Raw genomic sequence first — 54931 nt, forward strand, 5'->3', positions numbered from 1 at the left:
CGAGGCCGCCGCGCGGGGCCGACGTACGGGGCCGCCGCGCGGAGCCGCCGCGCGGAGCCGTCGCGCGGAGCCGTCGCGCGGGGCCGCGAGCTTCGCGGACCGGTGGCGGCCGACCGCTGAGCGGATGCCCCGGCACGGAGTCCTCGACGGCCGGAAAAGGGCCCGCGCGCGACGACCGGGCGCCCGGCCCGCGGGGCGTCGACGGCCGGCGCGAGCGCGTCGAACGGGTCCTGCTACCGGGCACCGACGCCGGCGCTCAGGCCGACCGCGGCTGGGCGGCGGGAATCCTCGACGTGAGGAACAGCGCCAGGGCGCAGGCGAACGCGAGGATCGCGAGCGCGGCACGCAGACCGTCCAACCGGGCGGCGGCGTTGGCGTCCAGCGCGGCTCGGGCCGTCTCCGGGCTCGTACCCGCCTCGTCGAGCGCGGACCGGAGCTGGTCGTCCGACAGGAACGTCACACCGTTCTGGATCTCCACGGCCGCCCGGTCCGTGACCGAGGGCGGGATCGCCGGGTTCTGTTCGAGGTTGGCCAGGAACGACGACGCGAGAGCGGCGATCAGGATCGATCCGGCCAGTGCCGTACCGATCGAGGAACCGAGGTTGGTGACGGCGTTCTGGATGCCGCCGACCTCCGCGCTCTGCTCGTCCGGCACCGCCGAGACGGTGACGGAGCCGAGCTGGGAGGCGAGCGCGCCCGTGCCGAGCCCGATCAGCAGGAACGGCACGGTCACGACCTCCGCTCCGGCGTTCGCGTCCAGCGCCGCCATCAGGACCACCGCGCCGGCCAGCAGCGCGAGGATCCCGAGCCGTACCACGCGCCGCGGCGAGACGTCCGGGAACAGCCGGGGGATCAGCGTGGCGGCCGCCAGCAGGGTCAGGGAGAGCGGCAGCAGGCGCGCGCCGGTCTCCAGGGCGGACAGGCCCAGCGCGACCGAGAGGAAGAGCGGTACGACGAAGAACACGCCCATCAGGACGAGGTACTGGAAGAAGAACATGACCAGGCCGCCGGTGAGCTGCCGGTTGCGCAGCAGGGCCGGGTCGACGAGCGGATCGCGCCCGCGGGCCACGAGGCGGGACTCGCGGTGCAGGAAGAGCCGGATCAGCAGGACGCCCGCGAGCATCAGCCAGACGACCGGGGAGATCCCGAGCCAGACGGGCGCGTCGGGCTTCGGCCGGAACCACCCCCACTCGTCCGAGCGCAGCACGCCGTAGACGAAGGCGCCCAGGCCGAGGGCGCACAGGACGGAGCCCACCAGGTCGAGGCGCGGGCGCAGCGGGCTCACCACGTCCACGACGGGGCGGGCGAGCAGGAGGATGCCGAGCACCACCACGACCTCGCCCGCGAACACCCAGCGCCAGGAGAGGTACGTCGTGGCGAATCCGCCGATGAGCGGCCCCAGGGCGATCGCCACGGCGCCCGCCGCCGCGACGAGTCCGTAGGCGGCGGGCCGGCGTTCGACGGAGAAGTTGCCCGCCACCAGCGCGACGATCGCGGGGAGGATGAGGGAGGCACCCACGCCCTCCAGGAACGCCCAGCCGAGCAGCAGCACGGGCAGGTTGGGCGCGAGGGACGTGAGGAGCGAGCCGCATCCGTAGACGCAGCAGCCGATCATGAACGCCCGCTTGCGGCCGATCAGCTCCCCGATCTTGCCGCCGGGAATCATGAGCATGGCCATCACGAGGGTGTACGCCGTGATGGCGCCCTGGATGCCCGTCACCGTCGTGCCGACGTCCTCGGCCACGGCCGCGATCGACACGTTCATGACCGAGCTGTCGAGGGCCATCAGGAACTGGCCGGCCGCCAGTGTCCACAGGACGAGCCCTGCCTTGGCCGGACCGTCGGCGGTTCCTGTCCCGGGCGTCATGGGCGATGCATTGCCGCCATCCGGTACGGAACCCTGGCGAACCGCGGAATTCATCCGCTCGGCGCACGAGGGGGCGAGCCGCTCGGCGCACGAGGGGCGCGCGGGCGAGGGGCCCGTCAGCCGCAGCGGCAGGGGTCCCCGGTGGCCCCCTGCTCCGCGCACCCCGTGCCGGGGGTGTCGGCGTCGGCCTTCACCACGTACACCTCCCAGGGCTCCCGGCCGGGGCCGTGGACCCACACCTTGTCCTGGAGGGCGTAGCAGCAGGAGGTGTCGTTCTCCTCGACGGCGGCGAGATCGGCGTCCCTGAGCCGGCCCGTCGCGGCCTCGACCTCGGCGGTGGATCCGACCTCGACGCCGAGGTGGTCCAGACGGGTCTCCGCGCCGGGCTCGCCCTCGATCAGGACGAGCTTGAGCGGCGGCTCGGCGAGGGCGAAGTTGGCGTAGCGGGGGCGCCGCTTGGCCGGGCCGGTGCCGAACAGCTTCGTGTAGAAGGCGATCGACGCGTCCAGGTCGCTGACGCGCAGGGCGAGTTGGACTCGGGACATGGCACGGCTCCCATCTGCTTGCATTGATGCCTGTCACAACAGAGCTTGCATCCGACATCGACGAACGTCAATATAGAAGGATGTCGAATCAAGAGCGCTCGGCGCCGGAGCGGGACGACCGGACAGGCGACTGCCGCCCCGGACTGCTGACGGCACCGCTGGACGAGGCCCACGCCGCCGATCTGGCCAGGACCTTCAAGGCGCTGGGCGACCCCGTACGACTGCGCCTGCTGTCGCTGATCGCCTCGCGGGCGGGCGGCGAGGTCTGCGTGTGCGAACTGACCCCGGCGTTCACCCTCTCCCAGCCGACCATCTCGCACCACCTCAGACTGCTCCGGCAGGCCGGACTGATCGACCGCGAACGCCGCGGCACATGGGTCTACTACCGGGCGCAGCCCCCGGCCCTGGACCGGCTCGCCGCGTTCCTCACCGCCACGCCCCACCCCACGACGACCGTCTGAGCACAGCCGCCCGCCCGAGCGGACGGACGGCACCCGCCCCCACGCCCCGCCGCTCCCCCGCGCCAGGAAGGACCCCGCCATGACCCCACCCGCCGGGCCGCCGTCGGTCCTCTTCGTCTGCGTCCACAACGCCGGGCGCTCCCAGATGGCCGCCGCCTTCCTCACCCACCTCGCGGGCGACCGCGTCCGCGTGCGCTCCGCCGGCTCCGCCCCGGCCGCCACCGTGCACCCGGCCGTCGTCGCGGCCATGCCCGAAGCGGGCATCGACATCTCCGCCGAGACCCCCAAGGTGCTCACGGCGACGGCGGTCCAGGCGTCCGACGTCGTCGTCACGATGGGCTGCGGCGACACCTGTCCGGTCCTCCCCGGCACGCGCCTTCTCGACTGGGAGCTGCCCGACCCCGCGGGCCGGGGCGTCGACGCCGTCCGCCCGATCCGCGACGAGATCGAGCGACGCGTGCGCGGCCTGCTCGCGGAACTCCTCGCACCGGGTGCGCGATGAGCCCGGCCCGCGGATTCCGCGCCGCCGCGTCGCCGCGAGGGCACGCGGGCACGCGGACCAGGTCCTGACGATCTAACGGCCCGGCATCGACGAGGGCGACGCCATCTTCGAGACCGCCGCTCCCGCCGGGGCCGGCTTCGACGCCGCCGAACCGCCCGGACACGGCCACGTCGCCCTCGACGGCTCCGGGCGGGTACGGGGCGAACACGTCGGCCGCCACCACGGCGTCCGGCGCGACGTCGTCCTGATCGAGCGCCGCAGCCCCGCCGCCGCCCCCTGACACCCCGCCCCGCGCCCCGAGCGCGCGACCGGGCACCCTGCCGCGCGGGCGCTCCCGCCGAAGCGCCCGCCCGCGTCGCGCCGCGGGCGGTCCGGACCAGGCTCTCCTCGCGAGCACCCGCAGCGGCGGCGCGCCGGAGCCGCGAGCGAGACAATTCACTACGTAAGCGGCAATTTCCGCGCTTGAGTGAAGGAGAGCGGTCGTGGCCGGCAAGAGCGACCGAGCGGCACAGCCGGCGCACAGGAGGAACATCACGGGCTGGCTGTCGAACGTGTTCGCGCGCGATCCCGCCGGGCTCAACTGGCCGCGAGCGGTCGTGTTCCTGGACGTCGCGATGGTGCCGCTGTTCGTGTTCTGGGCCATCGGCTACGAGCAGTACCTGCTCAGCGCGCTGTTCGGGGTCCTGTTCACCGCGCTGGCCGATCCGGGCGGCGGCTTCGGGCGGCGCGCGTCCGACACCTCGCTCTTCGCGCTGATCGGCGCCGGTACGACCGCCCTGGCCTTCGCTCTCGGGGCGGCCGCCTGGGGCTGGCTCGTGCTCGCCGCGTTCCTGGTCACCCTGGTGGCCGGGCTGGCCGCCGCGTTCGGGACCCGCAGGTTCGTCAACGCCCTGCTGCTCAACATCTGGTTCGTCATCGCCCTCGCGCTGGCGGTCGGCCTCCACACGTCGAGCCGCGTCACCAGCCACACCTGGGCCCAGGTGCTCGCCTGGACCGGCGGGGCCGCGGTGTGGATCCTGGTGACGTTCCTCTGGTGGCTGATCCGCGGGCGCACCGGCTCACCCAAGCTCTTCCCGGAGCTCCCCGGCGACACCTCGCGGAAGAAGCCGACCGTCCCGCTGATCATGTTCGCGCTGATCCGCGCCCTGGCCATCGCCGGCACCGTGGCACTGGCGTACGGACTGGACCTGTCGCACGGCAGCTGGATCTCGATCGCGGCCATGATCGCGATGAAACCGAGCCTGGAACAGGCCGCCCTGGTCAGCGCGCAACGGCTTGTCGGCGCGTTGATCGGCGCCGGTGCGGCCGCGCTGCTGCTGCTGGTGCCCGTCAACGAAACCGGACTCAGACTGTTCGCGGTCGAACGCGGCCTCGAAGTGGTGGCGCTCGTCCTGCTCGTGCACGGGGTGGGAGTCCGCTTCTGGAACTACGCGCTCTACACCGCCGCCATCGCCGCCGGAGCACTCGTCCTGCTGGACCTGCCCCAGCCCTCGGACTACGCGGCCGAGGGCTACCGGGTGCTGTGGACCCTGTGCGGCGTGGGAATCGGCCTCCTCGTCATGCTGCCGGCCGGCCTGCTCGCCCGACGCACCGCCGCGACACCCCGGCAGACCACCTGACAACCGACCGCCCCCGGCACCGCCGCCCCCGCAGTCACGGACACCAGCGCCCCGGACGGACAGCCACCCGAGCCGGGTCCGACGCCCCGCCCCCCTCAGTGCGAATGCCCACCCGCGGCAGGCGCCGCCCCGGCGTTCTTCACCGTCAGCGGCAGCAGCTTCTTCCCCGTGGGTCCGATTTGGATATGAGTGTCGAGTTGAGGACACACCCCGCAGTCGAAGCACGGTGTCCAGCGGCAGTCCTCCACCTCGGTCTCGTCGAGGGCGTCCTGCCAGTCCTCCCAGAGCCAGTCCTTGTCCAGGCCCGAGTCCAGGTGGTCCCAGGGCAGGACCTCCTCGTAGGAGCGCTCGCGGGTGGTGTACCAGTCGACGTCGACGCCGAAGGGGGCCAGCGCCTTGTCGGCGCACTGCATCCAGCGGTCGTAGGAGAAGTGCTCGCGCCAGCCGTCGAAGCGGCCGCCGTCGTCGTAGACCGCGCGGATCACGGCGCCGATGCGGCGGTCGCCGCGGGAGAGCAGGCCCTCGACGATGCCGGGCTTGCCGTCGTGGTAGCGGAAGCCGATGGAGCGGCCGTACTTCTTGTCGCCGCGGATCTTGTCGCGGAGCTTCTCCAGACGGGCGTCCGTCTCCTCGGCCGACAGCTGCGGCGCCCACTGGAACGGCGTGTGGGGCTTGGGCACGAAGCCGCCGATCGACACCGTGCAGCGGATGTCGTTGGACCGGGAGACCTCGCGGCCCTTGGCGATGACCTTCGTGGCCATGTCGGCGATCTGCAGCACGTCGTCGTCGGTCTCGGTCGGCAGGCCGCACATGAAGTACAGCTTCACCTGGCGCCAGCCGTTGCCGTACGCGGTGGAGACGGTGCGGATGAGGTCGTCCTCGGAGACCATCTTGTTGATGACCTTGCGGATGCGCTCCGAGCCGCCCTCGGGGGCGAAGGTCAGGCCCGAACGGCGGCCGTTCCTCGTGAGCTCGTTGGCCAGGTCGATGTTGAAGGCGTCGACGCGGGTGGACGGCAGGGAGAGGCCGATCTTGTCCGCCTCGTAGCGGTCGGCGAGCCCCTTGGCGACGTCGCCGATCTCGCTGTGGTCCGCCGAGGACAGCGACAGCAGGCCGACCTCCTCGAAGCCGGTGGCCTTGAGGCCCTTCTCCACCATGTCGCCGATGCCGGTGATGGAGCGCTCGCGGACCGGGCGGGTGATCATGCCGGCCTGGCAGAAGCGGCAGCCGCGGGTGCAGCCGCGGAAGATCTCCACCGACATCCGCTCGTGGACGGTCTCGGCGAGCGGGACCAGCGGCTGCTTGGGGTAGGGCCACTCGTCCAGGTCCATGACGGTGTGCTTGGACACCCGCCACGGCACACCCGACCTGTTCGGTACGACACGGGCGATCCGGCCGTCGGGGAGGTACTCCACGTCGTAGAACGCCGGGATGTACACCGACCCCGTCCTCGCCAGGCGGAACAGGACCTCCTCGCGGCCGCCGGGCATGCCCTCGGCCTTCCACGCGCGGATGATGCGCGTCATGTCGAGGACGGCCTGCTCGCCGTCGCCGATCACCGCGGCGTCGATGAAGTCGGCGACCGGCTCGGGGTTGAACGCGGCGTGGCCGCCGGCCAGCACGATCGGGTCGTCGAGGCCGCGGTCCCGGGACTCCAGCGGGATGCCGGCCAGGTCCAGCGCGGTGAGCATGTTGGTGTAGCCGAGCTCGGTGGAGAAGGACAGGCCGAAGACGTCGAACGCCTTCACCGGCCGGTGGCTGTCCACCGTGAACTGCGGCACCGCGTGCTCACGCATCAGCGCCTCCAGGTCCGGCCACACGCTGTACGTGCGCTCGGCGAGGACGCCCTCCTGCTCGTTCAGGACCTCGTAGAGGATCATGACGCCCTGGTTGGGCAGCCCGACCTCGTACGCGTCGGGATACATGAGCGCCCAGCGCACGTCACAGGACTCCCACGGCTTGACCGTGGAGTTGAGTTCTCCACCGACGTACTGGATGGGCTTCTGCACATGCGGGAGCAGCGCTTCGAGCTGCGGGAACACGGACTCGGCGGCCGCAGCGGCTTCGGCAGGCATCTCGCGAACCTTCGGGAGCTGGACGGAACTGACAGGGGTGACCATCTAGCCTAACGCGACCGCGGCCACCCCCAGGACGTCCGACGGCTCAGAGGGCGTCCGCACCGCCCTCGGCCCCGGCCCAGAACCCCGGCAGCTCGGCCTCGACGGCCGCGGCACGCCCCTCCTCGCGCCCGTAGAGCAGGCCGTAGGTGAAGGCGCTCTCCCCCGCGGCGTGCGCGACCGCGGAGATCTCCCGCAGGGTCTGGCGGGCCATGACGCTGTCCTGGTGCTCGCCGAGGAGGTTCTGCAGTCCCTTCATCGACTTCACCAGGGCCTTGGCCCGCTTGCCGAGGACGGGCACGGCCGCCTCCGCCGCGTAGCGGGTGCGCTTGGTCTTCTTGCGGGCCTCGTGGATCGCGACGTCCCGGTCGGTGCCGGGCTCCAGCTCCAGGGCCTGGCCCACCAGGGCGGAGACCTTCGCGAAGTCCTTGCGTACGGCCTTGGCGAGCACCCTGTCCGGACGCTTGCCGGCCGCCTCGCGCAGCGGCGGCCCGGTGAGCACCCCGTCGACGGCGTCGAGCAGCGCCAGGTAGCGGCGGGAGTCGAGGACGCCGATCAGCCGGGCGCTCGCCCCGCCGGGCCGGTCGCCGGCCCAGTGCCGCAGCCGGTCGGCGACCGGCCCGGAGAGCAGGGTGTGCGGGACCTCGTCGAGCGCGGCGAAGAGGCGTTCGTCGAGGACCTCGCGGTCGCGGTCCACGCCCAGCTCGCCGGCCAGCCACTTGAGCTCGGCGCCGATCGGGTCGGTGACGGTGCGGTCCAGGACCGTGCCGAAGGACTTGAAGGTGCTGCGCATCCGGCGGGTGGCGACGCGCATGCTGTGGACGGAGTCCTCGGTGTCCCGGCGGACCGCGGGGTCGAGCCCGACGATCGCGTCGCGCTGCTGGCGCACGTACGCCAGCACGTGGTCGCCGGCGGTCTCGGGGGCCGCCGCACGGGCGGCGGGGGGCTTCTTCGGGGCGGTCTCGGCGAGGGCGCGCGCGAGCTTCGACGCCGAGCCCGAGGGCCGTACCCCCGCCTTGCGCAGCCGCTTGTCCACCTTGTCGAGGAAGGCCGGGTCGCCGTCGTCGGCCAGTTCGACCTCGATCTCGGTCCACTGGGCGCTGCCGCTGCCGCCGGTGAGCCGCTGGGCCCGGACGGCGTCCACGCCGATCTCGGCGAGGAGCCGTCCCCCGGCGTCCACGAGGTGGTGGACGTGCCGGTCGGAGCGGAGCCGGACCACCGGGACGAGGTCGGCGTCCCGGACCCGGGAGCGCACGAGCCCGGCGAGATCGCCGGGGAGGGTGTCGGACAGCGGTGCCTGGATCTCGTCGCGTACGCCCGGGGCGACGGGGAACTTCAGATGCCACCCGGCGTCGGTGCCGCCCGTTCTGCGGCGCAGGGTGATCGATGAGGCGGTCAGCCGCTGGTCGGCGGTGTCGTGGTAGGTGGCGTCCAGGTGCGCGACGCCCTTGTCGAGGACGGCCGCGACGCCGGCGACGCCGGTCAGGTCGGGCAGGCCGCTGTCGTCGGATTCATATTTCCGCTCGATTTCGCGCTTGGTGTCCGCCATGACCTGAATCTAATGGGAGTCGGGGCGGGACGACAGGCATTGCCGGCCATGAAGTGCCGGAAAAGGGGAGGTGGCGGCGGGTGGGCCGGGGCGCCGGGCCGGTGCGGGACCGGTCCGGCGGCCCCGCTCACGCCGACATCGGGCGCTGTACGCGGATCGACTGGAGGAGTCCGACGGCCACCCAGACGGCGAACATCGAGGAGCCGCCGTAGGAGACGAAGGGCAGGGGGAGTCCGGTCACCGGCATGATCCCGAGGGTCATCCCGATGTTCTCGAACGCCTGGAAGGCGAACCAGGCCACGATGCCGGCGGCGACGATCGTGCCGTACAGCTCGGTCGTCTCGCGTGCGATGCGGCAGGCCCGCCAGAGGATCACGCCGATCAGGACGATGATGAGGCCGCCGCCGATGAAGCCCAGTTCCTCGCCGGCCACGGTGAAGACGAAGTCGGTCTGCTGCTCCGGCACGAACTGGCCGGTCGTCTGCGAGCCCTTGAACAGACCGGAGCCGGTGAGTCCGCCCGAACCGATGGCGATGCGCGCCTGGTTGGTGTTGTAACCGACGCCCGCCGGGTCGAGTTCGGGGTTGGCGAAGGCGGCGAAGCGGGCGATCTGGTAGTCGTCCAGGATGCCCAGCTGCCAGACGGTGAGGGCGCCGATCGTGCCGGTGCCGATCAGTCCGAAGACCCAGCGGTTGGACGAGCCGGAGGCGAGCAGCACGCCGAGCACGATGACGACCATCACCATGACCGAGCCGAGGTCGGGCATGAGCAGCACGATCAGCATCGGTACGGCGGCCAGGCCCAGCGCCTGGAGCACGGTGCGGTGGTCGGGGTAGGGCTTGTCGCCCGCGTCCACGCGGGCCGCGAGCAGCATCGCCATGCCCAGGATGATCGTGACCTTCACGAACTCCGAGGGCTGGAGCGAGAAGCCGCCGGGGAGCTTGATCCAGGAGTGGGCGCCGTTGATGGTGGAGCCGAGCGGGGTCAGCACCAGCAGGGTCAGCAGGAGCGAGAAGCCGTAGAGGATGGGAACGGCGCCGCGCAGGGTGCGGTGGCCGAGCCACAGGGTGCCGATCATCAGGGTGAGGCCGATGCCGGTGTTCAGGACGTGCCGGATCAGGAAGTAGTACGGGTCGCCCTGGTTGAGCTCGGTGCGGTTGCGGGTCGCGGAGTAGACCAGCAGGGAGCCGAGCATCGACAGGGCGAGGGCCGCGAGCAGCATCGGCCAGTCGAGGCGGCGGGCGAGCGAGTCGCGGGCCAGCAGGCGGGCCAGTCCCGCCCGTTGGGGTCCGTATCCGGAGACCTGGAAGCTGTTGGCGCCGCTCATGTCAGCGTCCTCCGGCTTCCCGGACCGCGGCCGGCGCCGGGGCCGCGTCCCCTGCGGCGTCTGCGCCGGGTGTCGCGGTTCTCGGGCGTCGGGGTCGCCGCGGTGCCGGCGAGCTGCGGCTGGTCGCCGCCGCCCGCGTCCTGCTGGCTGGCCCGCTGCTCCTTCGCCGGGTCCTTGGAGACCTTGGGCGAGGTGATGGTGCCGTCCGTGCGGACCTTCGGCAGGCTCTTCTGGGGGGTGGGCAGCAGGGCGTTCTTCCTGTCGATCGCGCCGCCGTCGGAGACGCCGTACAGCGCGTCGTAGATGTTGCGCACGGCCGGGCCGGAGGCGCCGGAGCCGGTACCGCCCTGGGCGATGGTCATGACGACCGCGTAGTCCTTGGTGTAGGTGGCGAACCAGGAGGTGGTCTGCTTGCCGTAGACCTCGGCGGTACCGGTCTTGGCGTGCATCGCGATCTTGTTCTGGGGCCAGCCGACGTCCGCGAAGCGCCAGGCGGCGGTGCCGCGGGTGGCGACACCGGCGAGGGCGTCGCTCATCTCGGTGAGCGTCTTGCGCCCTATCGGCAGCTTGCTGCGGGGCTTGGGCTTGATCTCGTCGACCGTGCGGCCGTCGGCGCTGACGACGGCCTTGCCGACGGTGGGGTTGTACAGGGTGCCGCCGTTGGAGATGGCGGCGTAGATGCTGGCCATCTGGATGGGGGTGACCAGGGTGTCGCCCTGTCCGATGGAGTAGTTCACGGAGTCGCCGGCGCGCATCCGGTTGCCTTCGAGGCAGTTCTCGTAGGCGATCTGCTGGGCGTACGAGCCGCCCTTCTTGCCGTACTTGCACCAGGCGTTCTTGTTGGCCTTCCAGTAGTCCTGCTTCCACTGGCGGTCCGGGATGCGGCCGGTGACCTCGTTGGGCAGGTCGATGCCGGTCTCGGCGCCGAGGCCGAACTGGTGGGCCGTCTTGTAGAACCAGTCGTTGGTCTTCTTCTTCGGCTTGGTGCCGCCGTCGCGCTTCCACTCCTCGTGGGAGAGCCGGTAGAAGACGGTGTCGCAGGAGACCTCCAGGGCCCGGCCGAGGCTGATGGGGCCGTATCCCTTGGACTCGAAGTTCTTGAAGACCTGGCCGCCGATCGAGTACGAGCTGGAGCACTGGTAGGGGCCGTCGAAGGAGTAGCCGGCGTTGATCGCGGCGGCCGTCGGGATGACCTTGAAGATGGAGCCGGGCGCCGACTGGCCCTGGATCGCGCGGTTGAGCAGCGGGTAGTTGGACTCCTTGCCCGTCAGGCGCTTGTAGTCCTTGGCGGAGATGCCGCCGACCCAGGCGTTGGGGTCGTAGGAGGGGTTGGACGCCATGGCGACGACGCGGCCGGTCTTGGCCTCCATGACGACGACCGCGCCGGAGTCGGCCTTGTAGCGCTCGTTGGTGTTGCGGTCCCACTCCTTGCGGGCTTCCTTCATCGCCTCGTTGAGTTCGTACTCGGCGACGCGCTGCACGCGGGAGTCGATGCTCGTGACGAGGTTGGAGCCGGCCTGGGCCGCGTCGGCCTTGGCCTCGCCGATGACCCTGCCGAGGTTGTCGACCTCGTAGCGGGTGACGCCGGCCTTGCCGCGCAGCTGCTTGTCGTACTGGCGCTCCAGGCCGGAGCGGCCGACCTGGTCGGAGCGCAGGTAGGGCGAGTCGGTGTCCTGGGCCTGCTGGAGTTCCTGGTCGGTGACCGGGGAGAGGTAGCCGAGGACCTGGGCGGTGTTGGACCCGCCGGGGCTGGGGTACCGGCGCAGGGCCTGCGGCTCGGCGGTGATGCCGGGGAAGTCCTCGGCGCGCTCGCGGATCTGCAGGGCCTGCTTGGGCGTGGCCTCGTCGGTGATGGGGATGGGCTGGTACGGCGAGCCGTTCCAGCAGGGCTGGGGGGTCTTGGCGTCGCACAGCCGGACCTTCTCCATGACCTCGGCGGGGGTCATGGAGAGCACTCCGGCGAGCTTGGTCAGGACTCCCTTGCCGTCGTCCGGCATCTTCAGCAGGTCGGTGCGGGAGGCGGAGACCACGAGGCGGGTCTCGTTGTCGGCGAGGGGTACGCCGCGGGCGTCCAGGATGGAGCCGCGCACGGCGGGCTGGACGACCTGCTGGACGTGGTTGCCCGACGCCTCCTTGGCGTACGCCTGTCCCTCGCGGATCTGGAGGTACCACAGGCGTCCGCCGAGGGTGCCGAGGAGGGAGAGGACGAGGATCTGGATGACGACGAGCCGGATCTGGACGCGTGGCGTGCGGCCGGTCTCTGGGATGTTGGTCACTGCGCTGCCTCCCCCTCTCCCTGCGAGTACCAGTACGAGTACGGCTGTGTGCGTTCGAGAGAGGAACGACGGGCCCCCACGGCCCGGTTCCTCCCGGACTCACCCGTGCGGGTGAACTGCCCTGCCCTCACAGCCGCTTGACCCCCTTGATGCGCCCGGCGCGCGCCGTGCGCGAGCGTGCCGCCTTCACCTTCAGTCCGCCCTTGAGCCCGCCCAGGGCGCCGCGCTGGCCGCCGATGCGCAGTCCGGTGCCGCCGGAGAGCCAGCCCGAGGAGATGTCGGTCTTCTTGGACGGGGAGTTGGTCTCGGCGAGCGGGTCGTTGTCCGCGCGCCGGGCCAGCGCCATGACGCCCGGGACGACGAAGGGGGCGAGCAGCAGGTCGTACAGGGCGGCGGTGAACAGCAGGCTGCCCAGGCCGACGTTGCGGGCGGCGGTGTCGCCGACCAGGGCGCCCACCCCGGCGTACAGCAGGGTCGAGCCGATCGCGGCGGCGACCACGACGACCATCGGCCCGGTCGCCGACTTGAGTTTGCCGTTGCCGGGTTTGATGAGCCCGGCGAGGTAGCCGATGACGCAGAGCACGAGGGCGTAGCGGCCGGCGGCGTGGTCGGCGGGCGGGGCGAGGTCGGCGAGCAGGCCCGCGGCGAAGCCGATGAGGGCGCCGCCGACATGGCCGTACACCATGGCGAGGCCCAGCACGGTGAGCAGCAGCAGGTCGGGGACGGCCCCGGGCAGATGGAGCCGGGCCAGCACGCTGACCTGCACCACCAGGGCGACGACGATCAGGGAGGCGGAGAGCAGGATCCGGTTGACGCGCATGGGGCTTCAGCTCCTACTGCTCTTGCTCGTACGGGGTCTGGTCGTCGCCCGCGGCCTGGTCCGGCGGGTCGGCCAGGGGCTGGTTCAGGGGGCTCCGGCCGTCGGTCTGCGGCTGGACGCGACCGTCACCGGGAACCTCCGCGCCCGGTGTGACGGTGACCGTCACGGTCGGCCGGGGGGTCGGCCGGGGCTTGGCGGGCAGCACGGTGTCGCGCGGGTCCTTGCCGGGGGCCTGGACCACGACGCCGACGATGTCGAGCTTGGAGAAGGCGACGTACGGCGTGATGTACAGGGTGCGGGTCAGGCCGCCGCCGGAGGGGTCGACACGGGAGACGACGCCGACGGGAACGCCGGGCACGAAGGGCTTGTCCGCCTGGGAGCCGAAGGTGACGAGGCGGTCGCCCTTCTTCACCTCCGCCTTGCCGTTGAGGAGTTCGACGCGCAGCGGGCGGTCGCCCTGGCCGGAGGCGAACCCGAGTTCGTCGGTGGACTCCATGCGGGTGCCGACGGTGAAGTCGGGGTCGTTGGCGAGGAGGACGGTCGCGGTGTTCGGGCCGACGGTGGTGATCCGGCCGACCAGTCCGTCGCCGTTCAGGACGGTCATGTCGCGCTTGAGGCCGTCGTTGGCCCCGGCGTCGATGGTGATGGTCCAGGAGAAGCCCTGCGCCGCTCCTATCGCGATGACCTGGGCTCCCTTGATGCCGTACTGGCCGGCGCCCGCGACCTTCAGCATCCTGTCCAGCTGCCGTGCGCGGCTGCGGGTGCGGTCGTCGCTGCCGAGCCTGGCCTTGAGAGCGGCGTTCTCCTGCTCGAGCCGGGCGAGCCGGTCGTTGCGCGCGCCGGAGTCGCGGACCGCGGCGACGGCGTTGCCGACCGGGTCCACCGCGCTCGACACACCGTTCTCGATGGGGCCGAAGACCGTGGCGGCGGCCTGCCGGGCACCGTCGACCGGGGAGTCCTCCCCGCCGCGGATGTCCACCGTGATCAGCGCGAACGCGATGGCGATCAGCAGCACCAGGAGCAGCCGGCTCTCTCGTGTGTCCCTCACGTGCGGCGGCCGTGCCCTTCCTCGATAGGAATGCGGGAAACCCCGGGTCGACCCGAGGAGTTCTGTCTGCGGGGTTGGTTCGGGGAGCTCGGGCGGATTCGTCCGCCGCGCTCGCGGGCGGGAAATGAAGGCTCTTCGGGGAGCTTATGCCTCTATATCAACGATCCGCCGTACGAGAGGAGATCGTCCCGTACGGCGGAATCGAAGAGTTACGTCATCTGCGCGGCTGGGCGTCCAGCACCTGCTGCAGCGCCTCGAACTCCTCGACGCACTTGCCGGAGCCGAGCGCCACGCTGTCCAGCGGGTCCTCGGCGATGTGGATCGGCATGCCGGTCTCGCGGCGCAGGCGCTCGTCGAGGCCGCGCAGCAGCGCGCCGCCGCCGGTCAGGACGATTCCCCGGTCCATGATGTCGCCGGACAGCTCCGGCGGGCACTTGTCGAGGGTCGTCTTCACGGCGTCCACAATGGCGTTGACCGGTTCCTCGATGGCCTTGCGCACCTCGGCCGCCGAGATGACGACGGTCTTGGGCAGGCCCGACACGAGGTCGCGGCCGCGGATCTCGGTGTGCTCGTCGGCGTCGAGGTCGTACGCCGAACCGATCGTGATCTTGATCTGCTCGGCCGTGCGCTCACCCAGCAGGAGGGAGTACTCCTTCTTGATGTGCTGGATGATTGCGTTGTCCAGTTCGTCACCCGCGACGCGGATGGACTGGGCGGTCACGATGCCGCCGAGGGAGATGACCGCGACCTCCGTCGTGCCGCCGCCGATGTCCACCACCATGTTGCCCGTGGCCTCGTGGACCGGCAGGCCGGAGCCGATGGCCGCGGCCATGGGCTCCTCGATGATGTGCACCTGGCGGGCGCCGGCCTGGGACGACGCCTCGATGACGGCGCGGCGCTCGACGCCTGTGATGCCGGAGGGCACGCAGACGACGACGCGGGGCCGGGCCAGGTACCGGCGCTTGTGGATCTTCAGGATGAAGTAGCGGAGCATCCGCTCGGTGATCTCGAAGTCGGCGATGACGCCGTCCTTGAGCGGACGCACGGCGACGATGTTGCCGGGGGTCCGTCCGATCATCTTCTTCGCCTCGGCGCCTACCGCGAGGATGCCACCGGTGTTCGTGTTGATCGCGACGACGGACGGCTCGTTGAGTACGATCCCGCGACCCCTGACGTACACCAGCGTGTTGGCGGTCCCGAGGTCGACAGCCATGTCACGGCCGATGAACGACATTGAGTTCCCCATCAGGATTCGTCTGGCCTTCCCGGGAGCTTGTGACGGCTTTTCAGGACGGCGAAGTGGGTGCTGTGACGTGAAGGCTTCCATCGTAGACGCGCCTGCACGAACACTGCGGGAGGGTCTTCGCCATTGTCAGCAGACGGCGAGTCGCCTCGCTTGTGGAGACGGGCCATCGGGGGCACTCGTTCCCTCGATCGCCACGCATATGCCACAGGGCGGCCGGATTTCTCCGGCCGCCCGGATCGGACCGCTCCGGTGGGGCTCAGGCGCGGCCCGGGAAGAAGATCTTCACCTCGCGCTCGGCGGACTCCTCGGAGTCGGAGGCGTGGATCAGGTTCTCCCGGACGATGACACCGAAGTCGCCGCGGATCGAGCCCGGCTCGGCGGCGACCGGGTCGGTGGGACCGGCCAGCCGGCGCACGCCCTCGATGACCCGCTCGCCCTCGACGATCAGGGCGACGACCGGGCCGGAGGCCATGAACGCGACCAGCGGCTCGTAGAAGGGCTTGCCCTGGTGCTCGCCGTAGTGCTGCTCCAGCGTGTCCTGGTCCAGCGTGCGCAGCTCCAGCGCGGTGATCTGCCAGCCGGCCTTGCGCTCGATGCGGCTGATGATCTCGCCGGTCAGGCCGCGGCGGACTGCGTCGGGCTTGAGCAGGACGAGGGTGCGCTGGGTCACGGGAGGGGCTCCTTCTTACTGCCGGTGTGCGGTGGGATGAGGTTACAGGGCGTGTCCAGCCGCTTGTTACGCAGCGTCAGGTGCGGACGGGGCCGCCTGCGCGGCGAACCGCGCCCTCGCCTCGTCGATCTTTCTGCCGTAGTGCACCGAGGCCCACCACAGTCCGGCGAAGACCACGCCGAGGACGAACATCATGGGGACCACGAAGCCGGAGGCGACGAGCGCGAACTGCAGGATCCAGCCCAGCGCGACGCCGCCGGGGCGGGTCACCAGGCCGCACAGCAGCACGCACAGGAACATCGCGATCCCGCAGACGGTCCACACCGTCGACATGGACAGGCCGGGGTCCTTCATCGCGACCAGACCGGCGAACCCGATGACGAAGAACTCGCCGATCAAGGTCGAGGAGCACAGCGTACGCATACTCGGAACTCAGCCCTTCCCCAGCAGCAGCCGGGCTTCGCCGACCGTGATGACGGACCCGGTGACCAGGACACCGCCGCCCGTGAACTCGCCGTCCTCCTCGGCCAGCGTGATCGCGGCCTCCAGAGCGTCCGGCAGCCTCGGCTCGACCTGCACGCGCTCGTCGCCGAACACCTCGACCGCGATCGCGGCGAGTTCGTCGGCGTCCATCGCGCGGTGCGAGGAGTTCTGGGTGACGACGACCTCGGCGAAGATCGGCTCGAACGCCTCCAGCAGCCCGCGCACGTTCTTGTCGCCGCTCGCGCCCACGACGCCGATCAGCCGGCTGAAGTCGAACGCCTCGCCGATCGCGTCGGCGGTGACCCGCGCGCCCGCCGGGTTGTGGGCGGCGTCCAGGACCACGGTCGGGGAGCGGCGTACGACCTCCATGCGGCCCGGTGAGGCGACCGCGGCGAACGCCCTGCGGACGACCTCGATGTCCAGCGGCTCGGCGCGCGCGGCGCCGACGCCGAAGAACGCCTCGACCGCGGCGAGCGCCACGGCGGCGTTGTGCGCCTGGTGCGCACCGTGCAGCGGCAGGTAGACCTCGGGGTACTCGCCGCCGAGCCCGCGCAGGGTGACCAGTTGGCCGCCGACGGCGACCTGGCGGGCGACGACGCCGAACTCCAGGCCCTCGCGGGCCACGGTGGCGTCGACCTCGACGGCCTTCTTCAGCAGCACCTGGGCGGCGTCCACCGGCTGCTGCGCCATGATCACGGTGGCGCCCTGCTTGATGACGCCCGCCTTCTCGACGGCGATCTCGCCGGGGGTGCCGCCGAGCCGGTCGGTGTGGTCGAGGTCTATCGGGGTCACCACGGCGACGTCGCCGTCGATGACGTTGGTGGCGTCCCAGGAGCCGCCCATGCCGACCTCCACGACGGCGACGTCCACGGGGGCGTCGGCGAACGCCGCGTAGGCCATGCCCGTGAGCACCTCGAAGAAGGACAGGCGGTACTCCTGCGCGACGTCGACCATCTCGACGTACGGCTTGATGTCCTGGTACGTCTCGATGAAGCGCTCGGCGGAGACCGGGGCGCCGTCCAGGCTGATCCGCTCGGTGACGGACTGGACGTGCGGCGAGGTGTACCGGCCGGTGCGCAGCTCGAAGGCGCCGAGCAGGGCCTCGATCATGCGGGCGGTCGTCGTCTTGCCGTTGGTGCCGGTGATGTGGATCGAGGGGTACGACCGCTGCGGCTCGCCCAGGACGTCCATCAGGGCGGCGATACGGCGGACGGACGGCTCCAGCTTGGTCTCGCCCCAGCGGGTGGCGAGGTCCGCCTCGACCTCGCGCAGGGCCCGGTCGACCTCGGGGTCCTCCGGTCGCGCGGGCACGTCCGGGCCGGGCCCGGCACCCTGGGTGCGCAGGGTGCGGCTGCCGGCCTCGATGACGGCGAGATCCGGGTCCCGGTCGGTCTCGGCCGCGATGATCTCGTCGAAGGGGTCGTCGCTCTCACTCACGGGGCCAGTCTACGGAGGCGGACCGACGGCGCGCCCGGGGAGTGGGGGGTACGGGACGACGGACGGGCCGCGGGCGTACGCCGAGGCCCCCGGCGCCGGAGGGGCACCGGGGGCCGAGGGCCGTGCGACCGCCTACGCCTGCGGCAGGCGCTCCAGCTGGGCCGCGATCCGGGCGATGTCCTCGTCCGCCTTCGCGAGCCGGCCGCGGATCTTCTCCACGACGTTGTCCGGGGCCTTGGCCAGGAAGGCTTCGTTGCCGAGCTTGGCCGTGGCCTGCGCCTTCTCCTTCTCGGCGGCGGCGAGGTCCTTGGCCAGGCGCTTGCGCTCGGCCGCGACGTCGATGACGCCGGACAGGTCGAGCGCGACCTCCGCGCCCGCCACCGGCAGGGTCGCCGTCGCCGAGAAGTCCTCGCCCTCCGGCGTGAGGCGCAGCAGCTGGCGGATGGCAGGCTCGTGGGCGGCGAGGGCCGTGCCGCCCAGGGTCAGCCTGGCCGGGACGCGCTGGCCCGGCTGCAGGCCCTGGTCGGCGCGGAACCGGCGGACCTCGGTGATCACCGACTGGAGCGACGCGATCTCGCGCTCGGCGCCCCGGTCGCGGAAGCCGCTGTCGGACGGCCACTCGGCGATCACGACCGACTCGCCGCCGGTCAGCGTGGTCCACAGGGTCTCCGTGACGAACGGGACCACCGGGTGCAGCAGCCGCAGCGTGACGTCGAGGACCTCGCCGAGGACGCGCTTGCTGACCTCGGCCGGCTCGCCGCCCGCCTGGAACGTCGTCTTGGACAGCTCGACGTACCAGTCGAAGACCTCGTCCCACGCGAAGTGGAAGAGGGCGTCGGACAGCTTGGCGAACTGGAAGTCCTCGTAGAACGCGTCGACTTCGGCGACGACGGAGTTCAGCCGGGAGAGGATCCAGCGGTCCGTGGAGGACATGGCGGACGGGTCGGGCAGCGGGCCCTCGACCGTCGCGCCGTTCATCAGGGCGAAGCGGGTCGCGTTCCAGATCTTGTTGGCGAAGTTGCGCGAGCCCTGGACCCAGTCCTCGCCGATCGGGACGTCGACGCCCGGGTTGGCGCCGCGCGCGAGGGTGAAGCGGAGCGCGTCGGAGCCGTACTTGTCCATCCAGTCCAGCGGGTTGACCGCGTTGCCGAAGGACTTCGACATCTTCTTGCCGAACTGGTCGCGGACCATGCCGTGCAGGGCGATGGTGTGGAACGGCGGGGTGCCGTCCATCGCGTACAGGCCGAACATCATCATCCGGGCGACCCAGAAGAAGAGGATGTCGTAGCCGGTGACCAGGACGGAGTTCGGGTAGAACTTCGCGAGCGACTCGGTCTGTTCGGGCCAGCCGAGGGTCGAGAAGGGCCACAGGCCCGAGGAGAACCAGGTGTCCAGGACGTCGGTGTCCTGGTGCCAGCCCTCGCCGCTCGGCGCCTCCTCGCCGGGGCCGACGCAGACGACCTCGCCGTCCGGGCCGTACCAGACGGGGATGCGGTGGCCCCACCACAACTGCCGTGAGATGCACCAGTCGTGGAGGTTGTCGACCCAGTCGAAGTAGCGCTTCTCCATCTCCTGGGGGTGGATCGTGACGCGGCCGTCGCGGACCGCGTCGCCGGCGGCCCTGGCGAGCGGGCCGACCTTGACCCACCACTGCATCGACAGGCGCGGCTCGATGGTGGTCTTGCAGCGCGAGCAGTGGCCGACGGAGTGGACGTAGGGCCGCTTCTCGGCGACGATCCGGCCCTCGGCGCGCAGCGCGGCGACGATGGCGGAGCGGGCCTCCAGGCGGTCCAGGCCCTGGAAGGGGCCGTGGGCGGTGATGACCGCGTGCTCGTCCATGACCGTGATGGCCGGCAGGTCGTGCCGGCGGCCGATCTCGAAGTCGTTCGGGTCGTGGGCCGGGGTCACCTTGACGGCGCCGGTGCCGAACTCGGGGTCGACGTGCGTGTCGGCGACGACCGGGATCGAACGGTCGGTCAGCGGCAGCTTGATGAGCCTGCCGACGAGGTGCCGGTAGCGCTCGTCGTCGGGGTGGACGGCGACGGCGGTGTCACCGAGCATCGTCTCGGCGCGGGTCGTGGCGACGACGATCGTCTCGTCCCCCTCGCCGTACTTCATGGAGACGAGCTCGCCGTCGTCGTCCTGGTACTCGACCTCGATGTCGGAGATCGCCGTCAGACAGCGCGGGCACCAGTTGATGATGCGCTCGGCGCGGTAGATCAGCTCGTCGTCGTGGAGCCGCTTGAAGATGGTCTGGACGGCCCGGGACAGGCCCTCGTCCATCGTGAAGCGCTCGCGCGACCAGGCGACACCGTCGCCGAGGCGCCGCATCTGCCCGGAGATCTGCCCGCCGGACTCGCCCTTCCACTGCCAGACCCGCTCGACGAACGCCTCGCGGCCCAGGTCGTGCCGGGACTTGCCCTCCTTGCCGAGCTCGCGCTCGACGACGTTCTGGGTGGCGATGCCGGCGTGGTCCATGCCGGGCTGCCACAGCGTCTCGAAGCCCTGCATGCGCTTGCGGCGGGTCAGGGCGTCGATGAGGGTGTGCTCGAAGGCGTGCCCGAGGTGCAGGCTTCCGGTGACGTTGGGCGGCGGGATGACGACGGTGTACGGCGGCTTGTCGCTCTTCGCGTCCGCCTCGAAGTAACCGCGCTCCACCCAGCGCTCGTACAGCGGCGCCTCTACGTCGGCCGGCGCGTACTGGGTCGGCAGTTCGGTGTCGGGCGCTGGTGGCTGCTGCTGAGCGTTCTCGGTCACCCGCTCAGTTTAGGGGTGTCTCGGGCATGTCCCGAAACGCCTTTGTTCTGTAACGGTGGGCACCCCGATGCCGTGCCCCGGCCCTGCCTGCGCCAGGATGTCAGGAACACATAAGCAGCTGGAGGGGAACCCAGGAATGAGCTACAACCAGCCGGGCCCGTACGGCGGGCAGCCCCAGCAGCCCGGCCCGTACGGCCAGCCGGGCCCGTACGGCCAGCAGCCGCCGGCGCCCCAGCCCGGCTACGGCTACCCCCAGCAGGCTCCGCCGCCCCAGCCCGGCTACGGCTACCCGCAGACACCCCCGCAGGGCGTCCCGCCGCAGCCGAACCCGTACGGCCAGCAGCCGCCCTACGGCCAGCCCCCCTACGGCGTCCCCCAGCCGCCCGCGCCGGGCGGCGGCGGCAAGAAGGCCGGGCTGATCATCGGCGCGGTGGCGGTCGTGACCGCGATCGGCGTCGGCGCGTACTTCCTCCTCGGTGGCGGCGGCGCGGGGTCGGGCGACCTCGCGGACGACGGGGCGCACAAGCTGACGACGCCCGCGACGGTGCTCGGCGACTACAAGCGCATCGGCAAGGACGGCCAGACCGCGGGCGGCGGCGACTCGGCCGCGGAGCTGGAGAAGAGCGGCGTCAAGAACGGCAAGACCGTGGTGGGCGCCTACTCGACCGTCAACCTCACGGACTACGACCCGAGCGACCCGGGCTCCGCGCCCGGCCCGGGTGAGCTGGCGACGGCCAAGAGCCTCACGTACGTGGGCGCCTACGGCGAGATCGCCGACCCGGCGAAGGCCCTGGACGCGTTCTTCGCGAACGTCAGGCAGTCCTCCGAGAAGAACTCCTCGTCCGGCAGCGGCGCCGCCACGAGCAAGCTGGTCGGCGAGCCGGTGGACGCCGAACTCGACGGCGCACTCATGAAGTGCCAGTCCGCCCAGGGGCAGGACGTGCTGACCAAGAAGCAGAAGACCAACTGGTTCTGCGTCTGGGCCGACTACAGCACCCTCGCCATGGTCTCGCCCAACGACGCCACGACCGACGTCTCCCGGCAGACGGCCGTCGACATGGCCACGAAGCTGCGCAAGGAGATCCGCGTCCAGTAGCGCGGGAACGCGGAAGGGGCCCCGGTCGGTTGACCGGGGCCCCTTCCGCTGTGTCCGTGACGCCGTTACGCCGACTTCTGCTCGCCCGGACCGCGGCGCGCGTCCCGGGGGATCAGGGTCGGGTTGACGTTGGAGTGGACGACGTCCGCCGTGATGACGACCCGGGCGACGTCCTTGCGGGAGGGCACCTCGTACATCACCGACATCAGCACCTCCTCCATGATGGCGCGCAGACCGCGGGCGCCGGTCTGGCGGAGGATGGCCTGGTCGGCGATGGCCTCCAGGGCCTCGCGCTCGAAGTCCAGCTCCACCCCGTCGAGTTCGAACAGCCGCTGGTACTGCTTCACCAGCGCGTTGCGCGGCTCGACCAGGATCTGGAGCAGGGCCTCGCGGTCCAGGTTGTGCACGCTGGTGATGACCGGGAGGCGGCCGATGAACTCGGGGATCATGCCGAACTTGACCAGGTCCTCGGGCATGACGTCCTCGAACTGGTCCTTGGACTCCAGCTCCCGCTTGGAGCGGATCGTGGCGCCGAAGCCGATGCCCTTGGCGCCCGCGCGGGACTCGATGATCTTCTCCAGGCCGGAGAAGGCGCCGCCCACGATGAACAGGACGTTCGTCGTGTCGATCTGGATGAACTCCTGGTGCGGGTGCTTGCGTCCGCCCTGCGGCGGCACCGAGGCCGTGGTGCCCTCCAGGATCTTCAGCAGGGCCTGCTGGACGCCCTCACCGGAGACATCGCGGGTGATCGAGGGGTTTTCGCTCTTCCGGGCGACCTTGTCGATCTCGTCGATGTAGATGATCCCGGTCTCGGCCTTCTTGACGTCGTAGTCGGCGGCCTGGATCAGCTTCAGCAGGATGTTCTCGACGTCCTCGCCGACGTAGCCCGCCTCCGTCAGCGCCGTCGCGTCGGCGATGGCGAACGGGACGTTCAGCATGCGGGCCAGGGTCTGGGCGAGGAGGGTCTTGCCGGAGCCCGTCGGGCCGAGCAGCAGGATGTTGGACTTCGCCAACTCGATGGCGTCCTCGCGGCCCTGGCCCCCGCCGTTCTCGCCGGCCTGGACGCGCTTGTAGTGGTTGTAGACGGCGACGGACAGCGCCTTCTTCGCCGGCTCCTGGCCCACCACGTAGCCCTCGAGGAACTCGTAGATCTCGCGCGGCTTGGGCAGTTCCTCCCAGCGGACCTCACTGGTCTCGGCGAGTTCTTCCTCGATGATCTCGTTGCAGAGGTCGATGCACTCGTCGCAGATGTACACACCAGGGCCTGCGATGAGCTTCTTGACCTGCTTCTGGCTCTTGCCGCAGAACGAGCACTTGAGCAGATCGCCGCCGTCACCGATGCGTGCCACGGTGTGCTTCCCCTTCGCCTGGGAGACGCCTGGACATCGAATCCAGCGGCTCCTGGTGCTGCCTTATGTCGACGGTACCTTGCCTGGCCCCCCGTTCGGGCCCCCCTTGGCGCGGTTCACTTTGACGTGCACCGTCTCAAACCGTGCCAAGGGGCAGCAGACAATACCGGGTCCGCGTCAGCGGACGTCGGCGTTGTTCATCTTGCGGGTGGAGATGATCTGGTCGACCAGCCCGTACGACAGCGCGTCCTCGGCCGTGAGGATCTTGTCGCGCTCGATGTCCTCGCGGATCTTCTCGATCGGCGTGGTGGAGTGCTTGGCCAGCATCTCCTCCAGCTGCGAGCGCATCCGGAGGATCTCGTTGGCGGCGATCTCAAGGTCCGAGACCTGGCCGCGGCCGGTCTCGCTGTAGGGCTGGTGGATCAGCACCCGGGCGTTGGGCAGCGCCATGCGCTTGCCGGGGGTGCCGGCGGCCAGCAGGATGGCCGCGGCGGAGGCCGCCTGGCCCATGCAGACCGTCTGGATGTCCGGCTTCACGAACTGCATCGTGTCGTAGATGGCCGTGAGCGCGGTGAAGGAGCCGCCCGGACTGTTGATGTAGACCGAGATGTCCCGGTCGGGGTCCATCGACTCCAGGCACAGCAGCTGCGCCATGACGTCGTTGGCGGAGGCGTCGTCGATCTGGACGCCGAGGAAGATCACGCGCTCCTCGAAGAGCTTCGCGTACGGGTCGTACTCGCGGATGCCCTGCGAGGTGCGCTCCACGAAGCGCGGGATGACGTAGCGGGACTCGGCGGCGGGACCCGTGTACTCGGCGCGCGTGCGGTCGTACAGGCCGCTGCCGGGGAAGTCGTTCACTGTCTGTCTCCTAGGGGCTGTGACGGTCGGCTGGGGGCTGCGCAGGGGGCCTCAGACCGCCCCGGTGCCGCCGCCGCCCGGCATCCCGGCGGCCGTTTCCATCACGTCGTCGATGAGGCCGTACTCCTTGGCCTCGAACGCGTCGAACCAGCGGTCGCGGTCCGAGTCGCGGGTGACCTGCTCGACCGACTGGCCGGTGTGCTGCGAGGTGAGCTCGGCCATGCGCTTCTTGGTGTGCAGCAGCCGCTCCGCGTGGATCTTGATGTCCGACGCGGAGCCGGCGAGGCCGGCGGAGGGCTGGTGGATCAGGATCTCGGCGTTCGGCAGCGCGAAGCGCTTGCCGGGGGTGCCCGCGCTGAGCAGGAACTGACCCATCGAGGCCGCCAGGCCCATGGCGATGGTCACCACGTCGTTCTTGATGTACTGCATGGTGTCGTAGATCGCCATGCCGGCGGTGATCGAGCCGCCGGGGCTGTTGATGTAGAGGTAGATGTCCTTGTCCGGGTCGGCGGCAAGGAGCAGCAGCTGTGCGGTGATCTTGTTCGCGATGTCGTCGTCGACCGGCTGGCCGAGGAAGATGATCCGCTCGCCGAGCAGCCGGTTGTAGACCTGGTCGCCGAGGCCACCACCGATGGAAGGCTCGCCGGCGGCGGAGGGCATCAGATTCGTCACGTATCCACCTGCTCGTCTTACGACGGCGCCGGGCCGTCTCACGTGTCCTGTGGGCAACGGGGACTCCCCTGCCCTCATACTCATGGACCCTAACGCGGTGGCCCGGTGCCGCAATCCCGGTTCCCGGGGTGTTCGCTGTGAGCGCATGGACACACCTGGTGGGGGCCGGGCCGCCGCCCGCGCGCGGGGACGGGAAGGGCCCCGGGGCGTCGTACGTCCCCAGGGCCCTCCCTCAGCGCTGTGCGCCGCCGTGGGCTCAGCCCTCGGCCTTCTCCGCGGCGGCCTCGTCGGCGGTGCCCTCGGCGGCCTCGACGACGTCCGTGGCCTGCTCGGCGTCGTCGTCCTCGTCCAGGTCGACGACCTCGCCGTTGGTGTCCTTGACGGTGGCCTTCTCGACCACGACGGCCAGGGCCTTGCCGCGGGCGACCTCGCCGACCAGGAGCGGAACCTGGCCGCCCTCGACGACCGCCTGGGCGAACTGGTCGGGGGACATGCCGGAGGAGGCGGCGCGACGCATGAGGTGCTCGGTGAGCTCCTCCTGGTTGACGTTCAGCTTCTCCTGCTTGACGAGCTCGTCCAGGACGAACTGCGTCTTGATGCCCTTGACCGCGGCTTCCCTGGTCTCGGCGTCGAACTCCTCCTCGGTCTTGCCCTGGATCTCCAGGTACTTGCCGAGGTCGAGGCCCATCTGGCCGAGCTGGTGGTGCTCCAGGTTGTGCTTGCGGGTGTTGATCTCGTCCTCGAGCAGCTTCTCGGGGACGGGCACCTCCACGAGCTCCAGCAGCTTCTCCAGGACGCGCTCCTGGGCCTGCGTGGCCTGGTCGTACTGCTTCATGTTCGCGAGGCGCTTGCGGCTGTCCGCCCGAAGCTCCTCAAGGGTGTCGAACTCCGAGGCGAGCTGGGCGAACTCGTCGTCCAGAGCCGGGAGTTCACGGGCGGCGACCTGGGACACCTTGACGGTGACCTCGGACTCCTTGCCGGCCGCCGAGCCGCCCTTGAGCTCGGAGGAGAAGGTGGCCTCGCCACCGGCCTCCAGGCCCTTCACGGCGTCGTCGATGCCGTCCAGCAGCTCGCCGGAACCGATGGTGTAGGAGACACCGCTGGCGATGCCGTCCTCCAGGATCTCGCCGTCGACCTTGGCCTCCAGGTCGATGGTGACGACGTCGCCGTCCTCGGCGGCGCGCTCGACCGGGGAGGTGGACGCGAAGCGCTCACGCAGCTGCTCGACCGACTTCTCGACGTCCTCGTCGGTGACCTCGACCGCGTCGACCTCGACCTCGATGCCGGCGTAGTCCGGGATCTCGATGGAGGGGCGGACGTCGACCTCGGCGGTGAAGTTCAGCGTCTCGCCGTCCTTCAGCTCCGTGATGTCGACCTCGGGCTGGCCCAGCACGTCGATCTCGGCCTCGTTGACGGCCTCGGTGTAGAACTTCGGCAGCGCGTCGTTGACGGCCTCCTCCAGCACGGCGCCGCGGCCGAACCGCTGGTCGATGACGCGGGCCGGGATCTTGCCCTTGCGGAAGCCCTTCACCGTGACCTGCTGGTTGATCTTCTTGTACGCCGCGTCGAGGCTGTCCTTGAGCTCCTCGAAGGGCACCTCGACAGTGAACCGAACCCGGGTCGGGTTCAGGGTCTCCACGGCGCTCTTCACGGTTCGGTCTCCTTGTGGCTGACTTCTCGGGTTCTGCCGGAGCCAGAGTGGTCCGGCGGATTCGCCGCCCGGAGCTTCGCGAGTCGTACGGTTCGTACGGAGAGAGACACACGGGCGTGCAGCTTGCATAGTAACGGCAGCGGGCACACGCCCCCAAAGGCGATCACGCGAGGAGATCGCACGAGGTCTCCGCTGGTGTGACCGGGTCGACCGACGTGGTCGGGGTGGCGGGATTTGAACCCACGGCCTTCCGCTCCCAAAGCGGACGCGCTACCAAGCTGCGCCACACCCCGTGCTCGTGCGACACGTAGGGTACATGCCCGCGGTGGGTCGGGACGCCGCATTTACGAGGTGTGCGGACAGGGGTGCCGACCCGCTACGATGCCTGTGTGCCGTGGTCACCTGACCTGCGGCGCACCAGTGTGCGGGCGTAGCTCAATGGTAGAGCCCTAGTCTTCCAAACTAGCTACGCGGGTTCGATTCCCGTCGCCCGCTCCAGATGGCCCGGGGCCAGGTCAGAGAGCCGATTCTCTGCCTGGCCCCGAGTGTTTTCCGGCCGCGGGGCCAGAGCGTGCGCACGTCGACCGATCAGGTGGACCACGCCCATGCCGCCCGAGCCCGGACGGTCCTCGACGCGGTAGCCGCCGGCCTCGGCCGGGTCGGTCTCGCGCGGCGCCGTCGCGTACGTTTCCCCGTTCCGCCCGTTCGACGATCCCGAACGAGGGTATCCGTACGTCTCCGGGCCGCCCGAGGGTCCCTAGAACCGGATCGAGTTGACGGTGTCCGCTATCGAGTTGAGGAACCGCTGGATCTCGTCGGCCATGCCCGTCGAGGCCAGGAAGAAGCCGAACAGCACGGCCACGACGGCAGGACCGGCCTTCAGGGACCCGCCACGGATCAGCACCACCAAGACGATCGCCAACAGCAGCACCACTGACAGCGAAATGGCCACAACAGATCACACCCTCGGTCGGTCCGCACTCCCGGCCCGGGGACGCGACCCCGCGCACCCCGCCAGAACCATCGTGCCACCAACCGGGCCTCCGCATGCGGCGCGTGACGTTTCGTTCGCCCCCGCCGCGCGTGATCCGCGGACGCGCTCGGCGGGCACGGAGCCGTCCCGCCGTACTCGCACAGTATTTCGAGGGACCGCCCCCGCCGCCTCCCCCGCGAATTCCACGGGATGGTTTCCCTCACCACACAACCTGTTCGCAGCTATTTCGAATTCACGGCAGGTTGATCATTCGACGGGCGCCGCCTCCTGGTCATATGCGGCTCTTAGTACGGATGAATCCGGACAAGACGGATGCCCAACCCCCACTGCCAGGTACATGTTCAGCGCCTCCGCACCACGTGCGGCGCAATAACCGGTAATGACCTCGCAGGTTTTACGAAATCACACGGAGAACGCTAGGGTGCATCAGATGTTTCACGCTGCCTCGTCCCCCGCACACGCAGCGCTGTCCGGGACCTCCTCCCCCTGTTTCCTGCGGGAGGTTCTGTGACGGACTCGCTGCGACCGCAAGGCCACGACAGAGCGCCACTCCCCCCGCCACAGCAGTCGGCGGACGGAGTGCCGAGTCCGCGCTCCCCGCAGAACACGAAGACCGCAGGCGACAGACCGGCGCCCACCGGCGCCAAGCAGCGCGACGCGTTCTTCGACAACGCCAAGTACCTGGCGATCGTGCTCGTCGCCGTAGGACACGCCTGGGAGCCCGTCAAGGGCGACAGCCGGCTCCTGGAAGCGATGTACACCGTCGTGTACACCTTCCACATGCCGGCGTTCATCGTCATCTCCGGCTACTTCTCACGCAGTTTCGACGCGAACCCCACCCGGATCAAGCGCCTGATCACCGGCGTCGCCGTGCCGTACGTCATCTTCGAGGCGGCGTACCCGCTGTTCAAGCGGTGGCTGGACAACGACCCCGGGCAGGAGATCAGCCTCCTCGACCCGTGGTACCTGACCTGGTTCCTGGTGGCCCTGTTCATCTGGCGCCTGAGCACCCCCGTCTGGAAGGCGGTGCGCTGGCCGCTGCCCCTCGCGCTCGGCATCGCCATGTTCGGGTCCGTCTCCCCGCAGATCGGTGACGACCTCGACCTCCAGCGCGTGCTGCAGTTCCTGCCGTTCTTCGTGCTGGGGCTGTGTCTGAAGCCCGAGCACTTCCAGATGGTGCAGACGCGCGCGATGCGGATCGCGGCCGTGCCGGTGTTCGCCGTGGCGCTGGCCGTCGGCTGGTGGGCGGTGCCGCGCATGAACACCGCGTGGTTCTACCACCGCGACTCCGCGCAGGAGCTGGGCGCGCCCTGGTGGGCCGGCCCGATCATGACGCTGGCGCTGTTCGGCTGCTCACTGCTGCTGACGGCCTGCTTCTTCGCCCTGGTGCCGCGCCGCCGGACGTGGTTCACGGCGCTCGGCGAAGGCACCCTGTACGGCTACCTGCTGCACGGCTTCGTCGTGAAGGGGGGCGACTACCTGGGCTGGTTCGAGCCGGCCTGGCTGCACAGCGCGGGCGGCAAGATCTTCGTCTCCGTCGTCGCGGTCATCGGTGTCACCCTGCTGTGCACCAAGCCCGTCCGCAGCGTCTTCCGGTTCGCCGTCGAGCCCAGGATGGAGTGGGCGTTCCGGCGGGACGCGGCGGAGCTGGCCCGCCAGCGGGAGAAGCGCGAGGGCAGCACCGCACGGGAGAAGGTCGACGCCTGACCCCTCCCCGGCCCGTCACCCGGAGGCCGGCCCCTGCGGCCGGTCTCCGCCCAGACCGAGAAGCGCGCGCATCGTCGCGTACTTCTCGGTCAGTCGTTTCCGGGTCGGCTCGTCGAGCACCGCGAGGCGGGCCGGGTCCGCGTTGTGCGCCAGGTCCGCCTCCTTCACCAGCAGGGCGCCGGGGGTGGCGCGGACGCGTGCCGCGTACTGCCCGGCCGTCTCGCCCCCGCGCTTGGTGACGGCCAGCACGATGGCCTTGGTACGACGGCTCAACGCCGCCTCGGTGAGCCACTGTTCGGACAGGGCGTCGTCCTCCACGGCGTCGTGCAGCCAGGCCGCGGCGATCTGGTCGGCGTCACCGCCCCGGGCGCGCACGCCCTCGGCGACGGCGCTCAGGTGCTCGGCGTAGGGGCGGCCGGCCTTGTCGGTCTGGCCGGCGTGGGCGGTGCGGGCCAGGGCCTCGACCTCGGCGGGGGAGAGCGGGGTGCGGGATGTCTCGGTCACCCCTCCAGTGTCCCGCCCCGCGGGGTCAGAGGGCGGCCGCGTGGGCGGTCGGGCCCTCGCGGCAGATCAGCAGCAGCGCCCGGTCGTCGTTGACGTCCTTGGCCACCGCCTCGATGAGGTGCCAGGCCGCGCCGTGGAAGCCCGCCGCCACATAGCGGTCCGCCTCTCCGGTGAGCCGGTCGATGCCCTCCACGATGTCCCGCTCGGAGGTCTCGACCAGTCCGTCGGTGAACAGCATCAGGACGTCGCCGGGGCGCAGGGAGCCCTTCACCGGGTCGAACTGGGCGCCGTCGTACACCCCGAGAAGGGGGCCCTCGGCGGCCTTCTCCTCCCAGCGGCCGGTGCCCGCGCTGAGCTGGAGGCCCGGCGGATGGCCCGCCGAGTACAGCTCGTAGTCGCCCGAGTCCAGGTCGAGGACGAGGTGGATGGAGGTGGCGAAGCCCTCGTCCCAGTCCTGGCGCAGGAGATAGCCGTTGGCGGCGGGCAGGAACGCGTGCGGGGGCAGGCTGCCGAGCAGACCGCCGAAGGCGCCGGACAGCAGCAGGGCGCGGGAGCCCGCGTCCATGCCCTTGCCGGAGACGTCGGTCAGGACGGCCTCCAGGGTGCGGCCGCCGTTGGTGCGGGCCGCGACGACGAAGTCGCCGGAGAAGGACTGCCCGCCCGCCGGGCGCAGGGCCATCTCGCGGTGCCAGCCGTGCGGCAGGTGGGGCAGCTCGCTCTGTACGCGGATGCGCTCGCGCAGGTCGAAGAGCATCGTGCCGCCGCGGCGCCAGGGCACGCCGACGCGGCTGCGGAACTGCGCGATGAGCAGACCGAACGAGCCGCACGCCGCCACGACCAGGACCACGCCGGGGGTGACGCGGGACGGGCCCTCCGTGTAGGGGCCGAGCCGGATCGACTCGACGATCAGCGCGGTGGCCGCCGCCGCGTACAGCCCGAGCAGGCTCGCCGGGCGCAGCAGCAGGCCGCCCGCGACGATCGGCAGCACCAGCGCGGCCGGTGAGATCCAGACCGGGTTGGCCATGGTCGCGGCGCAGATCAGCGGCACGGTCAGCAGGAGTCCGGCCAGCGCGACCCAGTCCGAGCCGTCGCCGCGGAAGTAGTCCACGGCGCTTCTGCGCAGGCCGACGCGGGCCCGGTGCCACTGCATTCTCCACCGGGCCGCGAACGTCTCGGCGGCCGTGCGCCGCTCTCGTCCTGCTGCCATTAGTTCGGGACCCTATCCATCGGACCAGCTGCTTGGCACGGGAGGTCCCACTTGTCCCCCGTCCGAGACTCAACTTCACAGTGAACTTCACGAGAAGGCGCCGCGTCGCCGTCAACGCGAAATTCCCTCGCTCGTCCCGCATCGCCCTGGTAGGCATGATTCATGGCGAATCAGGGTGCACACCATGACGGCTTGGAGCTACGGACGCTGCGGCGCGACGAATGGGACATCTGGTACGACACCCTGGTCCGTGCCTTCGGCGGGGTGCCGGAGGCGGCCGAGGAGCGCGAGCTGTGGAATTCTCTCATCTCTTACGACCGTTCGCTCGGTACTTGGGACGGTGACGCGTGCGTGGGCACGACCGGCACGTTCCCCTTCCGGCTCACGGTGCCGGGCGGGGCGTCGGTGCCGGCGGCGGGCGTCACGATGGTGAGCGTGGCGGCGACGCACCGCAGGCGCGGTGTGCTGACGTCGATGATGCGCCGGCAGCTGGACGACGTGCGGGACCGGGGGTGGCCGCTGGCGGTGCTGACCGCCTCCGAGCCGGCGATCTACGGGCGGTTCGGCTACGGCGTCGGCACCTACCAGGTCAGCGCCGAGATCGACACCTCACGGGTCACGCTGTCGGTGCCGCCCGGCACCGATGACGTACGGCTGCGCTACGCCGTGGCTGCCGACGTCCTGGACGTGTGCGAGGCGGTGTACGCGCGCAGGGTGGCCGCCCGGCCGGGGATGGTCGCCCGGCTGCCCGGGTGGGAGCGGGTCGGGGTGCTGGACCCGGAGAGCGAGCGGGAGGGGGCCTCGCCGTTGCAGTGCGTGCTGGCGGAGCGCGGCGGCGAGGTCGTCGGGTGGGCCCGCTTCAGGGTCAAGCCCGAGTGGGACGCAGGGGGGCCGCGGGGCGCGGTGCATCTGCGGGACCTCCAGGCGCTGGACCCGGCCGCCGAAGCCGCCTTGTGGCGGCTGCTGTTCGGGATCGACCTGACGTCGACGGTGCGGGTGTGGTCGCGGCCGGTGGACGAGGCGTGGCAGCACCAGGTGTCGGACCTGCGGCGGTGCGCGGTGCGGGTGAAGGACTCCCTGCATGTGCGGCTGGTGGACGTCGGGGCCGCGCTGGAGGCGCGCACGTACCAGACGCCCGTGGACGTGGTGTTCGAGGTCGAGGACGCCTTCTGCCCCTGGAACAGCGGGCGTTGGCGGCTCAGCGGCGACTCCAAGGGCGCGTCGTGCGCGCGTACCCGCGATCAGGCCGATCTCGCCCTGTCCGTACGGGAGTTGGGTGCGGCCTATCTCGGCGGGGTGAACCTGGTGGCGCTGGGCGCGGCCGGGCGGGTGCGGGAGGCGCGCACGGGGGCGCTGGCGGAGGCGTCGGTGGGCTTCGCGTCCGCGGTGGCGCCCTGGCTGCCGCACGGCTTCTGAGACGGTGCCCGGGGGCGCCGCGGGCGTCGAAACCCCCCGCGCCTCACGGGCGTTGGCAGTTCGGGCACCAGAAGAGGTTGCGGGCGGCGAGGTCCGCGGTGCGGATCGCGCCGCCGCAGACGTGGCAGGGCAGGTTCGCCCGGCGGTAGACGTACACCTCGCCGCCGTGGTCGTCGACGCGGGGCGGGCGGCCCATCGCCTCCGGGGTGTGCTCGGGGCGGACCGTGTCGATGCGGTTGTTGCGGACGCCCTCGCGCATGAGGGCGACGAGGTCCTGCCAGAGGGCGTCCCACTGGGCCGGGGTGATGTCCCGGCCCGCGCGGTAGGGGTCGATGCCGTGCCGGAAGAGGACCTCGGCGCGGTAGACGTTGCCGACGCCTGCGATGACCTTCTGGTCCATCAGCAGGGCGGCGACGGTGGTCCGGCTGCGGGAGACGCGGTGGTACGCCCGGTCCGGGTCGGCGTCCTCGCGCAGCGGGTCCGGGCCCAGGCGGTCGTGTATCGCCTGCTTCTCGGCGCCGGTGATCAGGGCGCAGGCGGCCGGGCCGCGCAGATCGACGTACGCGGTGCGGTGCGCGAGGCGCAGGCGGACGGTGTCCGCGGGCGGCGGCGCGGGGGCGGCGCCGAAGCCGACCTTGCCGAACAGGCCGAGGTGGATGTGGACCCAGTCGGTGGCGTGGAAGCCGCGGAATCCGAGGAAGAGGTGCTTTCCGTGGGCCTCGGTGCGGGTGAGCGCGGCGCGGTCGAGGAGGGCGGCGGCGTCGGAGAACTTGCCCTGGGGGCTGGTGACGCGGGGAGCCGTGCCGAGGAACGCGGCGGCGTAGTCCTGGGCCAGCCGGTGGATGGTGTGCCCCTCAGGCACGGTGGCTCCTTCTTCGTCCTCGGGCTCGGTCCCGGGCATGACCCGGGCGCCGGACGGGCGGCGTCCGCCGGCCGGCGCCTCGGGTGCTCTCGCGGCTCGCCCGGGGGCTACTGCTGCGGGTGGTGGGGCGGGATCGGGGGGAGGTCGCCCGTGGTCTCGTAGGCGGCCAGCATGTCGATCCGGCGGACGTGGCGCTCCTCGCCCGAGAAGGGCGTGCCCAGGAAGATCTCGACGAACTTCGTCGCCTCCTCCGCGGTGTGCATGCGCGCGCCCACCGCGACGACGTTGGCGTCGTTGTGCTGGCGGCCCAGGGCGGCCGTCTCCTCGCTCCAGGCGAGTGCCGCGCGTACGCCCTCGACCTTGTTCGCGGCGATCTGCTCGCCGTTGCCGGAGCCGCCGATCACGATGCCGAGGGTGCCGGCGTCGGCGGCCGTGCGCTCAGCGGCGCGCAGGCAGAAGGGCGGGTAGTCGTCCTGGGCGTCGTAGACGTGGGGACCGCAGTCGACCGGGTCGTGACCGGCCGCCGTGAGCCACTCGACGAGGTGGTTCTTGAGTTCGTAGCCCGCATGGTCCGAGCCGAGATACACGCGCATGCCACGAGTGTGACACGGCCGACCGGGGGCGGCAGCGTCGGGTGCCGATCACCCCGAGAGGAGTCCGGACAAGGGAAGCCCATGGAAATCTCAAGTCATGATCCCGATTCAAGGGTTCCGGAATCATTTCTCCTCGGATTCACCGGCCCGGCTCGTACGTCCCCCCACGCTCCGCCCGTACGAGGACCGCTCCCCACGACTCCCCCACGACTCCCCACCGCCCGCGAGGGTGACAAGGGGAGGAGGAGCGCGGCGGCGGACGGGACCGGCGCGCACGCGCGTGCCTCCCCTTCCGCCGTCGCGGGCGGCGCGATCCGGACGGCCGCGGGGCCGTCCGGGGACGCGGAAGGGGCTCACCGGCCGGTGAGCCCCTTGCCGTCCCGGGCGCGGCGTCAGCGGTTGATGAGCTTCCAGGCGGCGGGCAGCACGCCCATCGCCAGGGCCGCCTTCAGGGCGTCGCCGATCAGGAACGGGGTGAGGCCGGCCGCGATCGCGGCGCCCGCCGACATGCCGGTGGCCAGGGCCAGGTAGGGGACGCCGACGGCGTAGACGACCGCCTCGCCGAGCAGCATCGCGCCCGCCGTGCGCAGCGCGGTGCGGTCGGCGCCGCGCCGTGCGAGGGCGCCGACGACGGTGGCGGCGAGGATCATGCCGAGGACGTAGCCGAAGGAGGGGGCCGCGGCGCCGGAGGTGCCCTGCGCGAACCACGGCACGCCCGCGATGCCCACGAGCGCGTACAGCGCCAGGGAGAGGAAGCCGCGGCCGGCGCCCAGGGCCGTGCCGACGAGCAGCATCGCGAGGGTCTGGCCGGTCACCGCCACCGGGGAGCCGGGCACGGGAACGGCTATCTGGGCCGCGAGGCCGGTGAACGCGGCGCCGCCGGCGACGAGGGCGAGGTCACGCACCCGGGAGGCGGGCAGCAGGTCGGCGAGGACCTGCCCGGTGCGGACGGGGGCGGCGGCAGCGGTGCTCATGGGGACTCCGCGAGGTGAGGGCGGTACGGGACGGTGTGACGCTATCCCAGGGTGTTCGCCTCCCTCGCCGTCAGTGGTCGACAAAGGGCTGAGCGCGCGGTTGGTGGGCTTCGCACAAAGGACGGCCCGGACACCGGGGTGCGGGTGATACCGGTCACTGAGGCAGGGACGTCCGGCTCACAGAGCGGCCTCGGGGGCGACTGTGGGGTTCCACCAATCGTGTTGCCCGCGCGCGACCGGGGCCGGACCGGTGCCGGCGTGGTCCTGCGGTCCTGCTCGCGCACGGGCCGGTGGCGCGCAGCACCCTCGCCCGGCTGGCCGGGCCGTCGCCGGCCCCGGTGGCGGGGTTCTGCGCGCGGGGGCCGTTCCCCGTGCGGGCGCGTCAGGGCTTGCGGCCCAGGCCGCCGTGCTGGCCGATCGGCCGCGGGGCCTCCCCGCCCGGCTCGGGGCGCCAGAGCGGGACGGACACCACGCCGGGCTCCACCATCTCCAGGCCCTCGAAGAACGCCTCGATCATGCCGACCGGGCGCAGGAAGTACGGGACGGCACCGGTCTCGTTGTAGCCGTCCTGGGCGTTCTCGTAGTCCGGGTCGGTGCCCCGCGAGCCGTCGTTGACGCACAGGTAGCTGCCGGAGGGCAGCCCGGCCAGCAGGCCGCGGACCAGTTCGCGGGCGCGGTCGTAGTCGGCGACATGGCCGAGGATGCCGCTGAGGATCAGGGCCGTGGGCCGGGAGAGGTCGAGGGTGCGCGAGGCCGCCTCGAGGATCTTCTCCGGCTCGTACAGGCTCAGGTCCTCGTACGCGGTGACGCCCTCGGGCGTCGAGGTGAGCAGGGCGCGCGCGTGCGCGAGGACCAGCGGGTCGTTGTCGACGTAGACGATCTTCGCCTCGGGTGCGAGGCGCTGGGCCACCTCGTGGGTGTTGTCGACGGTGGGCAGCCCCGTGCCGACGTCGAGGAACTGGCGTACGCCCGCCTCCGTGACCAGGTGGCGGATGCTGCGTCCCAGGAACGCGCGGCTGCTGCGCGCGATCGTGACGATGCCGGGGAAGACGGCGGTGTACGCGTCGCCTGCCTCCTCGTCAACGGGGTAGTTGTCCTTGCCGCCGAGCCAGTAGTTCCAGATCCTGGCCGAGTGGGGTACCGAGGTGTCGATCTCCGTCATGTGCCCATCGTGCTACGGCAGGTCGGGGTCGCACGGCACATTGAGGGAGAGAAGTGCCGCGGATCCGTCCGATCTCACGAGGAGTTCGCTGATCGCCGCGTTGCGCAACCGGGGGAACACGCTGCGGTACCGGCCGGGCGGGATCGACAGCAGTGTGCACAGCACGAGCCGCAGCAGGGTGTTGTGCGCGACGACCAGGACGCGCCCGTCCGGATGCGCGGCGGCGATGCGCCGCAGGGCGGCGGCACCGCGTCCGGCCGCGGCGGCGGGGTCCTCCGCGCCGGGGAAGGGATGGGCGGCCGGGTCGTCGCGGAACGCCCGTGCCGCGGCCGGGTCCTCGGCGGCGAACTCCGCGAGCGTACGGCCCTCCACCACCCCGAAGTCGCACTCGCGCAGGCCGGGTTCGCGCCGCGCGGTGAGCCCGAGGGCCCGGCAGGCGGGTGCGGCGGTGGCGACCGCCCGGGACAGCGGCGAGGTCCACACCGCGTCGACGGGCCGGGCGCGGACCCAGCGGCCGAGGGCCTCGGCCTGGGCGCGCCCGGTGTCGGTGAGGGGCACGTCGCTGATCCCGGCGTAGCGGTTCTCGGCGTGCCAGACGGTCTGCCCGTGGCGGGCCAGCAGCAGGGTCGCGGCAGGGGTGCTCATGACCGTGCAGTATCCCCGTCGAGGCGGGTGTGCGCGTGCGCCGCGACCGGGGGCGGGAGCCAGCCGCGCGCGCAGAGTTCGTCCACGAGCCGGGCGTAGGGCTCGGCGAAGCGGGCGGTGCGGCCGGGGCGCGGCTCGACGCGCGCGCCGATGCGGACCATCCCCTCGGCGGCCTCGGCGAGTCCGGGTGCCGCGCCCGCCCCGTACGCCGCCAACGCGGCCATGCCGAGGGCCGGTTCGGTCTGCTCGGGGATCTGCGCGGGGCGGCCCAGGATGTCGGCGCGCAACTGGTTCCAGTACCGGCTGCGGGCCGCGCCGCCGGTGAAGGCGAGGGTGCCGTCGAGGGGGGCGCCGAGGTGGTGGAGATAGTCCAGGCAGAGCCGTTCGGTGAAGGCGACGCCCTGGAGGAGCGCGGCCCACAGGTCGGCGTCGGACGCGGGTTCGCCGAGCATGAGGGCGGCGGCGTCCGGGGCGCGGAAGGGGAAGCGCTCACCGGGTGAGACGAGGGGGTAGATGACCGCGCCGGCCGGCTCGTGGGCGGCGGCGAGGGCGTCCATGGCCGCCGGGTCGGCGCCCGCGAACGCCGCGGTCAGCACGCCGGCGCCCACGCTGGAGGCGCCGCCGGGCAGCCAGTCGCCGTCCGGGGCGCGGTGGTTGTAGACGACGCCTGCGGGGTCGCGGACCGGGGCCGGGGAGACGCCCTTGAGGACCAGGGTGGTGCCGAGCACCGAGTTCCAGGAGCCGGGGCGCAGCGCCGCGGAGGCGATCTGGGCCGCGCAGCCGTCGGTCATCCCGGCGACGACGGCGGTGCCGGCGGGGATGCCGGTGGCCTCGGCGGCGGTCGCGGACACCGCGCCGAGCCGGGTGCCGGGCCGTACGACGTCGGGGAGTGCCGCCTCGGGCAGTCCGAGCCGGGGCAGCATCCGGGGCCAGGCGTCGCGCCCCAGGTCGTAGCCGGTCTTCAGGGCGTGGCTGGAGTCGGCGGCGGGCACCTCGCCGGTGAGCAGGGCGACGACCAGGTCGGGCTGGTGGGTGACGCGGCCGGGGCCGTAGGTCTCGGTGAGCCAGATCGCCTTCGGCAGCGCCCAGGTGTCCTGGACGGCGAGGCCCGCCATCCGCGCCCGCGCCGCCTGGGCGGTCGCGCGCCCGTCGTCGTACATCAGCGCCGGGGTGGCCGGACGGCCCGCGCCGTCCGTCAGCAGCACGGTCCCGGACGTCCCGCACACCGCGAGGGCGCCGATCCGCGTCCTCGGCCGGCCGGCCAGCGCGGCGCGGGAGGCCGTGCACAGCCCGTCCCACCAGGCGGCCGGGTCCTGCTCGTGCCGGGTGCCGTCGCGCCGCCCGGCCAGGGGCGCCGAGCCGCCGCCGAGGACGGTGCCGTCGCCGGTGACCAGCAGGGCCCGGACGCTCTGGGTGCCCAGGTCGATGCCCAGCCAGGACTCGTGTTCGTCGGCCATCCGGACCTCCCGCACATCTGGATCCGTTAACTTCTCACTCTGCACCGATATTTTCCCGTGTGCGAGGGATTGACGCCCAACATCCGCCGTTCCACTCTCTGTTGACGAGTCGACTCGCCGTGTTGCCCGAGCACACCCGGATGGCCGAACCCCACGTGGAGGTCACGGATGCACACGCACCCGCACGACCGCCGCGGCTTCCTCGCCCTGACCGCCGCTGCCGCGGCCCCGCGCCTCGCGGGCTGGGGCACCGGATGCGGCGGCAGCGAGGGCATCCCCTTCCTGCGGTTCTTCGTCCACAGCCTCGTGGTGTCGCCGGGCGCGGTGGCGGCCGCGCTCGTCTCCGTGGTCCCGCCGCTCCTGCCGGCCCTGACGATCCGGCGCCCTCTGGTGCGGGGCCTGTCCTTCGGGGCGGTGAAGTCGTGATCCGGCTGCGGGGCGTGCGGGTGTTCCGCTCCCCCGGCGGGGCGGTGGGGCTGCCGCTGCACACGGCGGCCGCCCCCGGCACGGGGGTGCTCCTCGGGCCGCGGCCCCGCGATCCCGCCCCGGGCGCTGGCCCCGGGCACGGGCTCGCCGGCACCGTCTCCGTCACCGGGGTGCTCGGCCGGTCGGTGGAGGCCACCGTCCGGCTCGGCGGGCCGCACGTGTCGCCCGCCGTCCCGCGCGGCGAGGCTGCCGGTCTTCGCGGCGACGATCCGGTACGACTGTCCGTCCGGCCTGAGAACCTGCTGCTGTTCGAGGCCGACCGGCCGGAGCGTCCAGGACGAAGGATCGCGCAGTGAACCACGCACAGCAGGGCCCCGCCGCCCGCCGGGCCGCCATGGCCGAGCGCGTCCTCGCCGACGGTACGGCGACGGCCGCCGGCCTCGCCGAGCGGTTCGGCGTCAGCCTCATGACCGTCCACCGCGACCTCGACGAACTCGAACGGCAGGGCATCGTGCGGAAGTTCAGGGGCGGGGTGACCGCCCAGCCGTCCGGGGTGTTCGAGTCGAACGTGCAGTACCGGCTGAAGACGATGCGCGCGGAGAAGGCCGCGGTCGCCGAGCGCGCCCTGAAGCTCGTCGAGCCCGGCATGGCGATCATGCTGGACGACTCGACCTCCACCCTGGAGATGGCCCGCGCGCTGCGCCTGGGCGAGGTGACCCCGCTGACGGTGGTCACCAACTTCCTGGAGGCCATCAACCTCCTGTCCGACCAGCGCGGCATCCACCTCCTGGCCCTCGGCGGGGACTACGACCCGCTGCACTCCTCCTTCCTCGGGGTGTCGTGCGTGGAGGCGGTCGGGCAGGTGCGGGTGGACGTCTGCTTCACGTCGACGTCGGCCGTGCGCGGCGGCTACGCCTACCACCAGGAGCAGCACATCGTGTCGGTGAAGCGGGCCATGCTCGACGCCGCGGCCCGCAACGTCCTGCTGGTCGACCACACCAAGCTGGCCCGGGTCGCCCTGCACCGGGTGGTGCCGCTCTCGCGCTACGACCTGCTCCTCGTGGACGACGGGGCGTCGCCGCAGGCACTGCGGGACCTGGACGAGCACCAGGTCGCCTACGAGGTGTGCCCCCGGGCCCGCGACACCGAAGTGATCCGCCGCACCCCTGCCGGGGCGCCGTCCGCGACGAAGGGCGGCGATGACCGAGCCGGAGCCGTGTGACCGCTGGTCGTGCTCACCGGCCCAGAGGTCCGCCTCGACCACGGCGACCTGGTCCAGGCGGCATCCGACCCCGCCCTCACCCATGTCTTCGACGCAGAGACGGGAGACCCCCTGCGATGACCCACGGCACCCGGGTACGCGTGCTGGCCGCCGGCGACCACTTCGTCCTCCCCTCCCTCATCGCACGGGCCCTGGCCGCCGAGGCCGACTGCGACGTGGGGGAACTGACGCTGGGCTGGCCGCTGGAGCCGTTCGGCGAGGTCGGCGAGGTGACGGAGGCCAGCGACGCCGAGGACGAGCTGATCGGGGCGCTCTGCGGGGCGCGGGTGCTGGTCACGCAGATGGGTCCGGTGACCGAGCGCGTCCTCGCCGCCTGCCCCGGTCTGCGGCTGGTCGTGGTGTGCCGGGGCGGCCCGGTCAACGTCAACCTGGACGCGGCGAAGCGGCACGGCGTAAGGGTCTGCTACGCCCCCGGCCGCAACGCCGCCGCCACAGCCGAGTTCACCGTCGGCATGCTGCTGGCCGCGCTGCGCCGCATCCCCCAGGCCCACGGCCTGCTGGCCTCCCGGGGCAGCTGGGACGGGTCGACGTACTACACCTACGAGCACAGCGGCATGGAGCTGGAGGACCTGCCCGTGGGCCTCGTCGGCTACGGCGCCGTGGGCAGCCGGGTCGCGCGCGTGCTGTGCGCCTTCGGCGCCCGGGTGATGGTCCACGACCCCTACGCCCGGGGCGAGATCCACGGGCTGCGCCTGGACTCCCTGGCCGAACTCCTGCGCCGCTCGCGGGTGGTCACCCTGCATGCCCGGCTCACCGCCGAGACCCGCGGCATGATCGGCGCGCCGGAGCTGGCCCTGCTGCCCCGGGGCGCGGCCGTGGTGAACGTGGCCCGCGGGCCGCTCCTGGACGAGGACGCGCTGTGCGACGCCCTGGAGAGCGGCCGGCTCTCCGCGGCGGCCCTGGACACCTACGCGCGCGAGCCGCTGCCCGCGGACTCGCGGCTGCGCGCCCTCGCCGACCGCGTCGTGCTCACCCCGCACCTGGGCGGGGCCTCCCGCGCGGTGGCCGAGAAGGCGGCCGCGATCGCGGCGGCCGAGGTGGGCCGCTGGCTGCGCGGGGAGCCGCTGGCGCACTGCCTGACGTGACGGGCACTGCCTGACGTGACGGGCACGGCCTGGTGACTGGTACGACCTTGCACGACCTTGCACGACCCCGCACGACCTTGCACGAGGGGACCGGAATCAAGGAGGCCGGCATGTACGTCGGGATCGACGTGGGCACGTCGACGGTGAAGGCCGCCGCCTTCGACGCCGCCGGGGGTGAACTGGCCGTCGCCGCCCGCCCGGTGGGGCTCGCCCTGCGCGGCGGGTCCGTCGAGCAGGACATGGAGGAGGTCTACGGGGCCGTCGTCGCCGTGCTCGGCGAGGTGACCGCGCGGGCCCCCGGCCCGGTGGAGCTCGCCGGGCTCACCGGCCAGGGCGACGGGGTGTGGCTCGTGGACGCGCAGGGCCGCCCGGTGCGCCCGGCCGCCTCCTGGATGGACGGGCGGGCGCACGCGCTGGTCGACCGCTGGCTGGCGGACGGCACCGTCGAGACGGTGTTCCGGCGCACGGGCGGTGCGATGTTCCCGGGCAGCCCGGGGCCCCTGCTGGCCTGGCTTGACGCGCACGAGCCGGCGTCGCTGAACGCCGCGGCGGCGGCCCTGTACTGCAAGGACATGGTCTTCCACCGGCTGACCGGGGCGGGGCCCGTCACGGATGTGTCGGACGCGTCGATGCCGTTCCTCGACCCGCGCACCCGTACGTACGACAACCGGGTCGTGGAGCTGCTGGGCCTGGCCCACCGGCGCCGGCTGCTCGCCCCCGTCGGCGATCCCGTCGCCACCGCGCCCGCGCTCGGCGAGGGGCTGCCCGCCGGGACCCGGGTCACGAACGGGCCGTACGACCTGCCGGCCTGCGCGCTGGGTGCCGGGGTGACCGCGCCCGGGGACGGCCTGCTCATCGTCGGCACCTGCCTGGCCAGTCTGGTCGCCACCACCGCACTCGGCCTGGGCGGAGAGCCGGCCGGGCTGTACATCAGCACCGACCGGCCCGGCCACTGGCTGCGCGCGATGCCCGCGATGGTCGGCACGGCGGCACTGGACTGGGTGCTGTCCACGACGGGCGTACGGCACGAGGAGGTCGACGCGCTGCTCGCCGAGACACCGCCGGGGGCGCACGGGGTGCGGGTGCTGCCGTACTTCGCGCCGTCCGGTGAGCGCGCGCCCTTCGTCGAACCCCGGCTGCGCGCCGAACTGACCGGGGTGTCCCTGGAGTCCACCAAGGCCGACCTGGTGCGCGCCACCTGCGAGGGCATCGGCTTCGCGGCCCGGCACTGCCTGGAGGCGGCGGGGCTGACCGGGACGCTGGCCGTGTGCGGCGGCGGTACCCGCAGCCCGGCCTGGATGCGGCTGCTCGCCGACGTCCTGGGCCGGCCGCTGCGGGTCGTCGAGGGCGAGGTGGGCGCGCGGGGCGCGGTGCTCGCGGCGGCGGGGCGGCACGGCGTGGCGCTGGACACCGAGGCGTGGACGCGGCCGACGGCCGTCGTGGAGCCGGACGCGGGACGGGCCGCGTTCTACGCGCCGGCGTACGCGGACCACCTCGCGCGGCTGGCCGCGGCACGCGACCGGGCCCGTGCCTGACCGGGCCGCGGCGCCCCGGACTCCCCCGAAGGAAAGGGAACCGCATGTCCGTGAGACGTCGTTCGCTGCTGCTCGCCGCCGCCGCGTCCCCGGCCGTCGCCGCCGTGCCCGCCGGGAGCGCGGCCGCCCGGGACCGGCCGCGCGGCCCGGTCGTCATCGGCCACCGCGGCGCGGCCGGCTGGCGTCCCGAGCACACGGCCGCCTCGTACACCTACGCGGTGCAGACGGGCGCCGACTGGATCGAACCGGACCTGGTGCCGACGAAGGACCATGTGCTGGTGGTCCGGCACGAGAACGAGATCTCGCAGACGACGGACGTGGCCGCGCGCGCCGAGTTCGCGGGCCGGCGCACCGTGAAGACGGTGGACGGGCGGGCGGTGACCGGCTGGTTCACGGAGGACTTCACCCTGGCGGAGCTGAAGACGCTGCGGGCGGTGGAGCGGCTGCCCCTGGTCCGCGACCGCAACACCGTGCACGACGGGCGCGAGGAGGTGCTCACCTTCCAGGAGGTGGTCGACCTGGCGCGCCGGCTGTCCCGGGAGCACGGGCGGACGGTCACCGTCTTCCCCGAGACCAAGCATCCGACGTACTTCCGCGCCCTGGGGCTGCCGCTGGAGCCGAGGCTCGCGCAGGCCGTGCGCCGCAACCGGCTCGGGCCCGGCGAGTGCGTCGTGCAGTCCTTCGAGCCGACGAGCCTGCAGCGGATCGCGGCCGAGGGGCTGGGGCTGGCGCTGTGGCAGGCGCTGGGCACCACGGGCGGGCCTTACGACCTGGCCGCGGCCGGGGATCGGACGACGTACCGGGACATGATGACGCCGGCGGGGCTCGCGCGGATCGCCGCGTACGCGCGGTGGATCGGGCCGGACAAGTCCTCGCTCGGCGGCACGAGCCTGCTCGCGGACGCGCACGCGGCGGGGCTGCGGGTGGGCCCGTACACCTTCCGCGCGGAGAACCGGTTCCTCCCGGCCGGCCTGCGCCGGGGAACCGGTCCGAACGATTTCGGGGACGCGTTCGCGGAGTACGCGCTGTACTACGGGATGGGGGTCGACGCGGTGGTGACCGACTTCCCCGACCTGGCGGTGACGGCGAGGAGGGGCTGATGAGGACCCGCACCCCGCGTTGCCCGAAGTGCCGCACCGTGGAGACCTTCCGGCTCCTCGGCAGGCAGGAGGGGGCCGCGGTGCGGGAGGAGGAGGGGCCCGGGGCCTGTCCGGACGACCCGCGGCGGTGCACCGGGAAGGGGTGCCGGACGTACTACCCGCGGTTCCACGAGGCCGGCCACGGCCTCCTCCCCGAGAGGTCCGGTGAGGAGAAGGCCGCCGCCGGGGAGTGAGCCCGCGCGCTACAGGTTGCTGAAGTCCGGGCCCTTGGTGCGGGTGCGCTTGATCTCGTAGAAGCCCGGCACCGAGGCCACGGCGAGGGTGCCGTCCCACAGGCGGGCGGCCTCCTCGCCGCGGGGGGCGGGGGTGACGACGGGGCCGAAGAAGGCGATCTGCTCACCGTCGGCGCCGGGGACGGCGATCACCGGGGTGCCGACCTCCTGGCCGACCTTGTCGATGCCCTCCTTGTGGGAGGCGCGCAGCTGGGGCTCGTAGGGGGTGTCGTCCCAGTGCTCCAGCAGCGAGTCGGGCAGGCCGACCTCCTTCACCGCGGCGGCGACGGCCTCCCTGGTCGGGCCCTCGCCCTGGTTGTGGATGCGGGTGCCGAGCGCCGTGTAGAGGTCGCCGAGCACCTCGGCGCCGTGCTCCTCCTGAGCGGCGATGACGACCCGGACGGGGCCCCACGCCCTGGTGGCGAGCATCTCCCGGTAGTCCTCGGGGAGGTCGTCGAGCTTGTCCTCGTTGAGCACGGCGAGGCTCATCACATGCCAGCGGACCTCGATGTCCCGGACCTTCTCCACCTCCAGGACCCAGCGCGAGGTCATCCAGGCCCAGGGGCACAGCGGGTCGAACCAGAAGTCGACCGGGGTCTTGTCCGACATGTCTCTCCTCAGGGGGAACCGTTTCCCACGGCAACGCTCCTGGTCGGCCCGCTCATTCCCGGCTGACCCGCGTCAGGTGCGCATGGCAGGATCGGTGCTGTTCCACCCCAGCCACGACACAAGGGAGTGCCACCCGTGCCCGGTGAGAATCTGTCCCGCGACGAGGCCCGGGAGCGGGCCGCCCTGCTGGCCGTCGACGGGTACGAGGTGTCCCTCGACGTGCGGTCCGCCCTCGGCGAGGGGGACGGCGGGCCGCGCACGTTCCGGTCCGTCACCACGATCCGCTTCCGCTGCGCCGAGCCCGGCGCCACGAGTTTCGCGGACCTGATCGCGCCGAGCGTGACGGCGCTCTCCCTCAACGGCAAGGACCTCGACCCGAGCGAGGTCTTCGACGGCTCGCGGATCACGCTGGAGGACCTCGCCGCCGACAACGAGCTGGTCGTGGACGCCCGGTGCGCCTACTCCCGCACCGGTGAGGGCCTGCACCGCTTCGTCGACCCCGAGGACGGCGAGGTCTACCTCTACACCCAGTACGAGCCGGCCGACTCCCGCCGCGTCTTCGCCAACTTCGAGCAGCCGGACCTCAAGGCACCCTTCCGCTTCGAGGTGCGCGCGCCCGAGGGGTGGACGGTCTGGAGCAACGGGGCGGGTGAACTGGCGGACGGCACCTGGCGGTTCGCGGAGACCAAGCCCATCTCGACGTACATCACCTGTGTCGTGGCGGGCCCGTACCACCATGTGACGGACTCCTACGAGCGCACCTTCGCGGACGGCACCCGGCTGGAGATCCCGCTCGGCGCGATGTGCCGCAAGGGCCTCGCGCCCCACTTCGACGCCGACGACGTCTTCCTGGTCACCAAGCAGGGCCTGGACTTCTTCCACGACCACTTCGACTACCCGTACCCCTTCGGCAAGTACGACCAGGCGTTCGTGCCCGAGTACAACCTGGGCGCGATGGAGAACCCGGGTCTGGTGACCTTCCGCGAGGAGTACATCTTCCGCGGCAAGGTGACCCGGGCGTCCTACGAGGCGCGGGCCAACGTGGTGCTGCACGAGATGGCGCACATGTGGTTCGGCGACCTGGTCACCATGGTGTGGTGGGACGACCTGTGGCTGAAGGAGTCGTTCGCGGACTTCATGGGCACCTTCGCGAACGTCGGCGCGACCCGCTTCAAGGACGCCTGGATCACCTTCGCCAACCGCCGCAAGGCATGGGCGTACCGGGCCGACCAGCTGCCGTCCACGCACCCGGTCACGGCCGACATCCGCGATCTGGAGGACGCCAAGCTCAACTTCGACGGCATCACGTACGCCAAGGGCGCCTCGGTGCTCAAGCAGCTCGTGGCCTACGCCGGCGAGGAGGCGTTCCTGGAGGGCGCCCGGCGCTACTTCAAGCGGCACGCCTACGGCAACACCCGGCTCGGCGATCTGCTGTCCGCGCTGGAGGAGACCAGCGGCCGGGACATGAGCGCCTGGGCGCGCTCCTGGCTCCAGACGGCGGGCGTGAACGCGCTGACGCCGCAGGTGCTGCTGGACGGCGAGGGCCGGGTGGCGGAGCTGGCGGTGGTGCAGGAGGCGGCCGAGTCGCACCCGGAGCTGCGCCCGCACCGGGTGGCGGTGGGGCTGTACCGGCGCGCGGAGGGCGTCCTCGAACGGTACGCGCGCGCCGAGGTGGACGTGGCCGGGCCGCGGACGGTGGTGGCGGAGCTGGCCGGGTCCGGGGCACCGGACCTGGTGCTGGTCAACGACGACGACCTGACGTACTGCAAGACCCGTTTCGACGAGACGTCGCTGACGGCGCTGCGTGCCGCGCTCGGCGACATGAGCGACCCGCTGGCGCGGGCCCTGTGCTGGTCGGCGCTGTGGAACATGACGCGCGACGCGCTGCTGCCGGCGCGCGAGTTCATCGGTCTGGTGCTGCGGTTCGCGCACCGGGAGTCCGACATCGGCGTCCTGCAGATGCTGCACGCGTGGGCGGACGCGGCGCTGACGCACTACGCGGCGCCGCGGTGGCGGCCGGAGGGCACCCGGCTGCTGGCCGAGGGGGCCGCGGACCGGCTCCGGGCCGCCGAGCCCGGCAGCGAGCACCAGCTGGCGTGGGCGCGGTTCCTCGCGCGGGTGGCGGACGAGCCGGGCCTCGCCCTGCTGGCGGGGCTGCTCGACGGCTCGCGGAGCGTGGCGGGCCTGGAGGTCGACCAGGAGCTGCGCTGGGCGTTCCTGGAGCCGCTGGCCGCGCACGGCCTGGCCGACGAGTCGGCGCTGTCGGCCGAACTGGCCCGCGACGACACGGCGTCCGGCAAGCGCCATCAGGTGCGCTGTCTGGCCGCGCGGCCCTCGGCGGCGGTGAAGGCCCAGGCGTGGGCCCAGGTGGTGGAGTCGGACGCGCTGTCCAACGCCCTGGTGGAGGCGACGATCGCGGGCTTCACGCAGCCGTCCCAGCGGGAGCTGCTCGCGCCGTACGCCGAGAGGTACTGGGCCGCCATCGAGAAGGTGTGGGCCGGGCGGTCCATCCAGATCGGCATGGACGTGGTGCGGGGCCTGTTCCCGGGGCTCCAGCAGTCGCCGGCCACGCTGGACGCGGCGGACGGCTGGCTCGCGGCGCACCAGGACGCGGCTCCGGCGCTGCGGCGGCTGGTGCTGGAGGCGCGGGACGATCTGGCGCGGGCGCTGCGGGGCCAGGCGTGTGACGGCGCGGCGTCAACCGACTAATACCTTTGGCCAACGATCACGGCGGTCCGTGACCGTTACGGAATTCAGGCAAGAGGAGCCGTAACCCCTGGTCCCACCCGAACGGACCAGGGGTTTTCCGTGCCTACTCGGCACCCGAACACCCGTCCTTTAGTGCGGTGTTGTCCGCATTTGTCGACGGACGTGTAACAGCGGTTCAAGGGCCGACCGGACGCGGGAACCTCCGGGTCATGAACCACAACACCCCGCTCTCCCCCCTCTCCCCCCGCCCCCTGCGCCACCTCTCCGAGGTCCACCGCCGTGTCATGACGGCCGCTCAGCTCAAGGCCCACGGCGTCTCCCCCGCCGAGACCGCCGAGCAGTGCAGGCCGGGCGGCCCCTGGCAGCAGTTCCTGCCCGGCGTGTTCCTGCTCCACCCCGGCCCGCCCACCAGCGAGGAGCGGCTGCACGCGGTGCTGACGTACGCGGCCCGGGAGCGGATGCCCGCCGTACCCGCCCAGCCCTGCGCGGGCGGACCGCACCCCGCCCCCGCCTACACCGACGCGGTGCTCACCGGCCTCGCGGCGCTGACCCTGCACGGCTTCACCGCCACCCCGCCGCTCACCGCGCTGGAGACCCTCGACGTCCTGGTCCCGCGGATGCGCCGGCTGCGCTCCACGGGCAGCGCCCGCGTCCTGCGCACCGCCGCACTCCCCACCCCGCAGGAGGTGACCGGACTGCCGGTGGCCCCGGTGCCGCGCGCCCTGGCCGACGCGGTCGCCGAGCTCACGGACGCCGGCGCCGTCCGCCGGCTGCTGACCGAGGCCGTGCGCGGCGGCCACTGCGAACCCGCGGCGGTGGTACGGGAACTGACGCAGGCGAAGCTGCTGAGCAGGCCGCACGTCGTGGACGCGGTGGACTCCCTGCTCGCGGAGGGCCGGGCGATCGCCGAGGACCGGCTCCACGCGATGGTCCGGGAGCACGGCCTGCCCGACCCGGTCTGGAACGTGGACCTGCGGCTGCCCGGCGGCCCGCACCTCGGCGGCCTCGACGCCTACTGGCCCGAGCACTCCGTCGCGGTGGAGCTGGACACCCGCGCGCCCCGCCCGGGGCACCGGCAGGACGAGGACGAGTCCTGGTCGGAGTACGCCCGCAAGCGCGAGACGCTGGAACGCCTCGGCATCACCGTCGTGCACCTCACCCCCAGGAAGCTGCGGGACGCGGCCGAGCAGCAGGCCGCGGTGGTCCGCACGGCGCTGATGGCGGCGGTGGACCGCGACCCGGCCGCGTACGTCGTGGTGCTGCCGCGGTAGTGCCGGACAGACCGCCGGGACACCGGGAGGGGGGAGGGGGCCGCCGCCCGTCACATGCGCCCCTCCCCGCGCCGCGCGTCGGCACAGGCCCGGAGCGCGGGTACGGGGGCGGCGGATGCAGGTGGGGGGCGGCGGGTGCGGTGGAGGGTGACGCGGCGGGGGCCGCTGGGCGGGTTTCAGCCCTTCTTCAGCACCAGTTCGGTGTTGCGGTCCTCGCGCTTACCGGCCAGGCCGGTGCGGGCGCCGGGGGCGTTGAGGGACAGTTCGCGGTAGAGGGACGCGAGACCCGTCTGGGAGAGGTCCGCGGCGCTCGCGCGGTACGGGGCGGAGGACTCGACCAGGGTGGTGAACAGGGAGACCGTGCCGTCCTTGTTGTCCACCACCTCGATGAGCCGGGCGAGTTGGGGGAAGTCGACGTGGGAGGCGGTGGAGATCTCCCAGAAGGCGCGCCCGCCGGCGGCGGAGTGCGGGGTGATGACGTTCTTGTGGATGTGGCCGTTGACCCAGGCGAGGACGTTGCGGTGGCGGGCGAGCAGGGCGACCACCTCGGCGCCGCCCACCCGCCGCTCGCCCGGACGGGCCGGGTCGCGGCGGAGGTTGCCCATCGTCCTGCTCGTGTGGTGGCTGAAGACGACGGCGTACGCGTCCTTGTTCTCCCGCAGCGTGCGGTCCAGCCAGGCGAACTGGGCCGCCCCGAGGGAACCTTCGTAGTGGCCGCCCGGGTCGGTGGTGTCGAGGCTGACGCCGATGACGTCGTCGGCGATGCGGAAGCTGTAGTACTGGGTGCCCGCGTCCAGGTTGGCCGTCGAGTAGCCGTGGCCGACCGGACCGCGGCCCTGGACCGCCGGGTCCAGATGGGCGCGCACGTACTCCCGCGGGGTGTAGGGGGCGCGGCGTTCGTCCGGGGTGACCGAACGCACCGAGCGGGCGTGGGACTTGAGGAAGTCCCGGAAGACGGCGCCCCTCGGGTCCCCGTCCTTCTTCAGGGACTGCTGGAGCTTCTTCGCCTCCGCGGCCGGCACGCTCATCAGCTTCTTCCCGCCGACGGCCAGGTCGGTGAGGTAGGAGTCGCCGTGCGAGGCGTAGGTGCCGAGCGGCAGCGCGTCGTGGTTGCCGACGGTGGAGTACCAGGGGATGTTCAGGCCGGGGCTGCGCACCTCGCGGACCGCGGCGGCCAGGAAGCCCTCGACGTAGGGGAATCCGAGCTGCTTGTCGGCGTCACGGACGCTGTCGCCTGCCTGCCAGTACAGCTTCAGGCCGCTGTTCTGGACGCCCTCGTAGCGGCCCGCGGCGCCCGTGTCGGGGGTGACCCGGCCGCCGCTCATCACGGTCAGGAACCACTCCAGTTCGGAGCGGGCGTTGTTGTCGGTGTTGTCGCCGGTGGTCATCGCGAAGTGCAGCGGTGCTCCGGTGACGGGGCCGCTCCGCAGCGCGTTGATCCGCTCGACGAGCGCGACGGCCCCCGGCACGGTCAGCGCCTCCTGGGGCCGCCAGGCGCGCACGTCGGCCGCGCGCAGGTACTCCAGCCGCAGCGGGTGCTGGGTGTCGGTCAGGTGCAGGTCGGTGAGCTGGACGAAGGCGGCGAGCGCCGTGCGCCGCCGCTCGCGGCCCGTCCTGGCGGAGGCGAGGTCCTCGCGGACGGCGCGCGCCCAGCCGGGGCCGTCGCCGAGCCGGCGGTAGCCGCTGCCGCGGGCGGTGGCGACGGCGGCCAGGGTGGTGCCCCTGGTGTACGGGGCGGACGCGGCCGGGACCCGGCGGGAGGCCCCCGCGGGGGCCTCGGAGGGGTCCCCGGCCGGGCCGGCGTCCGGGGCGCCCGCGGCGCCGGTGACGGCCTCGCTGTCGGTGGGCCGCAGGGCGTACCCGGCGCCCGCGGACAGGGCCACCGCCCCGGTGGCGGCGAACAGCGTACGGCGGTGGACGCCCGGCGCGGAGCCGGCGACAGAGCGTGTGCGCGACATGGCGCGATCTCCCCGAGTGCGAAGGCGTCGGCAGTGGCCGCGGACGGCCGCTGCCGCGAACCCCCCGCTCACCGGGGATCGTTGACATCGGGAATGACCTGCGTGTGAACGGCACGGCAACGCGCGACACCGATCGCCGTACGTGGATCTCGGGCCGCCTCGCGCGTTCACACCCGCTCCTCGAACGGCCCGGACGCGGTCACTGCGCGTTCACCTTCCGGGGTAGGGAGCGGCCTCGGAGCCGCGCCGCGGGCCCGCCCTCGGCGCGGCCCCGGCCCTCACCGGGAGCCCGCCCTCCCAGGGCCGGGCCTCGCCGGGAGCCCCGGCCCTTCCACGGCCCCGGCCCTCGCCGGGGCTCCGCCGCTCTCCCTCGGCTACGGCCTGTCGGGCCGTGCCCGCCCGGTGGCCGGCCGCTCGCGCCACAGGCGCAGTCCCCGGTCGACCAGGGGGATGCGGGGCAGGGCCGGCACCTCGGCCACGGGGTGCCAGGCCGCCATGTCGGTGGAGCCGCCGACCTCGTGGCGCAGCTCGCCGCCGGTGATCCGGGCCTCGTAGACGAGCCGTACGCTGTGGTGGTCGACGGGCCGGCCGAGGCGGCCGGGAATGACGTGGCACACGGAGTCGACGCCGAGCAGGCCGGTGGGCTCGACGCGGTAGCCGGTCTCCTCCGTCACCTCGCGCACGACCGTGTCGTAGGGGTCCTCGCCGTGCTCGGTGCCGCCGCCGGGCAGCACCCACTCGACGCCGCCGCCGGGAGCCGGGGAGCGGGCGAGGAGGAGCCGGCCGTCACGCACACATATGGCGTAGGCCGCCACCCTCAACTTCTGCTGCACACAAGGACATTAGCGTCCCGTGGGGCGGCTTGCCCCTGTTTGCGGCTCATCTCCCGGGGGGCCGATAGCGGGTTTTCCCCATCGGTCCATTTCGATCCGGTCAACTCTTCCCAAACATCCTTCCCTTGCATAAAGCTTCCGATCGTCCGGCATCACATGCCGGACCGCCGATGCTCCTTTACCTACAAGGGATGCCGATGATCAACAGCCCCCAGCGCGAACCGAAGCCGGGCGCGAGACGCGCGGCCCGCATAGCCGTGGCCGCGGGTCTGGTCGCCGCGCTGTCCGCGGCAGGGCCGATACCCCTGGCCGCCGCCGCGGACCCCGCGCCCGCGGTGGCGGACCCGAGCGTGAAGTCCGCGCCCGGCAAGCTCGGTTCGAACGACGCCGACCTGCTCGCCGACGCCAAGTCCACCGGCGCCAAGAACGTCACGATGATGATCGCGACCGCGCCCGGCCAGACCGAGAAGGTCGCCGCGCAACTGGAGACCGTCGGCTCCGTGGGCCGCACCTACGACAAGCTCGGCTACGTGCGGGCCACCGTCCCCACGGGCAAGGCCGACTCGGCCATCTCCGCCGCCGCGAAGCTCTCCTCCGTGCAGGCCATCGACCTGCGCGAGGAGATACCCCTGGAGGACCCCGCCGTCGACACGAAGAAGTCGACGCCCTCGGCCGGCTCGTACTCCGGCCCGAGCAAGCGGACCCCGGCCGAGAACCCGTACAACCCGTCCTTCGAGACGGGCGCCGTCGACTTCGTCGAGGACAACCCGAAGTCGGACGGCCGCGGCGTCACCATCGGCATCCTCGACTCCGGCGTCGACCTCGGCCACCCGGCGCTGCAGAAGACCACGACCGGCGAGCGCAAGATCGTCGACTGGGTCACCGCCACCGACCCCATCGTGGACAACGACCGCACCTGGCGGCCCATGACCACCTCGGTCTCCGGCCCGAGCTTCACCTACAGCGGCAAGTCGTGGACCGCGCCCGCGGGTTCGTACCAGGTGAGCGCCTTCCTGGAGTCGTACACCACCGGTGGCGACGCGGCGGGCGACGCCAACCGCGACGGCGACACGACCGACTCCTGGGGCGTCCTCTACGACGCCGCGAGCGGCACGGTCCGGGTCGACCTGAACAACAACTTCGACTTCGGTGACGACACCCCGATGAAGCCGTACAAGGACGGCTACCAGGTGGGGTACTTCGGCACCGACAACCCGGCGACCGAGGTCGTCGAGCGCCAGCCGTTCGTCGTGCAGGTCCGCAAGGACGTGCCGATGGACCCCTACGGCGGCACCTGGGTCGGCAAGAAGGCCGACTTCGTCAACATCGGTGTCATCCAGTCCCAGCACGGCACGCACGTCGCCGGCATCACCGCCGCCAACGGGCTGTTCGGCGGGAAGATGAACGGCGCGGCGCCGGGGGCCAAGCTGGTCTCCTCGCGCGCCTGCAGCTGGAGCGGCGGCTGCACCAACGTCGCGCTGACCGAGGGCATGATCGACCTCGTCGTCAACCGCGGCGTCGACATCGTCAACATGTCCATCGGCGGACTGCCGGCGCTGAACGACGGCAACAACGCCCGCGCGGCGCTGTACACGCGGCTCATCGACACCTACGGCGTGCAGCTGGTGATCTCCGCGGGCAACTCCGGCCCCGGCGCCAACACCATCGGCGACCCGGCGCTGGCCGACAAGGTCATCTCCGTCGGCGCGACCGTCTCCAAGGAGACCTGGGCCGCCAACTACGGCTCGGCCGTGGAGAAGAAGTACGCGATGATGCCGTTCTCCTCGCGCGGACCGCGTGAGGACGGCGGGTTCACGCCGACCCTGTCCGCGCCGGGCGCGGCGATCAACACCATCCAGACGTGGGCGCCGGGCTCCCCGGTCGCCGAGGCGGGCTACTCGCTGCCGGCCGGCTACGGGATGCTCCAGGGCACCTCGATGGCCTCCCCGCAGGCGACGGGCGCCGCCGCGCTGCTGCTGAGCGCCGCCAAGCGCAAGGGCGTCGACCTCACCCCGGCGAAGCTGCGCACCGCGCTCACCTCGACCGCCGACCACATCAAGGGTGTGCAGGCGTACGAGGAGGGGGCCGGTCTGATCAACGTCCCCGACGCCTGGGAGTCCATCCGCGACGGGGCCACCGCCGAGCAGTACACGGTCAAGGCACCGGTCGACACCGCGATCGACCAGTTCCTGGCGACGCCGGGCTTCGGCACGGGCGTCTACGACCGCGAGGGCGGTCTGAAGGCCGGGCAGAGCCGGACGTACGACGTCACGATCACCCGGACGACGGGCGCGGACCGGCCGGTCCGCCACGAACTGAACCTGGAGAACAACGCCGGGGGCACCTTCCGGATCGTCGGCTCGGACGAGATCAGCCTCGGCCTGAACAAGCCGGTCACCGTCAAGGTCGCCGCGAAGCCGTCCTCGGCCGGCGTCAAGAGCGCGATCCTGGAGGTCGACGACCCGCGCACCGAGGGCGTCGACAAGCAGATCCTCAACACGGTCGTGGTCTCGGCCCCGGTCAGGTACACCTACGCCGCGTCGGGTTCGGTCCAGCGCAACAGCTCCACGTCGTACTTCGTGACGGTGCCCGAGGGCGCCAAGTCGCTGGAGGTCGCGATGAGCGGCCTGAAGGGCAAGAGCCAGACCCGGTTCATCGCCATCCACCCGTACGGCGTCCCGTCCGACAACACCGGCACGCCGTTCTGCTACAACAACTACCTCGACGGAAACGGCTGCAAGCCGGACGTGCGCGCGTACGCCGACCCGCAGCCCGGCGTCTGGGAGATCGAGGTCGAGGCGCGCCGCACCTCGCCGCTGCTCGACAACCCCTACAAGCTGGACGTCGCCGTGCTGGGCGCGGCCTTCGACCCGGAGACGGTGACCGTCCCCGAGGCCAAGGTCGGCACCCCGGCCGAGGCGACGTGGAAGGTCACCAACCGCTACGCCGCGATCGACGGCAGGCTCGCGGGCGGTCCGCTCGGTTCGTCCAAGACGGCCCGGCCGGCCATCACCGAGGGCGTCACGCAGACCACCGCGGTCGACGTGCCCGAGGGCGCCGCGTCCCTGGACGTGTCGATCGGCAACGTCTCGGACACCGCCGCCGACCTCGACCTGGTCGTGCTCGACGCGTCCGGCGCGGAGGTCGCCAGCTCCGCCGACGGCGACTCGGAGGAGGCCGTCTCGATCCCCGAGCCGGCCGCCGGGAAGTACACCGTCCAGGTCATCGGCTACGCGGTGCCCAGCGGCTCGACCGCGTACGACTACCTGGACGTGTTCTTCTCCGCCGCGCTCGGCACGGTCGAGGTCGACGAGTCGGCGCCGGTGAAGCTCGGCACGGGCGCCTCGGCCACGGTCAAGGGCAGCGTCACCGCCCTGGCCGCCGCGCCCGAGGGCCGGGAGTTCTTCGGCCAGGTCCAGCTGCTGAACGCGCGGGGCACGGTCGCGGGCCTCGGCAGCGTGAAGATCGAGAAGGTCGCCCCGTAAGGACCGGGTACGGCCTGGGGGCGGGCGTCCGTAGGGGCGTCCGCCCCCTTTCTCATGGGCAGCCGCGCCCGCGGGCCGCGGCGAGCGCGGCGGTGAGCCCGGCCCGCTCGGGGGCGATGTCCGCCTCGCCGACGGCCCAGAAGTCGGGCACCCGGGCGCCGCGGGGGACGCCGACGAGGACCCGGTCGCCGGCCCGCAGTCCGGGGACGACGTCGGCGCCGACGACGTAGGCCGGCTCCCGCTCGCCGCCCCCGGGGCGGTAGACGCGGGTCGTGCGCAGGGTGACGCGGACCGACGCCGTCCCGGCGACCGGCTCGACGGAGCGCACCGTCGCCTCGGCCACGAGGCGGGCGCAGGCGAGGTAGCGGGGGCTGCCGAAGGAGGCGCCGGCGGACTCGGGCGACGCCTGGTCGGCGGCGGCGCTCTCGCTGCTCGCGCCGCTGCCGCCGCCCGCCTCGGCCGTCAGCCAGCCCAGGCCCGCAAGGAAGGCGGCGG

Annotated in this window: 45 protein-coding genes, 2 tRNA genes and 1 pseudogene; 17 read left to right on the forward strand and 31 right to left on the reverse strand. The window is 72.2% G+C overall.

Annotated elements, in window-relative coordinates; genetic code table 11:
- Nucleotides 1-256: 256 nt before the first annotated feature.
- Both SZN_RS13170 and SZN_RS13175 read right to left on the reverse strand, forming a co-directional pair.
- On the reverse strand, nucleotides 257-1867 hold the full coding sequence (locus tag SZN_RS13170) for an MFS transporter (RefSeq protein WP_007495110.1): 1611 nt from the start codon (nucleotides 1865-1867) through the stop codon (nucleotides 257-259).
- Nucleotides 1868-1983: 116 nt separating this feature from the next.
- Nucleotides 1984-2412: an ArsI/CadI family heavy metal resistance metalloenzyme gene (locus SZN_RS13175; RefSeq protein WP_007495111.1), complete on the reverse strand. Its 429-nt coding sequence runs from the start codon at nucleotides 2410-2412 to the stop codon at nucleotides 1984-1986.
- An 80-nt stretch (nucleotides 2413-2492) separates the two neighbouring features.
- Here SZN_RS13175 and SZN_RS13180 point away from each other — a divergent pair, with 80 nt between their 5' ends.
- The 3 genes from SZN_RS13180 (at nucleotide 2493) to SZN_RS13190 (ending at nucleotide 4994) form a co-directional block, all read left to right on the forward strand.
- A complete protein-coding gene (locus SZN_RS13180) occupies nucleotides 2493-2873 on the forward strand; it encodes an ArsR/SmtB family transcription factor (protein WP_007495113.1) in 381 nt (126 codons plus the stop codon).
- 79 nt (nucleotides 2874-2952) lie between these two features.
- Nucleotides 2953-3375, forward strand: a complete 423-nt coding sequence (locus SZN_RS13185) for an arsenate reductase ArsC (RefSeq protein WP_007495115.1) — start codon at nucleotides 2953-2955, stop codon at nucleotides 3373-3375.
- A 482-nt stretch (nucleotides 3376-3857) separates the two neighbouring features.
- On the forward strand, nucleotides 3858-4994 hold the full coding sequence (locus SZN_RS13190; RefSeq protein WP_007495117.1) for an FUSC family protein: 1137 nt from the start codon (nucleotides 3858-3860) through the stop codon (nucleotides 4992-4994).
- A gap of 95 nt (nucleotides 4995-5089) precedes the next feature.
- Here the strand turns inward: SZN_RS13190 and SZN_RS13195 are convergent, their stop codons facing one another.
- The 11 genes from SZN_RS13195 to SZN_RS13245 form a co-directional block, all read right to left on the reverse strand.
- Nucleotides 5090-7069 (reverse strand): TIGR03960 family B12-binding radical SAM protein, encoded by a 1980-nt coding sequence (locus SZN_RS13195; protein WP_007495119.1) that lies wholly within the window; start codon nucleotides 7067-7069, stop codon nucleotides 5090-5092.
- Between the two features lie 88 nt (nucleotides 7070-7157).
- A complete protein-coding gene (locus SZN_RS13200; RefSeq protein WP_007495121.1) occupies nucleotides 7158-8660 on the reverse strand; it encodes a CYTH and CHAD domain-containing protein in 1503 nt (500 codons plus the stop codon).
- 127 nt (nucleotides 8661-8787) lie between these two features.
- Nucleotides 8788-9987 (reverse strand): rod shape-determining protein RodA, encoded by a 1200-nt coding sequence (rodA, locus tag SZN_RS13205; RefSeq protein ID WP_007495122.1) that lies wholly within the window; start codon nucleotides 9985-9987, stop codon nucleotides 8788-8790.
- The gene (mrdA, locus tag SZN_RS13210) at nucleotides 9984-12263 is read right to left on the reverse strand and encodes a penicillin-binding protein 2 (RefSeq protein ID WP_007495124.1); all 2280 of its coding nucleotides are present in this window, start codon (nucleotides 12261-12263) and stop codon (nucleotides 9984-9986) included. Before mrdA ends, rodA begins: the two co-directional genes overlap by 4 nt.
- Nucleotides 12264-12390: 127 nt before the next feature.
- A complete protein-coding gene (gene mreD, locus SZN_RS13215; protein ID WP_007495126.1) occupies nucleotides 12391-13083 on the reverse strand; it encodes a rod shape-determining protein MreD in 693 nt (230 codons plus the stop codon).
- Between the two features lie 13 nt (nucleotides 13084-13096).
- A complete protein-coding gene (mreC, locus tag SZN_RS13220; protein WP_007495128.1) occupies nucleotides 13097-14131 on the reverse strand; it encodes a rod shape-determining protein MreC in 1035 nt (344 codons plus the stop codon).
- Between the two features lie 214 nt (nucleotides 14132-14345).
- Nucleotides 14346-15365, reverse strand: a complete 1020-nt coding sequence (locus SZN_RS13225; protein ID WP_004931372.1) for a rod shape-determining protein — start codon at nucleotides 15363-15365, stop codon at nucleotides 14346-14348.
- Nucleotides 15366-15633: 268 nt separating this feature from the next.
- The gene (ndk, locus tag SZN_RS13230) at nucleotides 15634-16047 is read right to left on the reverse strand and encodes a nucleoside-diphosphate kinase (protein ID WP_007495137.1); all 414 of its coding nucleotides are present in this window, start codon (nucleotides 16045-16047) and stop codon (nucleotides 15634-15636) included.
- Nucleotides 16048-16113: 66 nt separating this feature from the next.
- The gene (locus SZN_RS13235) at nucleotides 16114-16470 is read right to left on the reverse strand and encodes a DUF4233 domain-containing protein (RefSeq protein ID WP_007495138.1); all 357 of its coding nucleotides are present in this window, start codon (nucleotides 16468-16470) and stop codon (nucleotides 16114-16116) included.
- Between the two features lie 9 nt (nucleotides 16471-16479).
- A complete protein-coding gene (gene folC / locus SZN_RS13240) occupies nucleotides 16480-17967 on the reverse strand; it encodes a bifunctional tetrahydrofolate synthase/dihydrofolate synthase (protein WP_007495139.1) in 1488 nt (495 codons plus the stop codon).
- Between the two features lie 132 nt (nucleotides 17968-18099).
- Entirely contained in the window at nucleotides 18100-20724 is a 2625-nt protein-coding gene (locus tag SZN_RS13245; protein ID WP_007495140.1) for a valine--tRNA ligase, read from the reverse strand.
- Between the two features lie 136 nt (nucleotides 20725-20860).
- Between SZN_RS13245 and SZN_RS13250 the strand changes: the two genes are divergently transcribed.
- Entirely contained in the window at nucleotides 20861-21820 is a 960-nt protein-coding gene (locus SZN_RS13250) for a hypothetical protein (RefSeq protein WP_007495141.1), read from the forward strand.
- Between the two features lie 65 nt (nucleotides 21821-21885).
- Here the strand turns inward: SZN_RS13250 and clpX are convergent, their stop codons facing one another.
- The 5 genes from clpX to SZN_RS13275 form a co-directional block, all read right to left on the reverse strand.
- Complete coding sequence (gene clpX / locus SZN_RS13255) at nucleotides 21886-23169, reverse strand: ATP-dependent Clp protease ATP-binding subunit ClpX (RefSeq protein WP_007495142.1); 1284 nt, start codon at nucleotides 23167-23169, stop codon at nucleotides 21886-21888.
- Between the two features lie 177 nt (nucleotides 23170-23346).
- The gene (locus SZN_RS13260; RefSeq protein WP_007495145.1) at nucleotides 23347-24027 is read right to left on the reverse strand and encodes an ATP-dependent Clp protease proteolytic subunit; all 681 of its coding nucleotides are present in this window, start codon (nucleotides 24025-24027) and stop codon (nucleotides 23347-23349) included.
- Nucleotides 24028-24078: 51 nt separating this feature from the next.
- Nucleotides 24079-24687, reverse strand: coding sequence for an ATP-dependent Clp protease proteolytic subunit (locus tag SZN_RS13265; RefSeq protein ID WP_007495146.1), 609 nt, complete (start codon nucleotides 24685-24687; stop codon nucleotides 24079-24081).
- Nucleotides 24688-24955: 268 nt separating this feature from the next.
- Nucleotides 24956-26350 carry a trigger factor gene (gene tig / locus SZN_RS13270; RefSeq protein ID WP_007495148.1) on the reverse strand — a complete coding sequence of 465 codons (1395 nt, stop codon included), beginning with the start codon at nucleotides 26348-26350 and terminating at the stop codon, nucleotides 24956-24958.
- A gap of 216 nt (nucleotides 26351-26566) precedes the next feature.
- Nucleotides 26567-26643, reverse strand: a tRNA-Pro gene (locus SZN_RS13275).
- A gap of 131 nt (nucleotides 26644-26774) precedes the next feature.
- Here SZN_RS13275 and SZN_RS13280 point away from each other — a divergent pair.
- Nucleotides 26775-26848 (forward strand) — tRNA-Gly (locus SZN_RS13280).
- A 259-nt stretch (nucleotides 26849-27107) separates the two neighbouring features.
- On the opposite strand, the gene SZN_RS13285 is transcribed toward SZN_RS13280, so the two are convergent.
- On the reverse strand, nucleotides 27108-27302 hold the full coding sequence (locus SZN_RS13285; RefSeq protein ID WP_043730393.1) for a hypothetical protein: 195 nt from the start codon (nucleotides 27300-27302) through the stop codon (nucleotides 27108-27110).
- Between the two features lie 549 nt (nucleotides 27303-27851).
- Between SZN_RS13285 and SZN_RS13290 the strand changes: the two genes are divergently transcribed.
- Complete coding sequence (locus SZN_RS13290; RefSeq protein WP_043730395.1) at nucleotides 27852-29051, forward strand: acyltransferase family protein; 1200 nt, start codon at nucleotides 27852-27854, stop codon at nucleotides 29049-29051.
- Between the two features lie 15 nt (nucleotides 29052-29066).
- On the opposite strand, the gene SZN_RS13295 is transcribed toward SZN_RS13290, so the two are convergent.
- Together SZN_RS13295 and SZN_RS13300 are read right to left on the reverse strand one after the other, a co-directional pair.
- Nucleotides 29067-29555, reverse strand: a complete 489-nt coding sequence (locus SZN_RS13295) for an HD domain-containing protein (RefSeq protein ID WP_007495154.1) — start codon at nucleotides 29553-29555, stop codon at nucleotides 29067-29069.
- Between the two features lie 25 nt (nucleotides 29556-29580).
- Nucleotides 29581-30762 carry a PP2C family protein-serine/threonine phosphatase gene (locus SZN_RS13300; protein ID WP_043730398.1) on the reverse strand — a complete coding sequence of 394 codons (1182 nt, stop codon included), beginning with the start codon at nucleotides 30760-30762 and terminating at the stop codon, nucleotides 29581-29583.
- Nucleotides 30763-30924: 162 nt separating this feature from the next.
- On the opposite strand from SZN_RS13300, the gene SZN_RS13305 reads away from it, so the two are divergent.
- A complete protein-coding gene (locus SZN_RS13305; RefSeq protein WP_043730399.1) occupies nucleotides 30925-32178 on the forward strand; it encodes a GNAT family N-acetyltransferase in 1254 nt (417 codons plus the stop codon).
- A gap of 43 nt (nucleotides 32179-32221) precedes the next feature.
- On the opposite strand, the gene SZN_RS13310 is transcribed toward SZN_RS13305, so the two are convergent.
- The 6 genes from SZN_RS13310 to SZN_RS13335 all read right to left on the reverse strand — a co-directional run bounded on the left by SZN_RS13310 (nucleotide 32222) and on the right by SZN_RS13335 (nucleotide 37871).
- Nucleotides 32222-33040, reverse strand: coding sequence for an Fpg/Nei family DNA glycosylase (locus SZN_RS13310; protein ID WP_007495160.1), 819 nt, complete (start codon nucleotides 33038-33040; stop codon nucleotides 32222-32224).
- Nucleotides 33041-33147: 107 nt separating this feature from the next.
- Nucleotides 33148-33633, reverse strand: a complete 486-nt coding sequence (locus SZN_RS13315; RefSeq protein ID WP_007495162.1) for a ribose-5-phosphate isomerase — start codon at nucleotides 33631-33633, stop codon at nucleotides 33148-33150.
- Nucleotides 33634-34025: 392 nt separating this feature from the next.
- Nucleotides 34026-34607 (reverse strand): biotin transporter BioY, encoded by a 582-nt coding sequence (locus SZN_RS13320; RefSeq protein ID WP_007495164.1) that lies wholly within the window; start codon nucleotides 34605-34607, stop codon nucleotides 34026-34028.
- Nucleotides 34608-34989: 382 nt separating this feature from the next.
- Complete coding sequence (locus SZN_RS13325) at nucleotides 34990-35769, reverse strand: SAM-dependent methyltransferase (RefSeq protein ID WP_007495165.1); 780 nt, start codon at nucleotides 35767-35769, stop codon at nucleotides 34990-34992.
- A gap of 12 nt (nucleotides 35770-35781) precedes the next feature.
- Nucleotides 35782-36414 (reverse strand): histidine phosphatase family protein, encoded by a 633-nt coding sequence (locus SZN_RS13330; RefSeq protein ID WP_007495167.1) that lies wholly within the window; start codon nucleotides 36412-36414, stop codon nucleotides 35782-35784.
- Nucleotides 36411-37871 (reverse strand): FGGY-family carbohydrate kinase, encoded by a 1461-nt coding sequence (locus SZN_RS13335; protein WP_007495169.1) that lies wholly within the window; start codon nucleotides 37869-37871, stop codon nucleotides 36411-36413. The genes SZN_RS13330 and SZN_RS13335 overlap by 4 nt, the downstream gene beginning before the upstream one ends.
- A gap of 168 nt (nucleotides 37872-38039) precedes the next feature.
- Between SZN_RS13335 and SZN_RS42515 the strand changes: the two genes are divergently transcribed.
- From SZN_RS42515 to SZN_RS13370, 7 genes are all read left to right on the forward strand, one after another.
- The gene (locus SZN_RS42515) at nucleotides 38040-38297 is read left to right on the forward strand and encodes a hypothetical protein (protein ID WP_007495171.1); all 258 of its coding nucleotides are present in this window, start codon (nucleotides 38040-38042) and stop codon (nucleotides 38295-38297) included.
- Complete coding sequence (locus SZN_RS13345) at nucleotides 38294-38653, forward strand: TOBE domain-containing protein (RefSeq protein ID WP_007495173.1); 360 nt, start codon at nucleotides 38294-38296, stop codon at nucleotides 38651-38653. The genes SZN_RS42515 and SZN_RS13345 overlap by 4 nt, the downstream gene beginning before the upstream one ends.
- A gap of 38 nt (nucleotides 38654-38691) precedes the next feature.
- Complete coding sequence (locus tag SZN_RS13350; RefSeq protein ID WP_244313346.1) at nucleotides 38692-39519, forward strand: DeoR/GlpR family DNA-binding transcription regulator; 828 nt, start codon at nucleotides 38692-38694, stop codon at nucleotides 39517-39519.
- A 116-nt stretch (nucleotides 39520-39635) separates the two neighbouring features.
- Complete coding sequence (locus SZN_RS13355) at nucleotides 39636-40664, forward strand: 2-hydroxyacid dehydrogenase (protein ID WP_007495177.1); 1029 nt, start codon at nucleotides 39636-39638, stop codon at nucleotides 40662-40664.
- A gap of 110 nt (nucleotides 40665-40774) precedes the next feature.
- Nucleotides 40775-42199, forward strand: a complete 1425-nt coding sequence (locus SZN_RS13360) for an FGGY-family carbohydrate kinase (protein WP_007495179.1) — start codon at nucleotides 40775-40777, stop codon at nucleotides 42197-42199.
- Nucleotides 42200-42243: 44 nt separating this feature from the next.
- Nucleotides 42244-43299 carry a glycerophosphodiester phosphodiesterase family protein gene (locus SZN_RS13365; protein ID WP_007495182.1) on the forward strand — a complete coding sequence of 352 codons (1056 nt, stop codon included), beginning with the start codon at nucleotides 42244-42246 and terminating at the stop codon, nucleotides 43297-43299.
- The gene (locus tag SZN_RS13370; RefSeq protein ID WP_007495184.1) at nucleotides 43299-43532 is read left to right on the forward strand and encodes a hypothetical protein; all 234 of its coding nucleotides are present in this window, start codon (nucleotides 43299-43301) and stop codon (nucleotides 43530-43532) included. Before SZN_RS13365 ends, SZN_RS13370 begins: the two co-directional genes overlap by 1 nt.
- Nucleotides 43533-43541: 9 nt before the next feature.
- Here the strand turns inward: SZN_RS13370 and SZN_RS13375 are convergent, their stop codons facing one another.
- Entirely contained in the window at nucleotides 43542-44180 is a 639-nt protein-coding gene (locus tag SZN_RS13375; protein ID WP_007495186.1) for a mycothiol-dependent nitroreductase Rv2466c family protein, read from the reverse strand.
- A 135-nt stretch (nucleotides 44181-44315) separates the two neighbouring features.
- Here SZN_RS13375 and pepN point away from each other — a divergent pair, with 135 nt between their 5' ends.
- Nucleotides 44316-46889, forward strand: coding sequence for an aminopeptidase N (gene pepN / locus SZN_RS13380; RefSeq protein WP_007495188.1), 2574 nt, complete (start codon nucleotides 44316-44318; stop codon nucleotides 46887-46889).
- A gap of 209 nt (nucleotides 46890-47098) precedes the next feature.
- Nucleotides 47099-48160: a hypothetical protein gene (locus SZN_RS13385; protein WP_007495190.1), complete on the forward strand. Its 1062-nt coding sequence runs from the start codon at nucleotides 47099-47101 to the stop codon at nucleotides 48158-48160.
- A 176-nt stretch (nucleotides 48161-48336) separates the two neighbouring features.
- On the opposite strand, the gene SZN_RS13390 is transcribed toward SZN_RS13385, so the two are convergent.
- A complete protein-coding gene (locus SZN_RS13390; RefSeq protein WP_007495191.1) occupies nucleotides 48337-50118 on the reverse strand; it encodes a TIGR03767 family metallophosphoesterase in 1782 nt (593 codons plus the stop codon).
- A 374-nt stretch (nucleotides 50119-50492) separates the two neighbouring features.
- On the reverse strand, nucleotides 50493-50951 hold the full coding sequence (locus tag SZN_RS13395) for an NUDIX hydrolase (RefSeq protein ID WP_078508560.1): 459 nt from the start codon (nucleotides 50949-50951) through the stop codon (nucleotides 50493-50495).
- Nucleotides 50952-51148: 197 nt separating this feature from the next.
- On the opposite strand from SZN_RS13395, the gene SZN_RS13400 reads away from it, so the two are divergent.
- A complete protein-coding gene (locus SZN_RS13400) occupies nucleotides 51149-54436 on the forward strand; it encodes a S8 family serine peptidase (RefSeq protein ID WP_007495196.1) in 3288 nt (1095 codons plus the stop codon).
- Nucleotides 54437-54488: 52 nt separating this feature from the next.
- On the opposite strand, the pseudogene SZN_RS41365 reads toward SZN_RS13400, so the two are convergent.
- A pseudogene (locus tag SZN_RS41365) lies at nucleotides 54489-54931 on the reverse strand (hypothetical protein); the annotation flags it as partial.

The organism is Streptomyces zinciresistens K42 (assembly GCF_000225525.1).
Taxonomy (GTDB): Bacteria; Actinomycetota; Actinomycetes; order Streptomycetales; family Streptomycetaceae; genus Streptomyces; species Streptomyces zinciresistens.

What these genes read in the sequence shown, in the direction of transcription:
- SZN_RS13175 (WP_007495111.1), bottom strand. Translation starts at nt 2,412, where the DNA reads ATGTCCCGAGTCCAACTCGCCCTGCGCGTCAGCGACCTGGACGCGTCG.
- SZN_RS13300 (WP_043730398.1), bottom strand. Translation starts at nt 30,762, where the DNA reads ATGGCAGCAGGACGAGAGCGGCGCACGGCCGCCGAGACGTTCGCGGCC.
- SZN_RS42515 (WP_007495171.1), top strand. Translation starts at nt 38,040, where the DNA reads ATGCACACGCACCCGCACGACCGCCGCGGCTTCCTCGCCCTGACCGCC.
- SZN_RS13180 (WP_007495113.1), top strand. Translation starts at nt 2,493, where the DNA reads ATGTCGAATCAAGAGCGCTCGGCGCCGGAGCGGGACGACCGGACAGGC.
- SZN_RS13375 (WP_007495186.1), bottom strand. Translation starts at nt 44,180, where the DNA reads ATGTCGGACAAGACCCCGGTCGACTTCTGGTTCGACCCGCTGTGCCCC.
- SZN_RS13200 (WP_007495121.1), bottom strand. Translation starts at nt 8,660, where the DNA reads ATGGCGGACACCAAGCGCGAAATCGAGCGGAAATATGAATCCGACGAC.
- SZN_RS13170 (WP_007495110.1), bottom strand. Translation starts at nt 1,867, where the DNA reads ATGACGCCCGGGACAGGAACCGCCGACGGTCCGGCCAAGGCAGGGCTC.
- SZN_RS13250 (WP_007495141.1), top strand. Translation starts at nt 20,861, where the DNA reads ATGAGCTACAACCAGCCGGGCCCGTACGGCGGGCAGCCCCAGCAGCCC.
- SZN_RS13320 (WP_007495164.1), bottom strand. Translation starts at nt 34,607, where the DNA reads ATGAGCACCGCTGCCGCCGCCCCCGTCCGCACCGGGCAGGTCCTCGCC.
- SZN_RS13400 (WP_007495196.1), top strand. Translation starts at nt 51,149, where the DNA reads ATGATCAACAGCCCCCAGCGCGAACCGAAGCCGGGCGCGAGACGCGCG.
- SZN_RS13315 (WP_007495162.1), bottom strand. Translation starts at nt 33,633, where the DNA reads ATGCGCGTGTATCTCGGCTCGGACCATGCGGGCTACGAACTCAAGAAC.
- SZN_RS13305 (WP_043730399.1), top strand. Translation starts at nt 30,925, where the DNA reads ATGGCGAATCAGGGTGCACACCATGACGGCTTGGAGCTACGGACGCTG.
- SZN_RS13365 (WP_007495182.1), top strand. Translation starts at nt 42,244, where the DNA reads ATGTCCGTGAGACGTCGTTCGCTGCTGCTCGCCGCCGCCGCGTCCCCG.
- SZN_RS13225 (WP_004931372.1), bottom strand. Translation starts at nt 15,365, where the DNA reads ATGTCGTTCATCGGCCGTGACATGGCTGTCGACCTCGGGACCGCCAAC.
- SZN_RS13265 (WP_007495146.1), bottom strand. Translation starts at nt 24,687, where the DNA reads ATGCCCTCCGCCGCCGGCGAGCCTTCCATCGGTGGTGGCCTCGGCGAC.
- SZN_RS13350 (WP_244313346.1), top strand. Translation starts at nt 38,692, where the DNA reads ATGGCCGAGCGCGTCCTCGCCGACGGTACGGCGACGGCCGCCGGCCTC.
- SZN_RS13195 (WP_007495119.1), bottom strand. Translation starts at nt 7,069, where the DNA reads ATGCCTGCCGAAGCCGCTGCGGCCGCCGAGTCCGTGTTCCCGCAGCTC.
- SZN_RS13385 (WP_007495190.1), top strand. Translation starts at nt 47,099, where the DNA reads ATGAACCACAACACCCCGCTCTCCCCCCTCTCCCCCCGCCCCCTGCGC.
- SZN_RS13360 (WP_007495179.1), top strand. Translation starts at nt 40,775, where the DNA reads ATGTACGTCGGGATCGACGTGGGCACGTCGACGGTGAAGGCCGCCGCC.
- SZN_RS13335 (WP_007495169.1), bottom strand. Translation starts at nt 37,871, where the DNA reads ATGGCCGACGAACACGAGTCCTGGCTGGGCATCGACCTGGGCACCCAG.
- mreD (WP_007495126.1), bottom strand. Translation starts at nt 13,083, where the DNA reads ATGCGCGTCAACCGGATCCTGCTCTCCGCCTCCCTGATCGTCGTCGCC.
- SZN_RS13325 (WP_007495165.1), bottom strand. Translation starts at nt 35,769, where the DNA reads ATGACGGAGATCGACACCTCGGTACCCCACTCGGCCAGGATCTGGAAC.
- SZN_RS13185 (WP_007495115.1), top strand. Translation starts at nt 2,953, where the DNA reads ATGACCCCACCCGCCGGGCCGCCGTCGGTCCTCTTCGTCTGCGTCCAC.
- SZN_RS13330 (WP_007495167.1), bottom strand. Translation starts at nt 36,414, where the DNA reads ATGAGCACCCCTGCCGCGACCCTGCTGCTGGCCCGCCACGGGCAGACC.
- rodA (WP_007495122.1), bottom strand. Translation starts at nt 9,987, where the DNA reads ATGAGCGGCGCCAACAGCTTCCAGGTCTCCGGATACGGACCCCAACGG.
- SZN_RS13355 (WP_007495177.1), top strand. Translation starts at nt 39,636, where the DNA reads ATGACCCACGGCACCCGGGTACGCGTGCTGGCCGCCGGCGACCACTTC.
- SZN_RS13390 (WP_007495191.1), bottom strand. Translation starts at nt 50,118, where the DNA reads ATGTCGCGCACACGCTCTGTCGCCGGCTCCGCGCCGGGCGTCCACCGC.
- SZN_RS13370 (WP_007495184.1), top strand. Translation starts at nt 43,299, where the DNA reads ATGAGGACCCGCACCCCGCGTTGCCCGAAGTGCCGCACCGTGGAGACC.
- SZN_RS13235 (WP_007495138.1), bottom strand. Translation starts at nt 16,470, where the DNA reads ATGCGTACGCTGTGCTCCTCGACCTTGATCGGCGAGTTCTTCGTCATC.